Annotated in this window: 47 protein-coding genes, 2 tRNA genes and 3 rRNA genes (2 of these 52 cut by a window edge); 30 read left to right on the top strand and 22 right to left on the bottom strand. The window is 58.7% G+C overall.

Annotation, left to right across the window (positions count from 1 at the left end):
- Positions 1-156: the 3' end of a multidrug effflux MFS transporter gene (locus ACZ0A4_RS27620; RefSeq protein ID WP_463577113.1), read on the top strand. Its footprint begins 1,047 nt before the window's first position; 156 of the gene's 1,203 nt are visible here — the last part of the coding sequence; its start codon lies off the left edge, out of view; it ends in the stop codon at positions 154-156.
- A gap of 6 nt (positions 157-162) precedes the next feature.
- On the opposite strand, the gene ACZ0A4_RS27625 is transcribed toward ACZ0A4_RS27620, so the two are convergent.
- From ACZ0A4_RS27625 to ACZ0A4_RS27635, 3 genes are all read right to left on the bottom strand, one after another.
- Positions 163-336: a hypothetical protein gene (locus tag ACZ0A4_RS27625; RefSeq protein ID WP_007914687.1), complete on the bottom strand. Its 174-nt coding sequence runs from the start codon at positions 334-336 to the stop codon at positions 163-165.
- Positions 337-489: 153 nt separating this feature from the next.
- A complete protein-coding gene (locus ACZ0A4_RS27630) occupies positions 490-1,503 on the bottom strand; it encodes a zinc-binding alcohol dehydrogenase family protein (protein WP_463577115.1) in 1,014 nt (337 codons plus the stop codon).
- Positions 1,504-1,535: 32 nt separating this feature from the next.
- Entirely contained in the window at positions 1,536-1,829 is a 294-nt protein-coding gene (locus tag ACZ0A4_RS27635) for a putative quinol monooxygenase (protein ID WP_463577116.1), read from the bottom strand.
- A gap of 119 nt (positions 1,830-1,948) precedes the next feature.
- On the opposite strand from ACZ0A4_RS27635, the gene ACZ0A4_RS27640 reads away from it, so the two are divergent.
- The 3 genes from ACZ0A4_RS27640 (at position 1,949) to ACZ0A4_RS27650 (ending at position 5,438) form a co-directional block, all read left to right on the top strand.
- Complete coding sequence (locus ACZ0A4_RS27640; RefSeq protein ID WP_463577118.1) at positions 1,949-2,878, top strand: LysR family transcriptional regulator; 930 nt, start codon at positions 1,949-1,951, stop codon at positions 2,876-2,878.
- Positions 2,879-3,195: 317 nt separating this feature from the next.
- Positions 3,196-3,930 (top strand): ArsR/SmtB family transcription factor, encoded by a 735-nt coding sequence (locus ACZ0A4_RS27645; protein ID WP_463577120.1) that lies wholly within the window; start codon positions 3,196-3,198, stop codon positions 3,928-3,930.
- Positions 3,931-4,055: 125 nt separating this feature from the next.
- Positions 4,056-5,438, top strand: coding sequence for an MFS transporter (locus ACZ0A4_RS27650; protein ID WP_463577122.1), 1,383 nt, complete (start codon positions 4,056-4,058; stop codon positions 5,436-5,438).
- A gap of 122 nt (positions 5,439-5,560) precedes the next feature.
- Here the strand turns inward: ACZ0A4_RS27650 and ACZ0A4_RS27655 are convergent, their stop codons facing one another.
- The 3 genes from ACZ0A4_RS27655 to ACZ0A4_RS27665 all read right to left on the bottom strand — a co-directional run bounded on the left by ACZ0A4_RS27655 (position 5,561) and on the right by ACZ0A4_RS27665 (position 8,792).
- Complete coding sequence (locus ACZ0A4_RS27655; RefSeq protein WP_008082147.1) at positions 5,561-6,514, bottom strand: adenosine deaminase; 954 nt, start codon at positions 6,512-6,514, stop codon at positions 5,561-5,563.
- An 80-nt stretch (positions 6,515-6,594) separates the two neighbouring features.
- A complete protein-coding gene (locus ACZ0A4_RS27660) occupies positions 6,595-7,560 on the bottom strand; it encodes an isopenicillin N synthase family dioxygenase (RefSeq protein WP_463577123.1) in 966 nt (321 codons plus the stop codon).
- 158 nt (positions 7,561-7,718) lie between these two features.
- Positions 7,719-8,792 (bottom strand): BMP family ABC transporter substrate-binding protein, encoded by a 1,074-nt coding sequence (locus ACZ0A4_RS27665; RefSeq protein WP_463577125.1) that lies wholly within the window; start codon positions 8,790-8,792, stop codon positions 7,719-7,721.
- Positions 8,793-9,078: 286 nt separating this feature from the next.
- Between ACZ0A4_RS27665 and ACZ0A4_RS27670 the strand changes: the two genes are divergently transcribed.
- Complete coding sequence (locus ACZ0A4_RS27670) at positions 9,079-10,170, top strand: calcium:cation antiporter (protein WP_463577126.1); 1,092 nt, start codon at positions 9,079-9,081, stop codon at positions 10,168-10,170.
- Positions 10,171-10,293: 123 nt separating this feature from the next.
- Here the strand turns inward: ACZ0A4_RS27670 and ACZ0A4_RS27675 are convergent, their stop codons facing one another.
- From ACZ0A4_RS27675 to ACZ0A4_RS27685, 3 genes are all read right to left on the bottom strand, one after another.
- On the bottom strand, positions 10,294-11,652 hold the full coding sequence (locus ACZ0A4_RS27675) for an 8-oxoguanine deaminase (RefSeq protein WP_110721112.1): 1,359 nt from the start codon (positions 11,650-11,652) through the stop codon (positions 10,294-10,296).
- 271 nt (positions 11,653-11,923) lie between these two features.
- On the bottom strand, positions 11,924-12,607 hold the full coding sequence (locus tag ACZ0A4_RS27680; protein WP_228759303.1) for an SDR family oxidoreductase: 684 nt from the start codon (positions 12,605-12,607) through the stop codon (positions 11,924-11,926).
- A 25-nt stretch (positions 12,608-12,632) separates the two neighbouring features.
- Positions 12,633-12,983, bottom strand: a complete 351-nt coding sequence (locus ACZ0A4_RS27685) for a MerR family transcriptional regulator (RefSeq protein ID WP_463577129.1) — start codon at positions 12,981-12,983, stop codon at positions 12,633-12,635.
- Positions 12,984-13,066: 83 nt separating this feature from the next.
- On the opposite strand from ACZ0A4_RS27685, the gene ACZ0A4_RS27690 reads away from it, so the two are divergent.
- Entirely contained in the window at positions 13,067-13,501 is a 435-nt protein-coding gene (locus ACZ0A4_RS27690) for a hypothetical protein (RefSeq protein ID WP_463577646.1), read from the top strand.
- Between the two features lie 58 nt (positions 13,502-13,559).
- On the opposite strand, the gene ACZ0A4_RS27695 is transcribed toward ACZ0A4_RS27690, so the two are convergent.
- The 7 genes from ACZ0A4_RS27695 to ACZ0A4_RS27725 form a co-directional block, all read right to left on the bottom strand.
- Complete coding sequence (locus tag ACZ0A4_RS27695; protein WP_236430746.1) at positions 13,560-14,486, bottom strand: ABC transporter permease; 927 nt, start codon at positions 14,484-14,486, stop codon at positions 13,560-13,562.
- Positions 14,486-15,592, bottom strand: coding sequence for an ABC transporter permease (locus tag ACZ0A4_RS27700; RefSeq protein WP_463577131.1), 1,107 nt, complete (start codon positions 15,590-15,592; stop codon positions 14,486-14,488). The genes ACZ0A4_RS27695 and ACZ0A4_RS27700 overlap by 1 nt, the downstream gene beginning before the upstream one ends.
- Positions 15,593-15,605: 13 nt before the next feature.
- Positions 15,606-17,153 carry an ABC transporter ATP-binding protein gene (locus ACZ0A4_RS27705; RefSeq protein ID WP_463577133.1) on the bottom strand — a complete coding sequence of 516 codons (1,548 nt, stop codon included), beginning with the start codon at positions 17,151-17,153 and terminating at the stop codon, positions 15,606-15,608.
- Between the two features lie 608 nt (positions 17,154-17,761).
- Positions 17,762-18,343, bottom strand: coding sequence for an IMPACT family protein (locus ACZ0A4_RS27710; RefSeq protein ID WP_463577134.1), 582 nt, complete (start codon positions 18,341-18,343; stop codon positions 17,762-17,764).
- Between the two features lie 7 nt (positions 18,344-18,350).
- Complete coding sequence (locus tag ACZ0A4_RS27715; protein WP_038360732.1) at positions 18,351-19,001, bottom strand: TetR/AcrR family transcriptional regulator; 651 nt, start codon at positions 18,999-19,001, stop codon at positions 18,351-18,353.
- Positions 19,002-19,089: 88 nt separating this feature from the next.
- Positions 19,090-20,478, bottom strand: coding sequence for a uracil-xanthine permease family protein (locus tag ACZ0A4_RS27720; protein ID WP_463577136.1), 1,389 nt, complete (start codon positions 20,476-20,478; stop codon positions 19,090-19,092).
- 121 nt (positions 20,479-20,599) lie between these two features.
- Positions 20,600-21,520: a LysR family transcriptional regulator gene (locus ACZ0A4_RS27725; protein WP_064387741.1), complete on the bottom strand. Its 921-nt coding sequence runs from the start codon at positions 21,518-21,520 to the stop codon at positions 20,600-20,602.
- A gap of 138 nt (positions 21,521-21,658) precedes the next feature.
- Here ACZ0A4_RS27725 and aptA point away from each other — a divergent pair, with 138 nt between their 5' ends.
- The 13 genes from aptA to yfiB all read left to right on the top strand — a co-directional run bounded on the left by aptA (position 21,659) and on the right by yfiB (position 42,238).
- Positions 21,659-23,008 carry an omega-aminotransferase AptA gene (aptA, locus tag ACZ0A4_RS27730; RefSeq protein WP_463577138.1) on the top strand — a complete coding sequence of 450 codons (1,350 nt, stop codon included), beginning with the start codon at positions 21,659-21,661 and terminating at the stop codon, positions 23,006-23,008.
- A gap of 75 nt (positions 23,009-23,083) precedes the next feature.
- A complete protein-coding gene (locus ACZ0A4_RS27735) occupies positions 23,084-24,577 on the top strand; it encodes a CoA-acylating methylmalonate-semialdehyde dehydrogenase (protein ID WP_064118435.1) in 1,494 nt (497 codons plus the stop codon).
- Between the two features lie 576 nt (positions 24,578-25,153).
- A 16S ribosomal RNA gene (locus ACZ0A4_RS27740) occupies positions 25,154-26,690 on the top strand.
- Positions 26,691-26,771: 81 nt separating this feature from the next.
- Positions 26,772-26,848: transfer RNA gene (locus tag ACZ0A4_RS27745), tRNA-Ile, on the top strand.
- 30 nt (positions 26,849-26,878) lie between these two features.
- Positions 26,879-26,954, top strand: a tRNA-Ala gene (locus ACZ0A4_RS27750).
- A gap of 246 nt (positions 26,955-27,200) precedes the next feature.
- Positions 27,201-30,094, top strand: a 23S ribosomal RNA gene (locus ACZ0A4_RS27755).
- Positions 30,095-30,265: 171 nt separating this feature from the next.
- Positions 30,266-30,381, top strand: a 5S ribosomal RNA gene (gene rrf, locus ACZ0A4_RS27760).
- Together the 16S, 23S and 5S rRNA genes with 2 tRNA genes alongside form the textbook arrangement of a ribosomal RNA operon.
- Before the next feature lie 153 nt (positions 30,382-30,534).
- The gene (gene recC, locus ACZ0A4_RS27765; protein ID WP_463577141.1) at positions 30,535-33,987 is read left to right on the top strand and encodes an exodeoxyribonuclease V subunit gamma; all 3,453 of its coding nucleotides are present in this window, start codon (positions 30,535-30,537) and stop codon (positions 33,985-33,987) included.
- The gene (recB, locus tag ACZ0A4_RS27770) at positions 33,984-37,673 is read left to right on the top strand and encodes an exodeoxyribonuclease V subunit beta (RefSeq protein WP_463577142.1); all 3,690 of its coding nucleotides are present in this window, start codon (positions 33,984-33,986) and stop codon (positions 37,671-37,673) included. Before recC ends, recB begins: the two co-directional genes overlap by 4 nt.
- On the top strand, positions 37,670-39,778 hold the full coding sequence (gene recD / locus ACZ0A4_RS27775) for an exodeoxyribonuclease V subunit alpha (RefSeq protein ID WP_463577144.1): 2,109 nt from the start codon (positions 37,670-37,672) through the stop codon (positions 39,776-39,778). The genes recB and recD overlap by 4 nt, the downstream gene beginning before the upstream one ends.
- A gap of 119 nt (positions 39,779-39,897) precedes the next feature.
- Positions 39,898-40,473 carry a regulatory sequestration protein YfiR gene (yfiR, locus tag ACZ0A4_RS27780; protein WP_463577145.1) on the top strand — a complete coding sequence of 192 codons (576 nt, stop codon included), beginning with the start codon at positions 39,898-39,900 and terminating at the stop codon, positions 40,471-40,473.
- Positions 40,470-41,738 (top strand): diguanylate cyclase DgcN/YfiN, encoded by a 1,269-nt coding sequence (gene dgcN, locus ACZ0A4_RS27785; RefSeq protein ID WP_463577146.1) that lies wholly within the window; start codon positions 40,470-40,472, stop codon positions 41,736-41,738. The genes yfiR and dgcN overlap by 4 nt, the downstream gene beginning before the upstream one ends.
- Before the next feature lie 5 nt (positions 41,739-41,743).
- Entirely contained in the window at positions 41,744-42,238 is a 495-nt protein-coding gene (gene yfiB / locus ACZ0A4_RS27790; RefSeq protein ID WP_463577147.1) for an outer membrane lipoprotein YfiB, read from the top strand.
- Here yfiB and ACZ0A4_RS27795 read toward each other — a convergent pair.
- Positions 42,235-43,182: a LysR family transcriptional regulator gene (locus ACZ0A4_RS27795; protein WP_463556701.1), complete on the bottom strand. Its 948-nt coding sequence runs from the start codon at positions 43,180-43,182 to the stop codon at positions 42,235-42,237. The genes yfiB and ACZ0A4_RS27795 overlap by 4 nt on opposite strands.
- A gap of 149 nt (positions 43,183-43,331) precedes the next feature.
- Here ACZ0A4_RS27795 and ACZ0A4_RS27800 point away from each other — a divergent pair, with 149 nt between their 5' ends.
- Positions 43,332-44,858, top strand: a complete 1,527-nt coding sequence (locus ACZ0A4_RS27800) for a CoA-acylating methylmalonate-semialdehyde dehydrogenase (protein ID WP_463577149.1) — start codon at positions 43,332-43,334, stop codon at positions 44,856-44,858.
- Positions 44,859-44,867: 9 nt separating this feature from the next.
- Positions 44,868-45,770 carry a 3-hydroxyisobutyrate dehydrogenase gene (gene mmsB, locus ACZ0A4_RS27805; RefSeq protein ID WP_463577150.1) on the top strand — a complete coding sequence of 301 codons (903 nt, stop codon included), beginning with the start codon at positions 44,868-44,870 and terminating at the stop codon, positions 45,768-45,770.
- A gap of 163 nt (positions 45,771-45,933) precedes the next feature.
- Here the strand turns inward: mmsB and ACZ0A4_RS27810 are convergent, their stop codons facing one another.
- The 4 genes from ACZ0A4_RS27810 to ACZ0A4_RS27825 all read right to left on the bottom strand — a co-directional run bounded on the left by ACZ0A4_RS27810 (position 45,934) and on the right by ACZ0A4_RS27825 (position 48,311).
- Positions 45,934-46,284 carry a cupin domain-containing protein gene (locus ACZ0A4_RS27810; protein ID WP_016770579.1) on the bottom strand — a complete coding sequence of 117 codons (351 nt, stop codon included), beginning with the start codon at positions 46,282-46,284 and terminating at the stop codon, positions 45,934-45,936.
- Between the two features lie 107 nt (positions 46,285-46,391).
- On the bottom strand, positions 46,392-46,763 hold the full coding sequence (locus ACZ0A4_RS27815; RefSeq protein WP_463577151.1) for a MerR family transcriptional regulator: 372 nt from the start codon (positions 46,761-46,763) through the stop codon (positions 46,392-46,394).
- Positions 46,764-46,808: 45 nt separating this feature from the next.
- On the bottom strand, positions 46,809-47,384 hold the full coding sequence (locus tag ACZ0A4_RS27820; protein ID WP_463577153.1) for an NAD(P)H-dependent oxidoreductase: 576 nt from the start codon (positions 47,382-47,384) through the stop codon (positions 46,809-46,811).
- Between the two features lie 45 nt (positions 47,385-47,429).
- Complete coding sequence (locus tag ACZ0A4_RS27825) at positions 47,430-48,311, bottom strand: LysR substrate-binding domain-containing protein (RefSeq protein ID WP_463577154.1); 882 nt, start codon at positions 48,309-48,311, stop codon at positions 47,430-47,432.
- 217 nt (positions 48,312-48,528) lie between these two features.
- Between ACZ0A4_RS27825 and ACZ0A4_RS27830 the strand changes: the two genes are divergently transcribed.
- Positions 48,529-49,293 carry a sulfite exporter TauE/SafE family protein gene (locus tag ACZ0A4_RS27830; protein WP_463577155.1) on the top strand — a complete coding sequence of 255 codons (765 nt, stop codon included), beginning with the start codon at positions 48,529-48,531 and terminating at the stop codon, positions 49,291-49,293.
- On the opposite strand, the gene ACZ0A4_RS27835 is transcribed toward ACZ0A4_RS27830, so the two are convergent.
- The gene (locus tag ACZ0A4_RS27835) at positions 49,283-49,597 is read right to left on the bottom strand and encodes a putative quinol monooxygenase (RefSeq protein WP_463577156.1); all 315 of its coding nucleotides are present in this window, start codon (positions 49,595-49,597) and stop codon (positions 49,283-49,285) included. The genes ACZ0A4_RS27830 and ACZ0A4_RS27835 overlap by 11 nt on opposite strands.
- Positions 49,598-49,781: 184 nt before the next feature.
- Here ACZ0A4_RS27835 and mdaB point away from each other — a divergent pair, with 184 nt between their 5' ends.
- The 8 genes from mdaB to ACZ0A4_RS27875 all read left to right on the top strand — a co-directional run.
- Positions 49,782-50,372: an NADPH:quinone oxidoreductase MdaB gene (gene mdaB / locus ACZ0A4_RS27840; RefSeq protein WP_463577158.1), complete on the top strand. Its 591-nt coding sequence runs from the start codon at positions 49,782-49,784 to the stop codon at positions 50,370-50,372.
- A gap of 60 nt (positions 50,373-50,432) precedes the next feature.
- Positions 50,433-51,344: a LysR substrate-binding domain-containing protein gene (locus ACZ0A4_RS27845; RefSeq protein ID WP_463577159.1), complete on the top strand. Its 912-nt coding sequence runs from the start codon at positions 50,433-50,435 to the stop codon at positions 51,342-51,344.
- Positions 51,345-51,447: 103 nt separating this feature from the next.
- Complete coding sequence (locus tag ACZ0A4_RS27850) at positions 51,448-52,341, top strand: NAD-dependent epimerase/dehydratase family protein (protein WP_463577160.1); 894 nt, start codon at positions 51,448-51,450, stop codon at positions 52,339-52,341.
- Between the two features lie 316 nt (positions 52,342-52,657).
- Positions 52,658-53,818 (top strand): AAA family ATPase, encoded by a 1,161-nt coding sequence (locus ACZ0A4_RS27855; RefSeq protein ID WP_463577162.1) that lies wholly within the window; start codon positions 52,658-52,660, stop codon positions 53,816-53,818.
- The gene (locus ACZ0A4_RS27860) at positions 53,811-54,533 is read left to right on the top strand and encodes a hypothetical protein (RefSeq protein WP_463577163.1); all 723 of its coding nucleotides are present in this window, start codon (positions 53,811-53,813) and stop codon (positions 54,531-54,533) included. Before ACZ0A4_RS27855 ends, ACZ0A4_RS27860 begins: the two co-directional genes overlap by 8 nt.
- A gap of 203 nt (positions 54,534-54,736) precedes the next feature.
- Positions 54,737-56,086, top strand: a complete 1,350-nt coding sequence (locus ACZ0A4_RS27865; RefSeq protein WP_463577164.1) for a GntP family permease — start codon at positions 54,737-54,739, stop codon at positions 56,084-56,086.
- A 16-nt stretch (positions 56,087-56,102) separates the two neighbouring features.
- Complete coding sequence (locus tag ACZ0A4_RS27870; protein WP_463577165.1) at positions 56,103-56,963, top strand: MurR/RpiR family transcriptional regulator; 861 nt, start codon at positions 56,103-56,105, stop codon at positions 56,961-56,963.
- Between the two features lies 1 nt (position 56,964).
- A protein-coding gene (locus tag ACZ0A4_RS27875; RefSeq protein WP_463577166.1) for an N-acyl-D-amino-acid deacylase family protein crosses the window boundary here: on the top strand, positions 56,965-57,671 show its 5' portion. It continues 751 nt past the right edge of the window; only the first 707 of its 1,458 coding nucleotides appear in the window; the start codon lies at positions 56,965-56,967; the stop codon falls past the right edge of the window.

Genomic DNA, 57,671 nt, shown 5'->3' on the forward strand with positions numbered 1-57,671 from the left:
GGCGCTTCGGCGCTGGTGGGGGTGTTGCACGACGGCACCGCCGTGCCGATGGCCATGGTCATCAGTCTGTGCGGTTTGCTGGTGGTGTGCGTGGCGCTGCTCACCCGCCGTCTGCAGAATGCCCGGGCTTTGGCGCAAGCTCAGGCCGAGGTATAAAAAGCCTCAGCCGGCGGCGCGCTGCTGGCTGCGGTCGGGAATCTGATGGGGCGCGCAAAGTCGCGCTTCGAGGGTGCGGGTGAAGGCCAATGCTTCGGCTTCACTGCGGAATGTCACGGCGTGTTGGTCCAGACGAACCTGCCATTGAGACTTTGCCACTTCTTTTATCAGGATCTTCATTGCTGACCTCCCTTGCGTAAAAGATGTATCGCAGAGGCTTCGATTGTAGACCTGAATACGATCGCGATTGTGACAACGGTCAAGCATCGGACTGACGGCAAAAAACCCCCGGCAGCCACTGTAGGAGCTGCCGAAGGCTACGATCTTTTGATCTTAGAAACCTTCTAAAACAATTTTCCCCTTGGCTTTGCCACTTTCCAGCAGCTCATGGGCGCGACGCAGGTTCGCCGCATTGATCGTGCCGAAATGCTCGCCCACCGTGGTCTTCAACGTCCCGGCATCAATCAGCTCAGCCACGCGATTGAGCAGTTTGTGCTGCTCGATCATGTCCGGCGTTTCGAACAGCGAGCGGGTGTACATGAACTCCCAGTGCAGCGACAGGCTCTTGCGCTTGAGTTTGCTGATGTCCAGCGACTTCGGATCGTCGATCAGTGCCAGTTTGCCTTGCGGCGCCAGCGCCTCGACCAGTTGATCCAGGTGCTGGTCGGTCTGGGTCAGGCTGGCAACGTGGGTCACGCTGTCGATCCCGGCGCGCTTGAGCTCTTCGCTCAGCGGTTGGCTGTGATCGATGACCAGGTCGGCGCCCAGTTCTTTGACCCAATCGCGGGTCTGCTCGCGGGACGCAGTGCCGATGACTTCAAGAGCGGTCAATTGCCTGGCCAATTGCGTGAGGATCGAGCCAACCCCGCCGGCCGCACCGACGATCAGCAGGCGCTGGTCTTCATTGGTTTTGCTTTCGCGGATTTGCAGACGTTCGAAGAGCAATTCCCACGCGGTGATCGCGGTCAGCGGCAGCGCGGCGGCTTCGGCAAAACCGAGGGATTGCGGCATATGGCCGACGATGCGCTCATCCACCACGTGCAGTTCGCTGTTGCCGCCGGCACGGGCGATGGAGCCGGCGTAAAAGACCTTGTCGCCGGTCTTGAACAACGTCACTTCGCTGCCAACAGCCTTGACCACACCGGCAACGTCCCAGCCCAGCACTTTCGCCGCGCCGTTTTCCGGCGCCACGTTCTGCCTCACTTTGGTGTCGACCGGGTTGACCGAGATGGCTTTGACCTCCACCAGCAGGTCGCGCGGGCCGGCGACCGGCTCTGGCAGTTCGATGTCTTGCAGGGATTTGGCGTCGCTGATCGGCAGGGACGCGTAATAGGCGATGGCTTTCATGAGTGGCTCCGTAAAGGTAATAGCAGAAGGGATCAGGCAATCGCGCTGAGGCGCTTGAGCTGGAAGTGTTCGATGCTGTGGCCGGCGCTGGCCTGGAAGTGCTGGAAATGCGCGCTGGCGTTGTGCGCTTCAAGAATCGCTTCGCTGGCCCAGTGCTCGATCACATAGAACACCTGTGGGTCGGCGAGATCGCGGTGCAAGTCGTACTGGCTGCAACCTTCTTCGGCACGACTCGGTTCAACCAGTGCGCGCAGGCCCTGTTCAAGAAGATCCTGTTGGCCCGGTTTGGCAATCAGGGTGGCGATAGCGGTGAACGGATGGGACATGCTCGGCTCCAGAGAAGCGGGATGAATGCGATGGAGCGATGATTGGCTATTTCTCTACAAGATAAAACCGGCTAAAAGAGTAGTCTCTTTCAATATTTTTTTGATAATCGAGGCTGAGCATGCTGCGTTTTGACGACTTGCAGTTGTTTGTCCGGGCGGCGGATCTGGGCAGTCTTTCGGCGGCCGCGCGGGTCATGGACATGTCTGCAGCCGTCGCCAGTGCGGCGTTGAAGCGAATAGAACAGCAGCTCGGTGCGCGCTTGCTCGCTCGCTCGACCCGCAGTCTGCGCCTGACGGCCGAGGGCGAAGGCTTTCTTGAATATGCGCGTGCGGCACTGAGCAACCTCGATGAAGGCCGGCGTCTGTTGGCCAGCGGGCAGGATCAGGTCAGCGGGGTGTTGCAGTTGTCGGCGCCTTCGGACTTCGGCCGCAACCTGTTGCTGCCGTGGCTCGATGAGTTCCAGCGCGAGCACCCGAAGCTGACCGTGCGTTTGCTGCTTGGCGACCGCATCGCCGATCTGTTTCGGCAACCGGTGGACGTCGCCTTGCGCTATGGCGAGCCGGAAGACTCAAGTCTGGTCGCCTTACCCATCGCCCCGCATAACCGGCGTGTGCTGTGCGCCTCGCCGGCGTATCTGTCCCGGCACGGCGAACCACGTCAGCTTGAGCAATTGGCCCAGCACAACTGCCTGCTGTACATGCTCGGCAGCCGGGTTCATGACCACTGGAGTTTTCACGACGGTAAACGTGAAGTCGGTCTGACCGTCAGTGGTGACCGTTTCAGCGATGACGCCGACGTTGTGCGCCTGTGGGCGGTGGCCGGCGCCGGGATTGCCTACAAGTCGTGGCTGGACGTGGGTGCCGATGTGCTCGCCGGGCGGCTCAAAGTACTGCTGCCAGAGCTCCTTTGTGAGCGCGCACCGCTGAATTTGCTGTGCGCCCATCGCGCCCAATTGAGTAAGCCGGTGAACCTTCTGAGGGAAATGCTCGCCAGCCGATGCGCTGAATTGAGTAGTCAATTTCCCGTTTTTTCGGAAGTTGATCATTAGTCGCAGGTAAATAGAGAAATTTCTGTCAGGAACAATCACCACCTGTGCAGGCCCCGGCGCGGGACGCGGGAGCTAACCCGCTTATACTAGCGGCCGCCTCATGCCAGCACCGACACCCCGGCCCGGAGACCCACGCATCGCGTCGCCAGTCTTCGAGTGACGGTCGCGCAACTGCTGCGGGTTCTGTGCCGGAGCAGGCTGCGTCAGCGGCTTGCCTCGCCCCGGTTCATGGCGATTTTCGCGTCTTGGCCGATGACTCATTACCGGCCAAGATGTCTCCGAGCAGTAGACGATACGATTCAACAGGGAGTGAACACATGGAACATGCACCTTGCATCAGCCAGATTGCCACGCTGCTGGCCGACCCCAAGCGCAGCGCGATGATGTGGGCGTTGATGGATGGCTCGGCCCGGCAAACCGAGGAGCTTGCGCTACTGGCAGGGCTGTCGCCGTCGTCGGCCAGCGCACATCTGGCGCGGCTTTCCACGGGTGGTCTGTTGAAGGTCGAAGTCCGTGGTCGCAAACGCTTTTTCCGTCTCTCGGCACCGGAGGTCGGGGCCGCGATAGAAGCATTGGCCAGCGCGACCATCGCCAGTGCTCCAAGGGAAATTCCCGAAGTATTCAAACGCACCACCCCCATGGCCAAACCGCAGACTGCGCCGTCTTCGTTGTTGCGTGCGCGTTTTTGCGATGACCACCTCGGCGGCACGCTGGCGGCGGATCTGTATCAGCGGCTGCTCGATGCCGGCTGGATCGAGCAGCTTGAACAACGCGTCGTGGTGACCCACAAAGGAGCGAAATTGTTGGCCGGGCGCGGCGTGTTCATTCAGGCGCTGGCTCATCGCAACGTACAAGTGGCGTGCGCTTGCCCGGACTGGAGCGAGCGCCGTCCGCACATGGGTGGCTCACTCGGCGCGGCGTTGTTGCAACTGTTCATGCAGTCCGGTTGGCTGACACTGCCCAACGACTCAAGAGCCTTGCAATTGACGGCCACTGGCCAACGGGAACTGCACCGCTTCGCCAGGGAAACCGAGCTGGAAATGGCGTTGTAGGGCACTCGCATTCGACGTCAGCATTCTGGCGTCGTCCACGGCTGCGAACAGGTCGCATCCAGCACGAACGCCGTGTCGCTATCGCGCACACTCGATCCGGGGACATTTCGGATGGGGGAGGCGGCATGGACACACACGGCTATAGCGCAGCAGAACGTTTGGAACGACTGCCCATCAGCGGTTATCACCGGATCATTTTCATCATCATCGCCCTGGCGTTTTTCTTCGACTCCATGGACCTGGCGATGATGACGTTCCTGCTCGGCTCGATCAAAGCCGAGTTCGGTCTGAGCAGTGCACAAGCGGGCCTGCTCGCCAGTTCGAGCTTCTTCGGCATGGTGCTGGGGGCGTCGCTGTCCGGCATGCTCGCCGATCGCTTCGGGCGCAAACCGGTGTTTCAGTGGAGCATCGTGTTGTGGGGCGTGGCCAGTTATCTGTGCTCGACGGCGCAAACGGTCGAGACGCTGACGCTGTTCCGCATCTTGCTGGGAATTGGCATGGGCATGGAGTTTCCGATCGCCCAGTCGATGTTGTCCGAGCTGATTCCGGCGCAACGACGCGGGCGTTACATCGCGTTGATGGATGGTTTCTGGCCGCTCGGTTTCGTGGCGGCCGGCGTACTGTCCTACTTTCTGCTGCCGTTGATTGGCTGGCGCGACATCTTTCTGGTGTTGGCAGTGCCGGCAGTGTTTGTGTTGGCGATCCGCTTTTTCATTCCCGAGTCACCGCGCTGGCTGGAGCAGGCCGGACGCGATGACGCAGCGGACAAAGTGTTGAACGGGATCGAAGCGCGGGTGCGTGCCTCGCTGGGCGGCGCGGCATTGCCGCAACCGATTCGTCTGCCGCGCACGGTGACGCCGCCGGGCAACTTCTTCTCGGCGCTCAAGCAGATCTGGTCGCCACAGTATCGCCAGCGTACGACGATGATCTGGAGTCTGTGGTTCTTTGCGCTGCTGGGATTTTATGGTCTGACGTCCTGGCTCAGCGCGCTGCTGCAACAATCAGGTTTCGCCGTGACGCAGTCGGTGTATTACACGGTGCTGATATCCCTTGGCGGGATCCCCGGATTTCTCATGGCGGCGTGGCTGGTCGAGCGTTGGGGGCGTAAACCGGTGTGCATCGTCACGTTGCTCGGCGGCGGGGTGATGGCGTTTCTGTATGGGCAGAGCGCGGTGTTCGGCGGCAACGTGGCGCTGCTGATCAGTACCGGATTGTTGATGCAGTTTTTCCTGTTCGGCATGTGGGCGGTGCTTTACACCTACACGCCGGAGTTGTATCCGACTTCCGCGCGCGCAACCGGCTCGGGGTTTGCCTCGGCGATTGGCCGCGTCGGTTCATTGCTCGGGCCGTTGGTGACCGGGCTGGTGTTCCCGATAACCGGGCAGGGCGGGGTGTTTGCGCTGGGCGCGGCGTGTTTTGCGATTGCGGCGGGGGTGGTGTGGTTGTTCGGGATGGAGACGCGGGGGAAAACCCTGGAAGAGCTGACTGAAGCAGAAGTTATTGGCTGAACCCTAAACCAACTGTGGGAGCGAGCTTGCTCGCGAAAGCGGTGTATCAAACAACATCATTCGTTGAATGACAGACCGTATTCGCGAGCAAGCTCGCTCCCACATGGGTTATGCAGTGTTGCTTACGGTTTTACCAGTCGCGCATCCAGGCTGTTTTGCGCCAGACGCTTGGCCTGATCCTGGGTCATGCCCAAATGCTCATGCAGCGCGTAGAAGTTCTCGGTCACATAACCACCGAAGTACGCCGGGTCATCGGAGTTCACCGTGACCTTCACGCCACGCTCGAGCATGTCGAGAATGTTGTGCTGGGACATGTGATCGAACACGCAAAGCTTGGTGTTCGACAGCGGACACACGGTCAGCGGGATCTGCTCGTCGATGATCCGCTGCATCAGACGCTCGTCTTCGATAGCGCGTACGCCATGGTCAATGCGCTGGATTTTCAGCAGGTCGATGGCTTCCCAGATGTACTCCGGCGGGCCTTCTTCGCCAGCGTGAGCGACGGTCAGAAAGCCTTCGTGACGGGCACGATCAAACACGCGCTGGAACTTGCTCGGCGGATGGCCCATCTCGGAACTGTCCAGACCGACCGCGACAAACGCGTCACGGAACGGCAGCGCCTGATCGAGGGTTTTCTCGGCTTCTTCTTCGCTGAGGTGGCGCAGGAAGCTGAGGATCAAACCACTGGTGATGCCCAGTTGCTGCTCGCCATCCTTCAATGCCGCCGCGATGCCGTTGAGCACCACTTCAAACGGGATACCCCGGTCGGTGTGGGTCTGCGGGTCGAAGAACGGTTCGGTGTGAATCACGTTCTGCGCCTTGCAACGCAACAGGTAGGCCCAGGTCAGGTCGTAGAAGTCCTGCGAGGTGCGCAGCACGTCCGCGCCCTGGTAATACAGGTCGAGGAACTCCTGCAGGTTGTTGAAGGCGTAAGCCTTGCGCAGGGTTTCCACGTCATTCCACGGCAGGGCAATCTTGTTGCGCTCGGCCAAAGCGAACAGCAACTCGGGCTCCAGCGAGCCTTCCAGGTGCAGGTGCAGTTCAGCCTTGGGCAAGGCGTTGAGCCAGTCGTACATATTCTTTTCTCATCAGGTGCAATGACGGCATTCTACAGATGCTCGCCGAAACAATTGGCAAAACCTGACCAAGCGATCCATCACACAGCTTCTTGCTCACGGCGATAAGCGTAGGTATCGGAAAAGCGTGACAGCAGGAATTCGGCGCAGGTGGTGGCCGGATATTTCGCTGGATGCTGTGCGTCCTGACAACCGGGCAGGCATTCGATGCGTGTATCCGGGTGCGGTTCGGCGAAGAACGGCATCGAATAGCGATCCACCCCGAGCGGGCTGATCACCCGGTGCGGGGTCGAGCGATAACGATCGTTGCTCCAGCGCGCCATCATGTCGCCGAGGTTGACCACGAAGGTGTCGTCGATCGGTGGAGCATCGATCCATTCACCCTTGACGTTCTTCACTTGCAGGCCGCCGGCGCTGTCCTGATAGAGCAGGGTGATGCAGCCGTAATCGGTGTGCGCGCCGGCGCCTTGCTGCTCGGCGGAGCTGGCGGTGTGGCGCGGTGGGTAATGGATCATGCGCAGGACGCTGACCGGATCAACGAAGCGGCTGTCGAAGAAGTCGCGCTCGATGCCGAGGGCGATAGTCATAGCCCGTAACAGGGTTTGCGCGAGGGCCTGCATGTCGAGGTAATGCTGCTCCATCAGGGTTTCCCAACCCGCTTGTGACGGATGCCGGTTTGGCCCGCGCAATGGTTTTTCTGCGAGCACGTCAGGATGGTTGGCCGGCAGGTGCAGACCCATGTCGAAGGTTTCTTTGAGGTCGCTGGGTTTGCTCGGGTCGAGTTGCTCGGTGGCGATGGCGCCGTAGCCGCGATGGTGGCGGGTCTGGGTGATGTCGATCTTGAGTTTTTCTGCTGTTGGCAGGGCAAAAAAACGGTGAGTCTGATCGAGCACCGCGTCGATGCGTTGCGCCGAAATCGGGTGACCCTTGATGTAGAAGAAACCCCATTCGCGGCAGGCGAGGTCGATTTTTTCTGCCACGGCAGGCCAGGCATTGTGGTCGTCGCTGTACAGCGGGCTGATATCGATGATCGGAAGACTGTTCATGCACGGGTCCTGAAGAAACGCAGACTGGAGAACACTGAAGAACTCTGTGGGAGCTGGCTTGCCAGCGATGAGGCCATCACATTCAACATCAATGCTGCCTGTCAGACCGCTATCGCTGGCAAGCCAGCTCCCACAGGGTCGGTGTGTTTTGCGGTGGATTACTTCGGCATCTCAGCCTTCATGCCTTCAACGTAATAGTTCATCGACGCCAGTTCCGCATTGGTCGCACTCACGCCCGCCGGGATCTTTTCGACACCGGCCTGATCCTTGATCGGCCCGGTAAACGGCTGCAACGCGCCGCTCTTGATATCGGCAATGATCTGCTCAGCCTCGGCTTTCACCGGCGCCGGCACCAGGTCGCTGATCGGCAGTTCAACCGTGCCTTCCTTCAGCCCACCCCAGTAATCCTGAGGTTTCCAGCTGTGATCGATCACGCTCTGCGTCGCCTGAATGTAATGCGGCGCCCAGTCGTTGACGATCGACGTCAGCACCGCTTTCGGCCCGAAGTGCGCCATGTCCGAGGCGTAACCCACCGCGTACACGCCACGACGTTCAGCCGCTTGAATCGGCGCCGGGCTGTCGGTGTGCTGGAACACCACGTCGACGCCCTGATCGATCAGCGCGTTGGCCGCATCGGCTTCCTTGCCCGGGTCGAACCAGGAATTGACCCACACCACTTTGATCTCGGTGCCCGGGTTGTACTTGTTCAAGGCCAGTTGAATCGCGTTGATATCGCGGATCACCTCAGGGATCGGGAACGAAGCGACGTAACCGATTTTCTTGGTCTTGGTCATCTTCGCCGCGAGGAAACCGCCGACGTAGCGACCTTCATAGGTGCGCGCCAGATAGGTGCCGAGGTTCTTGTCCTGTTTGTAGCCGGTAGCGTGTTCGAAGGTCACTTTGGGAAATTGCTTGGCGACTTTCACCGTCGGGTTCATGTAGCCGAAAGAGGTGGTGAAGATCAGGTCGTACTTGTCCTTGGCCATGTTGCGGATCACTCGCTCGGCGTCCGCACCTTCGGCGACGTTCTCGACGTAGTTGGTGGTGATCTGATTGCCGAATTTCTCGGCGAGTGCCTTGCGCCCCTGCTCATGCTGATACGTCCAGCCGTGGTCACCGATCGGGCCGATGTAAACGAAACCGACCTTCAGCGGATCGGCAGCGCTGGCGCTCAGGCTGATCCCCAGACCGAGGGCGGCGCACAGCAGTTTGTGCAGCGGACGTATTTGCATGAATTGGAGCTCCATTTTGTTGTGTGTGGTCAGGGTCAATGCAAATTGCTGACCAACAGGACAACAAACAATCCGAAACCGCGGTGCGGCCTTCGCGAGCAAGCTCGCTCCCACATTGAAATGCGTTCACCTGTGGGAGCGAGCTTGCTCGCGAAGGGGCCGGCAGGGCCGATAAAAGTGCATGCCTGAAACCAGCTGCTATTGGTTGGTGCGCTAAGGTGTAACGAAACGTTAGCGCCGCCCCGCAGTCAGTACCTCATTCGCACTCTTCGGCAAAAGGCCCGCCATGCTCACCATCCTCAAACAAGAAAGCTTTCTGCTACTGGCCGTCATCGCCGCGTGCGTCGCCTATCCGTTTGAACACTGGATGTTGCACAGCGGCCAGATCGTCGCGCTGACTGCCGGTCTGGTGCTGATCGCTTTCATCGTCGCCGCCTCGATGCGCGTCGCCCATCACGCCGAATTGCTCGCCGAAAAGGTTGGCGACCCTTACGGCACGATGATCCTGACCCTCGCGGCTGTTCTGGTCGAAGTGGTGATCCTCGCGATCATGATGAGCAACGAAGCTTCGGCCACGTTGGTGCGCGACACGATCTATTCCGCCGTGATGCTCGACATTAACGGCATCCTCGGCCTCGCGGCGCTGATGGGCGGAATCAAACATGGCGAGCAGTCCTACAACGACGATTCCGCGCGCAGCTACAGCGTGATGATCCTCACCGCCATGGGCGTTTCGATGGTGGTGCCGGAGTTTATTCCCGAGGCCAACTGGAAGATTTATTCGGCGTTCACCATCGGCGCGATGGTAGTGCTTTACGCGCTGTTTCTGCGCATGCAGGTCGGCCCGCACAGTTACTTTTTCAGCTACAGCTACCCGGACAAACGCCGCAAGAAAGAACCGCAGGACGCGCAGGCGAAAGCACCGAGCATCGGCCTGTCGATCGGTATTCTGGTGTTTGGCATTGTGGTGATCGGCGCCTTGGCCGAAGTGATGTCGAAGACCCTCGATCTGGGCCTGGAAGGCACGGGCGCACCGCCGGTGATCACGGCGATTCTGGTAGCGGCGATTTCCGCTGCGCCGGAGATTCTGACTGCGTTGCGCGCAGCGTTGGCCAACCGTATGCAGTCGGTGGTGAACATTGCGATGGGCGCGTCATTGTCGACGGTGATTCTGACCGTGCCAGTGATGGAGGCGATGGCGCTGTACACCGGCCAGCCGTTTCAGATGGCGATGACGCCGGTGCAGACGGTGATGATTTTCCTGACGTTGATCGTCAGCGCGATCAACCTCAACGACGGCGAGACCAATGCCATTGAGGGCATGACGCACTTCGTATTGTTTGCGACCTTCATCATGCTGTCCCTGCTCGGCCTCTGAACCTGACGCAAAACAACTGTGGGAGCGAGCTTGCTCGCGAAAGCTGAGTATCAGTCAACTCAAGTACTGACTGACACGACGTCTTCGCGAGCAAGCTCGCTCCCACAGGGATTGGTGATCGGATCAGGTACCGGCGATCAGTTGGCGTGCCGCCTGGCTGTGATCGGCGATCAGGCCTTTGAGGTCAAGGCCTTCAACCTGGCCATCAACCACACGCCATTTGCCACCAATCATCACCCGATCCGCCCGATCCGCGCCGCACAACAGCAACGCCGAAACCGGATCATGGCTGCCGGAGAAGCGCAGCTCATCGAGCTTGAACAGCGCCAGATCCGCCTGCTTGCCCACAGCAATCTCACCAATGTCAGTACGACCCAACAAGCTCGCCGAACCCTTGGTCGCCCAGCCCAGCACACGTTCCGGTGTGATCTTCTCGGCGCCGTAACGCAGGCGCTGGATGTACAGCGCCTGACGCGCTTCGAGAATCATGTTCGACGCATCGTTGGACGCCGAACCGTCGACGCCCAGACCAAACAAAGCACCCGCGTCAGTCAGATCGATACTTGGGCAAATACCAGAGGCCAGGCGCATGTTCGAGCTCGGGCAATGGCAAATCCCGGTGCCAGCCTGACCCAGGCGAGCGATTTCGTCCGGGTTGAAATGAATGCCGTGCGCCAGCCAGGTGCGCGGGCCGAGCCAGCCGACGCTGTCGAGATAATCGACAGTGCGCAGACCGAAACGCTGCAGGCAGAAATCTTCTTCATCGAGGGTTTCGGCCAAGTGCGTGTGCAGACGCACGTCGAGTTTGTTCGCCAGTTCAGCGCTGGCCGACATGATTTCCGGGGTCACCGAGAACGGCGAGCACGGCGCCAGTGCGATCTGGATCTGCGCGCCGTCGCCACGTTCGTGGTACTCGTGAATCAGGCGTTGACTGTCGTCGAGAATCACTTGGCCTTCCTGCACGGTTTGCTGTGGGGGCAGGCCACCGTCCTTCTCGCCGAGGCTCATCGAGCCGCGAGTGAGCATGGCGCGCATGCCCAGTTCACGCACGGTTTCGACTTGCACGTCGATGGCGTTCTCCAAGCCATCCGGGAACAGGTAGTGGTGGTCGGCAGCGGTGGTGCAACCCGACAACAGCAATTCGGCCAAAGCGACTTTGGTCGCGAGGGCGAGTTTCTCAGGCGTCAGGCGCGCCCACACTGGGTAAAGGGTTTTCAGCCACGGGAACAACGGTTGATTGACCACCGGCGCCCAGGCGCGAGTCAGGGTTTGATAGAAGTGGTGATGGGTGTTGATCAGGCCAGGCAGGATCACATGCTCGCGGGCATCGAACACTGCATTGCACGGCGCCGACGGCTGTTGGCCGGCCGCAAGCACTTCGACGATGACACCGTCTTGCACGACAAGACCGCCACGGGCGTCGAGCTCGTTGGAAGTGAAAATGGCGAGGGGATTTTTTAACCAGGTACGGGTCGCGGGCATGTTGCCGGCTCCTCTGAAAATGGGGTTCAGGGTTGCCAGCTCAGTGATGCCCTGTCTGCTGATCCAGGGTCGCCGCGGGGGACGAGGTGCGCAGTTTCAAACAAAACGCCGCATCGGGCAAGCCCAACCCGACCATTCACCACACAACCCTTGTGGGAGCGAGCCTGCTCCGGGCGGCGTTCCGACGAAGGCGTCGTATCAGTCGAGACATCCATTGTCTGACACACCGCATTCGCGAGCAGGCTCGCTCCCACATTGGGATCTTCAGTGTTTACCAGGGAATCGTTTCGCCTTTGTAATTGATGAAGTGATGCCCACCCTTGCCGGTGTACGCATTCACCTGATCGACCAAGCCTCGGGTGCTGGTTTCCACGTCAAGGTCAGCTCCTTCGCCGCCCATATCGGTCTTCACCCAACCCGGATGCAGCGACAACACTGTCATCTTCTGCTCACCCAATTGCGTGACAAAACTGTTGGTCATCGAATTCAGCGCAGCTTTGCTCGCTTTGTACAACGCCAGCTCCGGCGCGTCCGGCACGGTGACGCTGCCCAGTCCGGAACTCATGAACGCCAGCACACCGCTGCCGTCACGAATCTGCCCAGCAAAACGCTGAGCCAGATTGATCGGCGCCACCGCGTTGGTGAAAAACAACTGACCGACTTCAGCCAGTGTCGCACCGCCCGGGGTCTGATCGGCCGGGCCTTTGACCCCGGCGTTGACGAACAGCAAGTCAAACGTTTCGCCCTTGAGTTGTTGGCTCAAGGCGATCACCGCTTGCTGATCATCCATGTCGAGCTTCTCGATCCGCACCTTGCCCAGCGCTTGCAGCGCCTCGGCGTTTTGCGGATTGCGCACGGTGGCGGTGACTTGCCAGCCGTCGGCCAGCAGGGTTTTCACCAGACCGAGGCCCAGGCCCCGGGAGGCGCCGATGATCAGTGCGTTTTTTGCAGACATGAAGGGCTTCCTTGATGAATGAGGATCATGGATTCAATGGACAGGCCTGACCGAGGCGAAGTTGCAATTCCTGCCGCAGCGCATCAAGTTCGCGCATGCGGGTTTCGATCAATTGCAGTTTGTCGCGCAGCAACTGCGCCACGGCGTTGTCCGGATTGGGCGCATTCCACAACGCGGCAACGCTGTCGCCGATCTCGCCGAGGGTAAATCCCAGACGCTGCGCCGTTTTGATATAGAGCACCAGTTGCACCATCTCCGGTGGATAGTCGCGATAACCGTTGGCGCTGCGCTGCGCCGCGATCAACCCGCGCTGCTCGTAGAAGCGCAGGGTGTCACGGCTGACGGCGCTGGCCTGGGCTAATTCACCGATGCGCATGGCGGGTCTCAAAAGGGCTATTGACCCTGGAGCATACTCCAGGCTTTACCGTGGTGGCTCCCTGAATTTCCGGAGCATGGATGATGTGGACTTCAACGCAGTATCGCAACGTGGTGCGCGGCAGTGCCTGGTATGACTTGATCGTCACGGCGGCGTTTGCAACGCCGTGGAGTTTTGCGCTGGTGCATGGGGTGTTGAGCGCGCTGGATTTGCCCGGCGAGCTGCCGGCGTTTCAGCCTGTGCATATGTTGATGGCGAATCTGCTGGGGTCGGTGGTGTGTGTTTGGGCGGTGCTGCGGATTCGTGATCCGCAGGCGCTTTATGGACGGTATGACGCGGTGGCGCGGTTTCTGTTTGCGGCTTGGCAGGCGTATGCCTTGTTGCACGGCGCCAGTTCGACTCTGATTGTTTTCCTGGTCTTCGAACTGGCGTGGGGCATTGCTCAGGTGTTGCCTGTGAGGGCCTCATCGCTGGCAAGCCAGCTCCCACAGTGTCCGAGTAGTGCGCAAAATTTGTGATCAGCACTAAACCTGTGGGAGCTGGCTTGCCAGCGATGGGGCCATTGACATCACTACATTAATGCCCCGCCTGCCAAGGCTGCCCCAGCGACACCGGCGCATACAGCCGCGTGCGCAGCGCATCCCGCGACAACAGCACCAACACCAAAATCGTCGCGACATACGGCAGCATCGCCAGCAAACTCGACGGAATCGCCAGCCCCAACCCCTGCGCCACCAAATGCAGGATGCTGGCGAGGCCAAACAGATACGCCCCAAGCAACAACCGCCACACCCGCCAACTGGCAAACACCACCAGCGCCAACGCGATCCAGCCGCGCCCGGCAGTCATGTTCTCCGCCCACATCGGCGTGTACGCCAGCGACAGATACGCCCCGGCCAACCCGGCCATCGCCCCGCCAAAAAGCACCGCCAGGGTACGTACGGTCAACACCGGCAAGCCCATCGCACTGGCGGCATCCGGGTTCTCGCCGACTGCTTGAATAATCAACCCGACACGACTTTTGATGATCACCCACGCCACCAGCGCAAACAGCGCGAACGACAGATACACCAGCAGATCCTGAGCAAACAGCATCCGCCCGATCAGCGGAATCTCACTCAGATAAGGAATCGCCAACGGCTCAAAACCGGCCAGCGGTTTGCCCACCCAAGCCGCGCCGACAAAGGTCGACAGCCCGACACCAAAAATCGTCAGCGCCAGCCCGGTCGCCACCTGATTGGCGTTGAAGACCAGTGCCACCAAGGCAAACAGCGACGACAGCAACATCCCCGCGAGCATCGCCAACAACACGCCAAGCCACAGGTTGCCGCTGTTCAGCGCGACGATAAAACCGATCACCGCGCCAAACAGCATCATCCCTTCCTGGCCGAGGTTGAGCACGCCGCTCTTCTCGCAGATCAGTTCACCCAACGCCACCAGCAACAGCGGCGTGCCGCAACGCACCATGGCGTAGAAAATATTGCTCAACAGATCGATATCCATCACAGCGCTCCGGCGGTTACAGCGGTGGTCGACGTGCGCTTTACCCAGCGCAGGTTCAGGCGTGGCCGATAGAGAATCAGCACGTCACAAGCGAGCAGGAAAAACAGCATCATTCCCTGGAATAACTGGGTGATCGCTTGCGGCAGGTTCATCGTCATTTGCGCGCTCTCGCCACCGATGTACAGCAGCGCCATCAACAGACTCGAAAACAGAATCCCGATCGGATTCAGACGCCCAAGAAACGCCACGGTAATTGCCGCATAGCCATAACCCGGCGACACCTGCGGCACCAATTGGCCAATCGGTCCGGTCACTTCGCAGACACCCGCCAGCCCGGCCAAACCGCCACTGATCAACAGCGCCAGCCAGATCAGCCGCTTCTCGCGAAAGCCGACAAACCCCGCCGCACGCTTGTCCAGCCCAAGCACTTTGATCTGGAAACCGACAAAGCTTTTCTGCAACAACACCCACACCACAACCAGCGCAAGCAGGGCGAAATACACCCCGGCATGCACGCGGCCATCCTCCATCAACAGTGGTAAGCGACTGGCGTCGCCGAACATCGCCGACTCGGGAAAATTGAAGCCGGCGGGATCCTTCAGTGGCCCGTGCACGCAGAACAGCAGCAGGTTCAGCGCGATGTAATTGAGCATGATGCTGGTGAGGATTTCGTTGGCGTTGAAGCGCGTGCGCAACCACGCGGTGAGCCCGGCCCACGCCGCGCCAGCGAAGGTGCCAGTGAACAGAATCAACACCAGCGCCCAACGACTTTGCATGCCGATGATGTTTACCGCCAAGGCACTGCCGGCGAGCGCGCCGAGGAGCAATTGACCTTCGGCGCCGATGTTCCAGATCCGCGCCTGATAGGCCACGGCCAGGCCCAGTGCGCAGAGCAGAATCGGCAGCGCCTTGACCAGCAATTCAGAGACGCCATACAAGTCGCTGACCGGAGCGATCAGCAGTGTGTGCAAGGTTTGCAGCGGGTCATGACCGAGGGCGATGAACAACAGTGAGCCGCAGCCAAGTGTCAGCGCCGCTGCCAGTAAAGGCGAGCACCACAGCATCAAGCGCGATTGCTGGCCACGGGGTTCGAGGGAAAGCAGCATGTGTATAACTCCGTTAAACCGTAGCGGCTGAAGGTGCGTGGTCGAACTGACCGGCCATCCAGCCGCCGACGTCGCTGAGTTGCGTATCGGTGGTGTTCTGTAATGCGGACAGGCGCCCATCACACAAGGCGCCGAGGCGGTCGCTGATCTGGAACAGTTCGTCGAGGTCTTCGGAAATCACCAGAATTGCCGCGCCGGCATCGCGCAATGCAATCAGTGCACGGTGGATGGTCGCGGCAGCACCGACGTCGACGCCCCAGGTTGGGTGCGCGGCGATCAGCAGTTTCGGTTGCTGGAGGATTTCCCTGCCGAGGATGAATTTCTGCAGGTTGCCGCCGGACAGGCTGCGCGCGGCGGTTTGCGTATCCGGGGTTTTTACGCCGAAGCGCTGGATGATCTGCTGAGCGAGGGCATCGACTTTGCCGCGTTCGATCAATCCATGGCTGACCAGGCCTTGCTGGAATGCGGTGAGCAGGGCGTTGTCCGCCAGGCTCAATTCCGGCACCGCACCATGGCCGAGACGCTCCGCCGGAACGAACGCCAGTCCCAGTTTGCGTCGCGCATCCGGGCGTAAATCGGCGACGTTTTGCTCGGCGAATTGAATGCTCGCAGCTTCGACGCGGGGCAGGCTTTGCTCGCCGCTGAGCAGGGCAAGCAACTCATCCTGACCATTACCGGCGACCCCGGCGATGCCGACGATTTCACCGCTGCGCACTTGCAGGTTGATGTCTTTCAGCGAGCAGCCAAACGGGTCCGGGTTGTGCCAACTCAATCCGCTCATTCGTAAAAAAGTCGGGCCGCCACTGACCTTCGGGTAATCGCCAATCAACGCCGCCGCTTCGCCGACCATCAGCTGCGCCAACTGCTGATCCGAACATTCGGCTGGCACGCAATGTCCGGCAACTCGCCCGCCGCGCAAAACCGTCGCACTGTGACACAGCGCCCGGACTTCGCCGAGTTTGTGGCTGATAAACAGAATGCTGCAGCCTTCGGCGGCGAGACGGCGCAGGGTGATGAACAATTCGTCTGCCTCCTGCGGCGTCAGTACCGAGGTCGGTTCGTCGAGAATCAGCAGGCGAATGTCCTGCATCAGGCAGCGAATGATTTCCACGCGCTGGCGCTCACCGATCGACAGGCTGTGGACAAGTCGCTCGGGTTCCAGCGCCATGCCATAACGGCGCGACACTTCGCGAATTTTCGGTTCCAGTTGTTTCGGTGTGCCGGCCGCAGCGCCCATCGCCAGCGCTATGTTCTGCGCCACGCTGAGGGTTTCGAACAGTGAGAAATGCTGGAACACCATGCCGATACCCAGATGCCGCGCCTGTGCCGGGTTGCGGATGTTGACCCGCTGACCCTGCCAGAGCATCTCGCCCGAATCGGCCTGGGTAACGCCGTAGATGATCTTCATCAACGTACTCTTGCCCGCACCGTTTTCACCGAGCAGGGCATGGATTTCCCCTGGCGCGATGCTCAGGTCGATGGCGTCGTTGGCCAGGCAACCGGGGTAGCGTTTACTGATGTGGCGCAGTTGCAGGCGCGGGAGGGGTGGCGCGATTGGCATGACAGGCTCGACTGGCTTGGAGTTGTGCCTGTGGATAAAGCAATTTCCTGGCCATTGAGTCAGGAACGCTAGCGGGCTGTGTGTGCCGGTACTTGGCGTAGAGCATTGCGCTGCAAATCGAGCGCCCGCACAGCACCAATTCAGCGCAAAGCCGTTGATCGGGCTCCAGTTTTGCCCGTCGGCAACTGATCAAAAAACGAGCAACCGCGTGGGAGCTAGGCAGAACCTGCGACTGCGACGGTCATGAACGGCTTATCCACAGGTTGCTCCACAGTTATTGTGTGCAAGCCGAAACGCCGGGTATAAGCAATGTGGTGCTTTCTTCTAATGGTGCTAAACGTCGCTAACTGATTGTTTATGTTTGAATTTTACGTTTCGTCGGGTGAATTGAACGAAAAGTGAACAAACCGCGCAAAGCCACGTGACAAAAGGGTTACAGCGGAATGTACTCAGGTTATCCACAGTCGGGTGCACAGCAGATGTGGGCAAGTCTGTTGAATAAGGAAAACGGGGGATGCCCTAAAAGATCGCAGCCTTCGGCAGCTCCTGCAGGGTGAGCGCATTTCAAGTGTAGGAGCTGCGGAACGCTGCGATCTTTTGATCTTGCTTCACCGCTGCAACAAAATCCGTCCACGGCTCAAATCAGCTAACTGCGTTTGCAAGACATCGATCTGCGCTTCGCCCACCGCCAACTTCAACTCAACGCCATTAGCGGTAAAGTTTTCTTCAACGACCAATCCACCCAGATCCGCCACCCGCAACTTCACCAACGCCAACTCGGCAAACCCGCAAGCACAACTCAACGGCACCCTACTGATCAACTCAACCTTGGCCGCCGTCTGCAAACACTTGTTCGCGCCACCGCCATACGCCCGGGCCAAACCGCCCGTGCCCAATTGAATGCCGCCGTACCAACGAATCACCAACACCGCGACCTGATCGCAATGCTGCGCTTCAATCGCCGCCAGAATCGGCCGACCCGCCGTGCCGCCCGGTTCGCCGTCATCATTGCTACGGTATTGATCGCCGAGTTTCCACGCCCAGCAATTGTGCGAGGCGTTGAGATCGCTGTGTTGTTCGAAAAAAGCCTGCGCCTCGGCAGGGCTGCCGATCGGCGTGGCGAAAGTGATAAAGCGGCTTTTGCGAATTTCTTCGCGGTACTCGCAAAAACCGCTGAGGGTGAAAGGCATAAACGTCTTATAGAGGAGGAGTGAGGCCGCAGCCTTTGAGAATGATACGGATCAGGTTGTTGCCAGCGTCTTCCATATCCTGCTTGGTCAACTTGCTGCGACCGCTGACGCGGCAGATCTGCGTGGCGAAGTCGGCATAGTGCTGAGTGCTGCCCCACAACAGAAAGATCAGATGCACCGGATCGACCGGGTCCATTTTGCCCGCGTCGATCCACGCCTGAAACACTGCCGCGCGGCCGGTGAACCAGGCGCGGTAATCCTGATTGAAATATTCGCTGAGGCATTCGCCGCCGCTGATCACTTCCATCGCAAAGATCCGCGAGGCCTGCGGCTGACGACGGGAGAATTCCATTTTTGCGCGGATGTAACGGGTCAGCGCTTCGGCAGGATCGTCCTCGGCCGTTAGCGTGTTGAAGGTGCTGTCCCACAGCTCGATGATGTTGCTCAGCACGGCCACGTACAAACCGAGTTTGTTGGTGAAGTAGTAATGCAGGTTGGCCTTGGGCAACCCGGCATTCTGCGCGATGGTGTTCATGCTGGTGCCTTTGTACCCGTGACGGGCGAACTCGTCTTCGGCGGCTTTGAGGATGGTCTCTTCGTTCTTCTGACGAATGCGGCTGGCGGGTTTGCCGCCGTGGGCTGGGACTTCAAAGGTCATAGGCACTTCCGGGTTTGTCTGTGGGTGCAACCAGTTGCGTTGATAGCGCACCCACAGGCATCCGACAAGTCCTTGCGCGATAAAACCGTTACGCCTGTTCGATCTTGTTCAGCGGCGCGGGTACTTCAGCTGCCTCGGTTTTCGACTCCGGCAGCAATAGGCACAGGATGATCGCGGTCAGACCGCCGCTGGTGATCGCCGAGTCGAACAGGTTCTGCACCAGTTTCGGCAGCAGGTGCAGCAGGTTCGGTTGCGCGGCGATACCCAGGCCCACGCCGAACGAGGTGGCGATGATCAACATGCTGCGCCGATCCAGCGGCGATTGCGCGAGGATGCGCACGCCGGCAGCGGCCACCGCGCCGAACATCACCAGGGTTGCGCCGCCGAGTACCGGTTTCGGAATCTGTTGCAGCACCGCGCCGATCATCGGGAACATGCCGAGACAAAACAGGATTGCACCGATGTATAAGCCAACGTAGCGGCTGGCGACGCCGGTCAACTGGATCACGCCGTTGTTCTGCGCAAACGTGGTGTTGGGGAAAGCGCTGAAGGTTGCGGCGATCATGCAGCTCACGCCATCACCGAGCACGCCACCGCGCAGGCGGCTGATATAAGAAGGGCCGCTGATGGGCTGGCGGGCGAGCATGCAGTTGGCGGTCAGGTCGCCGACGGTTTCGATGGTGCTGATCAGATAAATCAGCGCGACCGGCAGGAAAGCCGTCCAGTCAAAGCTGAATCCGAACTTGAACGGTGTAGGAAAACTCACCAGCGGCAAGTCAGGCAATGGTTGCGGCACCAGTTTCCCACTGAACCACGCGGCCAGACTGCCCAGCACCAAACCGATGATGATCGCCGACAGACGCACCCACGGCGTATTTGAGCGGTTGAGCAGAATGATCGTCAGCAGCACAAACACGCCCAGTGCCAGATTGCCCGGCGCACCGAAGTCCGGCGCATTGAAACCACCGCCCAGATCGGTGATGCCAACTTTGATCAGACTGATGCCGATCAGAGTGATAACGATCCCTGTCACCAGCGGCGTAACGACTCGACGCAATTGACCGATGAAACGACTGAGGACGATCTGCACGATCGCGCCGAAAAAGCACACACCGAAAATCATCGCCAGAATGTCTTCCGGGCTACCGCCACGTTGTTTGACCAGAAACCCCGCCGACAGCACCGCACCGAGAAAGGCGAAACTGGTGCCCTGCAAACAGATCATCCCCGCACCAATCCCGAACGGCCGCCGCGCCTGAATAAAGGTGCCGACGCCCGAAACCATCAAGGCCATGCTGATCAGGTAGGGCAAATGCGCGGTCAGCCCGAGGGCCGAGCCGATCACCAATGGCGGGGTGATGATGCCGACAAAACTGGCGAGCACGTGTTGCAGCGCCGCGAGGGTTGCGGCGAGTGGTTTGGGGCGGTCGTTGAGGCCGTAGATCAGGTCGCTGGACGGTGCGGAATCTGGCTGCATGGCTTAGGGCTTCTTGTTGAAGGATCGGGGTTGATCCTGCTTTGCAAAAAGCTGTCCACTTGCTCAAGTTATTTTTTGAATTTGTCGCCAAGGCCCAACGCTGGCGGGCTTCTGAAGATTTTCAACGCGTCGCCGCCAAACTCTCCAGAAAGCTCTCCAGCACCAAATGAGGGCGGCGCCCCTTGCGCGTGACCGATGCGAGGCTCAGGTCGTAGAAACGTGTTTGCGATTTCAGCGCACGCAAGCGACCTTGCTGCACCCAGAGGCTGGCGTAGTGATCCGGCAGATAACCGATGTAGCGCCCGGTCAAAATCAAAAACGCCATGCCTTCCCGGTCAGAAGCACTGGCCGTGCAATTGAGCGCCTGGTAATGCGCCTGAATATCCGCTGGCAAACGAAAGGTCGGCGCAATCGCGTCCTGACTGTTCAGACGTTCGTCATCGAGCTGTTTGTCATCGACATAAAACAACGGATGACCCACCGCGCAATAAAGCAGCGAACGCTCGCTGTACAGCGGCTGATATTCCAGTCCCGACAACGCACTGGCCTGCGGCACCACGCCGACATGCAGACGCCCATCGAGCACGCCTTGCTCGACTTCATTCGGCGCAATCATGCGGATCTGAATCTGCACATCCGGGCCGCGCTCCTTCAACTGGGCGAGGGCGTGGGTGATGCGCATGTGGGGGAGGGTGACGAGGTTGTCGGTCAGGCCAATGATCAGTTCGCCACGCAAATGCTGGTGCAGGCCGTTGACCTCGGTGCGGAAGCTTTCCAGCGCGCTCAGTAGTTGAAGCGCCGACTGATACACCTCGCGACCTTCCTCGGTCAGCGAGAACCCCGCGCGACCCCGCTGACACAAGCGCAAACCGAGTCGCTGCTCGAGATCGCTCATCTGCTGACTGATTGCCGAGCGCCCAATGCCGAGCACGGTTTCCGCTGCCGAAAAGCCGCCGCACTCCACCACGCTGCGAAAAATCCGCAGCAAGCGGATATCAAAGTCACTGACCTGGGCCAGCGGATCGGGGCGGCGGCTGCTCATCTTATTGTTCTCATTGTTTAGCAAAGTTCTAACTGAAGGTTAGAAGAGTTGAATTTCACCGACTTTATCCGCGTGGCAATTTAGCTGCAACAACGCTTTTTATCTCCCTGACGCTTATGCCCTGCGAGGTTTTGCCCGATGAACATGCCTGAAAACGCGCCGTCGCCACTGGCCAGCCAACTGAAGCTGGACGCGCACTGGATGCCGTACACCGCCAACCGCAACTTCCAGCGCGACCCGCGCTTGATCGTTGGCGCCGAAGGCAGCTGGCTGATAGACGACAAGGGCCGCCGGGTATATGACTCGTTGTCCGGTCTGTGGACGTGCGGCGCCGGCCACACTCGCAAGGAAATTCAGGAAGCCGTCTCCAAACAGTTGGGCACCCTCGATTACTCGCCGGGTTTCCAGTACGGTCATCCGCTGTCGTTCCAGCTGGCCGAGAAGATCACCGAGCTGACCCCGGGCAACCTCAACCACGTGTTCTTCACTGACTCGGGTTCCGAGTGCGCCGACACCGCGGTGAAAATGGTGCGTGCCTACTGGCGCTTGAAAGGTCAGGCGACCAAAACCAAAATGATCGGTCGTGCCCGTGGCTACCACGGTGTGAACATTGCCGGCACCAGTCTTGGCGGCGTCAACGGCAACCGCAAGCTGTTCGGTCAATCGATGATGGACGTCGATCACCTGCCGCACACGCTGCTGGCGAGCAACGCATTTTCCCGTGGCATGCCGGAGCAGGGTGGTATTGCACTGGCCGATGAGCTGCTGAAGCTTATCGAATTGCACGATGCCTCGAACATCGCCGCCGTATTCGTAGAGCCTATGGCCGGTTCCGCCGGCGTGCTGGTGCCACCGCAGGGTTACCTGAAACGCCTGCGCGAGATCTGCGACCAGCACAGCATTCTATTGGTCTTCGACGAAGTGATCACCGGTTTCGGCCGCACCGGCAATATGTTCGGCGCTGACACTTTTGGCGTGACCCCGGACCTGATGTGCATCGCCAAGCAAGTCACCAACGGCGCGATCCCGATGGGCGCGGTGATTGCCAGCTCCGAGATCTACCAGACGTTCATGAACCAGCCGACGCCGGAATACGCCGTGGAATTCCCGCACGGCTACACCTACTCGGCACACCCGGTGGCTTGCGCCGCAGGTCTTGCAGCACTCGACCTGCTGCAAAAGGAAAACCTGGTGCAGAGCGTTGCAGAAGTCGCTCCGCATTTTGAAAATGCACTGCACGGGCTGAAAGGTTCGAAGAACGTTATCGACATCCGTAACTTCGGCCTGGCCGGTGCCATCCAGATTGCCGGTCGTGACGGCGACGCCATTGTGCGTCCTTTCGAAGCGGGTATGGCCCTGTGGAAAGCCGGGTTCTACGTGCGCTTCGGCGGCGACACCCTGCAGTTCGGCCCAACCTTCAACAGCAAGCCGCAAGACCTCGATCGCCTGTTCGACGCGGTCGGCGAAGTGCTGAACAAGCTCGACTGATTTTTCTTCTATATAGCTATGCAAATAGCAGGCGCCTCTTGCGGGCGCCTGCGCACAAGAATTCAGGAGTTTTCGATGAGCGTTATCCCGCATTTGATCAATGGCGAACTGGTGACCGAGAACGGTCGCGCGGTAGATGTGTTCAACCCGTCCACCGGTCAGGCGATCCACAAGCTGCCACTGGCCAGCCAGGCAACCATCCAGAAAGCCATCGATGCCGCCAAGGCTGCGTTCCCGGCCTGGCGCAACACGCCGCCGGCCAAACGCGCCCAGGTGATGTTCCGCTTCAAGCAACTGCTGGAGCAGAACGAAGCACGCATCTCGCAATTGATCAGTGAAGAACACGGCAAGACTCTGGAAGACGCCGCCGGTGAATTGAAGCGCGGTATCGAGAACGTCGAGTTCGCCTGCGCCGCGCCAGAAATCCTCAAGGGCGAGTACAGCCGCAACGTCGGCCCGAACATCGACGCATGGTCGGACTTCCAGCCACTGGGCATTGTGGCCGGTATCACCCCGTTCAACTTCCCGGCCATGGTGCCGCTGTGGATGTACCCGCTGGCGATCGTCTGCGGCAACTGCTTTATCCTCAAGCCGTCCGAGCGCGATCCAAGCTCCACTCTGCTGATCGCCCAGCTGCTGCTGGAAGCCGGTCTGCCGAAAGGCGTGATGAGCGTGGTTCACGGTGACAAGACTGCAGTAGACGCGCTGATCGAAGCGCCGGAAGTCAAAGCGCTGAGCTTCGTTGGTTCGACGCCGATTGCTGAATACATCTACGCCGAAGGCACCAAGCGCGGCAAACGCGTTCAGGCACTGGGCGGCGCGAAGAACCACGCGGTGCTGATGCCGGATGCCGATCTGGATAACGCGGTCAGCGCACTGATGGGCGCGGCTTACGGTTCGTGCGGCGAGCGCTGCATGGCGATCTCGGTTGCTGTGTGTGTGGGTGACCAGGTCGCGGATGCGCTGGTGGCGAAACTGGTTCCACAGATCAAGGCGCTGAAAATCGGTGCCGGCACTTCGTGCGGTCTGGACATGGGCCCACTGGTAACCGGTCAGGCGCGCGACAAAGTCAGCGGTTACGTGGATGACGGCGTGGCGGCGGGCGCGACCCTGGTGGTCGACGGTCGCGGTTTCAGCGTGGCCGGTCATGAAGAAGGCTTCTTTCTCGGTGGCTGCCTGTTCGACAACGTCACCCCGGAGATGCGCATCTATAAAGAAGAGATATTCGGCCCGGTACTGTGCATCGTTCGCGTGAACAGTCTGGAAGAGGCAATGCAGTTGATCAACGATCACGAATACGGCAACGGCACCTGCATCTTCACCCGTGACGGTGAAGCGGCGCGTCTGTTCTGCGATGAGATCGAAGTCGGCATGGTTGGCGTCAACGTGCCGCTGCCGGTGCCGGTGGCTTATCACAGTTTCGGCGGCTGGAAGCGTTCGCTGTTTGGCGACCTGCACGCTTATGGTCCGGATGGTGTGCGCTTCTATACACGTCGCAAGGCAATCACCCAGCGCTGGCCGCAACGTGCGAGCCATGAGGCTTCGCAGTTCGCCTTCCCTAGCTTGTAAGTAGAAGGGCAATGCAATGAAGGCCGACCCCTCGGGGTCGGCCTTCGTGTTTTCGGGGTTTTTTGACCGATGTGACAGATTTATGAAAATAGGTGTTGACGGCAGATCTCAGGTGTCTATAATTCGCCCCACTTCCGGCGCAGTCTAAACGGAAAACTCCTTGAGATTCAAAGAGTTATGTGGGTTTCGGCAGCAGGTTGCTTCAGTTCATCGAAGCCAAAAGGAAGTTGAAAAAGAGGTGTTGACAGCAGCGTGTAACGCTGTAGAATTCGCCTCCCGCTGACGAGAGATCGGAAGCGCAAGTGGTTGAAGTTGTTGAAGAATTCTTCGAAAACTTCTGAAAATAATCACTTGACAGCAAATGAGGCTGCTGTAGAATGCGCGCCTCGGTTGAGACGAAAGATCTTAACCAACCGCTCTTTAACAACTGAATCAAGCAATTCGTGTGGGTGCTTGTGGAGTTAGACTGATAGTCAACAAGATTATCAGCATCACAAGTTACTCCGCGAGAAATCAAAGATGTAACCAACGATTGCTGAGCCAAGTTTAGGGTTTCTTAAAAACCCAAAGATGTTTGAACTGAAGAGTTTGATCATGGCTCAGATTGAACGCTGGCGGCAGGCCTAACACATGCAAGTCGAGCGGATGAGAGGAGCTTGCTCCTGGATTCAGCGGCGGACGGGTGAGTAATGCCTAGGAATCTGCCTGGTAGTGGGGGACAACGTTTCGAAAGGAACGCTAATACCGCATACGTCCTACGGGAGAAAGCAGGGGACCTTCGGGCCTTGCGCTATCAGATGAGCCTAGGTCGGATTAGCTAGTTGGTGAGGTAATGGCTCACCAAGGCGACGATCCGTAACTGGTCTGAGAGGATGATCAGTCACACTGGAACTGAGACACGGTCCAGACTCCTACGGGAGGCAGCAGTGGGGAATATTGGACAATGGGCGAAAGCCTGATCCAGCCATGCCGCGTGTGTGAAGAAGGTCTTCGGATTGTAAAGCACTTTAAGTTGGGAGGAAGGGCAGTAACTTAATACGTTGCTGTTTTGACGTTACCGACAGAATAAGCACCGGCTAACTCTGTGCCAGCAGCCGCGGTAATACAGAGGGTGCAAGCGTTAATCGGAATTACTGGGCGTAAAGCGCGCGTAGGTGGTTCGTTAAGTTGGATGTGAAATCCCCGGGCTCAACCTGGGAACTGCATTCAAAACTGTCGAGCTAGAGTATGGTAGAGGGTGGTGGAATTTCCTGTGTAGCGGTGAAATGCGTAGATATAGGAAGGAACACCAGTGGCGAAGGCGACCACCTGGACTGATACTGACACTGAGGTGCGAAAGCGTGGGGAGCAAACAGGATTAGATACCCTGGTAGTCCACGCCGTAAACGATGTCAACTAGCCGTTGGGAGCCTTGAGCTCTTAGTGGCGCAGCTAACGCATTAAGTTGACCGCCTGGGGAGTACGGCCGCAAGGTTAAAACTCAAATGAATTGACGGGGGCCCGCACAAGCGGTGGAGCATGTGGTTTAATTCGAAGCAACGCGAAGAACCTTACCAGGCCTTGACATCCAATGAACTTTCCAGAGATGGATTGGTGCCTTCGGGAGCATTGAGACAGGTGCTGCATGGCTGTCGTCAGCTCGTGTCGTGAGATGTTGGGTTAAGTCCCGTAACGAGCGCAACCCTTGTCCTTAGTTACCAGCACGTTATGGTGGGCACTCTAAGGAGACTGCCGGTGACAAACCGGAGGAAGGTGGGGATGACGTCAAGTCATCATGGCCCTTACGGCCTGGGCTACACACGTGCTACAATGGTCGGTACAAAGGGTTGCCAAGCCGCGAGGTGGAGCTAATCCCATAAAACCGATCGTAGTCCGGATCGCAGTCTGCAACTCGACTGCGTGAAGTCGGAATCGCTAGTAATCGTGAATCAGAATGTCACGGTGAATACGTTCCCGGGCCTTGTACACACCGCCCGTCACACCATGGGAGTGGGTTGCACCAGAAGTAGCTAGTCTAACCTTCGGGAGGACGGTTACCACGGTGTGATTCATGACTGGGGTGAAGTCGTAACAAGGTAGCCGTAGGGGAACCTGCGGCTGGATCACCTCCTTAATCGACGACATCAGCTGCTCCATAAGTTCCCACACGAATTGCTTGATTCATTGAAGAAGACGAAAGAAGCAGCCCGAAATTGGGTCTGTAGCTCAGTTGGTTAGAGCGCACCCCTGATAAGGGTGAGGTCGGCAGTTCGAATCTGCCCAGACCCACCAATTTTGTGTGGGAAACGCCTGTAGAAATACGGGGCCATAGCTCAGCTGGGAGAGCGCCTGCCTTGCACGCAGGAGGTCAACGGTTCGATCCCGTTTGGCTCCACCACTACTGCTTCTCTTGTATAAAGCTTAGAAATGAGCATTCCATCGTGGTGATGGTGAATGTTGATTTCTAGTCTTTGACTAGTTCGTTCTTTAAAAATTTGGGTATGTGATAGAAAGATAGACTGAACGTTACTTTCACTGGTAACGGATCAGGCTAAGGTAAAATTTGTGAGTTCTCTTAGTTGAGAAATTCGAATTTTCGGCGAATGTCGTCTTCACAGTATAACCAGATTGCTTGGGGTTATATGGTCAAGTGAAGAAGCGCATACGGTGGATGCCTTGGCAGTCAGAGGCGATGAAAGACGTGGTAGCCTGCGAAAAGCTTCGGGGAGTCGGCAAACAGACTTTGATCCGGAGATGTCTGAATGGGGGAACCCAGCCATCATAAGATGGTTATCTTGTACTGAATACATAGGTGCAAGAGGCGAACCAGGGGAACTGAAACATCTAAGTACCCTGAGGAAAAGAAATCAACCGAGATTCCCTTAGTAGTGGCGAGCGAACGGGGACTAGCCCTTAAGTGGCTTTGAGATTAGCGGAACGCTCTGGAAAGTGCGGCCATAGTGGGTGATAGCCCTGTACGCGAAAATCTCTTAGTCATGAAATCGAGTAGGACGGAGCACGAGAAACTTTGTCTGAATATGGGGGGACCATCCTCCAAGGCTAAATACTACTGACTGACCGATAGTGAACTAGTACCGTGAGGGAAAGGCGAAAAGAACCCCGGAGAGGGGAGTGAAATAGATCCTGAAACCGTATGCGTACAAGCAGTGGGAGCAGACTTTGTTCTGTGACTGCGTACCTTTTGTATAATGGGTCAGCGACTTATTTTCAGTGGCGAGCTTAACCGAATAGGGGAGGCGTAGCGAAAGCGAGTCTTAATAGGGCGTCTAGTCGCTGGGAATAGACCCGAAACCGGGCGATCTATCCATGGGCAGGTTGAAGGTTGGGTAACACTAACTGGAGGACCGAACCGACTACCGTTGAAAAGTTAGCGGATGACCTGTGGATCGGAGTGAAAGGCTAATCAAGCTCGGAGATAGCTGGTTCTCCTCGAAAGCTATTTAGGTAGCGCCTCATGTATCACTGTAGGGGGTAGAGCACTGTTTCGGCTAGGGGGTCATCCCGACTTACCAAACCGATGCAAACTCCGAATACCTACAAGTGCCGAGCATGGGAGACACACGGCGGGTGCTAACGTCCGTCGTGAAAAGGGAAACAACCCAGACCGTCAGCTAAGGTCCCAAAGTTATGGTTAAGTGGGAAACGATGTGGGAAGGCTTAGACAGCTAGGAGGTTGGCTTAGAAGCAGCCACCCTTTAAAGAAAGCGTAATAGCTCACTAGTCGAGTCGGCCTGCGCGGAAGATGTAACGGGGCTCAAACCATACACCGAAGCTACGGGTATCATCTTCGGATGATGCGGTAGAGGAGCGTTCTGTAAGCCTGTGAAGGTGAGTTGAGAAGCTTGCTGGAGGTATCAGAAGTGCGAATGCTGACATGAGTAACGACAATGGGTGTGAAAAACACCCACGCCGAAAGACCAAGGTTTCCTGCGCAACGTTAATCGACGCAGGGTTAGTCGGTCCCTAAGGCGAGGCTGAAAAGCGTAGTCGATGGAAAACAGGTTAATATTCCTGTACTTCTGGTTATTGCGATGGAGGGACGGAGAAGGCTAGGCCAGCTTGGCGTTGGTTGTCCAAGTTTAAGGTGGTAGGCTGAGATCTTAGGTAAATCCGGGATCTTAAGGCCGAGAGCTGATGACGAGTGTTCTTTTAGAACACGAAGTGGTTGATGCCATGCTTCCAAGAAAAGCTTCTAAGCTTCAGGTAACCAGGAACCGTACCCCAAACCGACACAGGTGGTTGGGTAGAGAATACCAAGGCGCTTGAGAGAACTCGGGTGAAGGAACTAGGCAAAATGGCACCGTAACTTCGGGAGAAGGTGCGCCGGTGAGGGTGAAGGACTTGCTCCGTAAGCTCATGCCGGTCGAAGATACCAGGCCGCTGCGACTGTTTATTAAAAACACAGCACTCTGCAAACACGAAAGTGGACGTATAGGGTGTGACGCCTGCCCGGTGCCGGAAGGTTAATTGATGGGGTTAGCTAACGCGAAGCTCTTGATCGAAGCCCCGGTAAACGGCGGCCGTAACTATAACGGTCCTAAGGTAGCGAAATTCCTTGTCGGGTAAGTTCCGACCTGCACGAATGGCGTAACGATGGCGGCGCTGTCTCCACCCGAGACTCAGTGAAATTGAAATCGCTGTGAAGATGCAGTGTATCCGCGGCTAGACGGAAAGACCCCGTGAACCTTTACTATAGCTTTGCACTGGACTTTGAATTTGCTTGTGTAGGATAGGTGGGAGGCTTTGAAGCGTGGACGCCAGTTCGCGTGGAGCCATCCTTGAAATACCACCCTGGCAACTTTGAGGTTCTAACTCAGGTCCGTTATCCGGATCGAGGACAGTGTATGGTGGGTAGTTTGACTGGGGCGGTCTCCTCCTAAAGAGTAACGGAGGAGTACGAAGGTGCGCTCAGACCGGTCGGAAATCGGTCGTAGAGTATAAAGGCAAAAGCGCGCTTGACTGCGAGACAGACACGTCGAGCAGGTACGAAAGTAGGTCTTAGTGATCCGGTGGTTCTGTATGGAAGGGCCATCGCTCAACGGATAAAAGGTACTCCGGGGATAACAGGCTGATACCGCCCAAGAGTTCATATCGACGGCGGTGTTTGGCACCTCGATGTCGGCTCATCACATCCTGGGGCTGAAGCCGGTCCCAAGGGTATGGCTGTTCGCCATTTAAAGTGGTACGCGAGCTGGGTTTAGAACGTCGTGAGACAGTTCGGTCCCTATCTGCCGTGGACGTTTGAGATTTGAGAGGGGCTGCTCCTAGTACGAGAGGACCGGAGTGGACGAACCTCTGGTGTTCCGGTTGTCACGCCAGTGGCATTGCCGGGTAGCTATGTTCGGGAAAGATAACCGCTGAAAGCATCTAAGCGGGAAACTTGCCTCAAGATGAGATCTCACTGGAACCTTGAGTTCCCTGAAGGGCCGTCGAAGACTACGACGTTGATAGGTTGGGTGTGTAAGCGCTGTGAGGCGTTGAGCTAACCAATACTAATTGCCCGTGAGGCTTGACCATATAACACCCAAGCAATTTGCATGCTCCGAGCTGAAAAGCGAGCGAGACCAGATTGCGGTGTGTGAAGACGAAACGAACCGAAAGTTCGAAAGACTCGCAAAACACCGAAAACTATCACATACCCAATTTGCTGAAGCGAGGCCATCTGGTCACGACTCAGTACCCGAATTTCTTGACGACCATAGAGCGTTGGAACCACCTGATCCCATCCCGAACTCAGCAGTGAAACGATGCATCGCCGATGGTAGTGTGGGGTTTCCCCATGTGAGAGTAGGTCATCGTCAAGATTAAATTCCGAAACCCCAATTGCGAAAGCAGTTGGGGTTTTGTTTTGCCCGCAGGAAAGTTCGTACAGCATTCACGGACGCCGTCCGGCTGTCACAACCTGCCGACAATGCTAAGGTTCTGCCCTGGCTTTCGTACTTTCCAAGGAATCCTTTATGCCGGACGCTCAGTCCCTCAACGCTGCATTCATGGTCGTCCAGAGCAACAGCCTGGACGAACTGCGCAGCCTTGTGATCAGCATCATGCGGCGCTATCCGCTGGCTCCTCTGGAAAACGAAATTGCGCTTGTGCAGAGCAACGGCATTGCCCAGTGGCTCAAATTGGCCCTGGCCGAAGACCCTGAGGAAGACGACCTTGGCGGTTGCGGTATTGCCGCAGCGATTGATGTGCAACTGCCGGGCAGTTTCATGTGGCAGCTGTACCGCATGGTACTGGGCCGAGATGAAATTCCTCCCAAGTCCCTGCTCGATAAAGCCCCGCTGACCTGGCGCCTCATGCGCCTGCTGCCCCAGGTCATTGCTCGCCCGCATTTCGAGCCCTTGCAACGCTTCCTTACCCATGACACCGACCTGCGCAAGCGCTATCAATTGTCCGAACGTTTGGCGGATCTGTTCGACCAGTATCAGGTTTACCGGGCCGACTGGCTGGAGGACTGGGCCGAAGGTCGGCATCAGTTGCGTAGCGTCAGGGGAGAAGTAAAACCACTGCCCCCGACCAGTTGCTGGCAGGCAGAGTTGTGGCGTGAGCTGCTGGATGACGTGGGGGAACAGGGTATGGCGCAGAGTCGTGCCGGCGTTCACCAACGGTTCATCGAGCGCATCAACAATCTTGCCGAAGCTCCTGCGGGACTGCCTTCGCGGGTAATCGTTTTCGGTATTTCTTCGTTGCCAGCCCAAGTGCTTGAAGCACTGGCCGGGCTTGCACGTTTCAGTCAGGTCCTGCTGTGTGTACACAACCCGTGCCGACACCACTGGGCCGATATTGTCGCCGACAAGGATCTGCTGCGGCATCAATACAAACGGCAATCGCGCAAGACCGGAATGCCCACAGTGCTGGACCCTGATGCACTGCATCAACACGCCCATCCGCTATTGGCTGCATGGGGTAAACAGGGGCGGGACTACATCAACCTGCTCGACAGTTATGACGACCCCAACAGCTATCGGGCGGCTTTTCGCGATGGCCGCATAGACCTGTTCAGCGACACTCAGCCACACAACCTGCTCACTCAATTACAGGACGACATCCTGGAGTTGCGCCCACTCAATGAAACCCGTGAACACTGGTCCGCTGTTGATCTGGTACAGGACGAGTCAATCCGTTTTCACATTGCCCACAGCGCTCAGCGTGAAGTCGAAATACTGCACGATCAGCTCCTTTCTCGCTTCAGCGCCAACCCGGACCTGCGTCCTCGCGATGTGATCGTGATGGTGCCTGACATCGATAGCTACGCGCCGCATATCCGCGCGGTGTTTGGTCAGCTTGATCGGCAGGATGCGCGGTTCATCCCTTTTACATTGGCCGATCAAGGGCAACGTGGTCGTGATCCACTGTTGATCGCAGTCGAACATCTGCTCAAGCTTCCCGACAGTCGCTTTCCGGTCAGTGAAATCCTCGACCTGCTCGACGTGCCCGCACTTCGTGCTCGCTTTGGTGTGGAGGAGCGCGACCTGCCGACACTGCACCGCTGGATCGAAGGCGCCGGCGTGCGCTGGGGCATGAATGCCGAGCAACGCGCGGGCCTGGGTCTGCCCGACGAGCTCGAGCAAAACAGCTGGCATTTCGGTCTGCGCCGCATGCTTCTGGGCTACGCCGTAGGCAGCGCCAACGCATGTGAAGGGATCGAACCTTATGATGAAATTGGTGGACTCGACGCCGCACTGATCGGGCCGTTGGTGGCCCTGCTCGATGCCTTGGAACTTGCCCATCAGCAGCTCACTCAACCCGCTCAGCCCAAGGAGTGGGGATATCGATTGCAAGCGCTGATGCAACTGTTCTTCAAAGCCAGCAACGAGCATGACGACTACTTGTTGACCCAACTGGAAGAGCTTCGCGAAACCTGGCTGGAAACGTGTGGGGCTGTAGGTTTGACGGATGAGCTACCACTGACAGTCGTTCGCGAAGCCTGGCTAGCCGGCCTTGATCAGGGTCGTCTGTCTCAGCGCTTCCTGGCCGGTGCCGTGAACTTTTGTACGCTGATGCCCATGCGCGCCATTCCATTCAAACTGGTCTGCCTGCTGGGGATGAACGACGGCGACTATCCCCGCGCACAGCCGCCACTGGACTTCGACCTCATGGGCAGCGATTACCGTCCGGGAGATCGCTCGCGGCGTGAAGACGACCGTTATCTTTTGCTTGAGGCGCTGTTGTCTGCACGTCATCAGCTTTATATCAGTTGGGTCGGCCGCAGCATCCGCGACAACAGTGAGCGACCGGCCTCAGTACTGATCGGCCAGTTGCGCGATCACCTGGCCAGCGGCTGGCGATTGCTCGACGAAAACCGCGATCTGTTGAGTGCCATGACACAAGAGCATCCGCTGCAACCGTTCAGTGCGCGCTATTTTCATGAAGGCGATCAACTCTTCAGCTATGCCAGCGAATGGCAGGTTCTGCATCAACAGCACGAATCTCAAAACGAAGCACAGTTACTCAGCCCTTATGTGCAAGAGGAACCGCTGAGCCTCGCATTGTTGCAGGACTTTTTGCGTAACCCGGTCCGGCACTTTTTCACCCAACGTCTGAAGGTGTATTTCGAGGCTGCCGAAGCACCGCTGGCCGACGAGGAGCCCTTCGTACTGGACGCATTGCAGCGCTATACACTCAGCGACAGTCTGCTCGAAGCCGCACTCAGGCAGCCGGACAATGTCGATCAGGCGCTCACTGCCCAAGCCCGACGCCTGCAGAACAGCGGTCTGCTACCAATGGCCGGGTTCGGCGAGTGCCTGCAACGTGAGCTGATCGAACCTTTGCCGGATTTGCTGCAGCGTTATCAACAACTGCTGACGCTCTGGCCTGTCCCTTTGAGCAGCGCGATGCCGGTCAACCTTGAACTGCAGGGTTTGCGTCTGGAAGGATGGCTTGCGGGTTTGCATCAGCGTGCCGATGGGGGACTGTTGTCGGTCACCACTATTCCCAACAGCATTGGCTCGATCAAAAACCGCAAATGGCATCGCCTTGCCAAACCGTGGGTCAATCATCTGGTGGCCTGCGCCAGCGGGCTTTCCTTGAGCACTGCATTGGTAGCCAGTGACGACACGTTGTTGCTTGAACCCATGACGCCAGAACGAGCGATACGTTTCCTTGGCGATTTGCTCCTCGCCTGGCAGGCAGGAATGCGACAGCCACTGCCGATCGCAGTAAAAACGGCTTTTGCCTGGCTTTCCCAGACTGACCCGCTGAAGGCCGAAGCGGCAGCGCGTAAAGCCTATGAAGGTGACGGGCAGACCAGCGAGGGTGAGCGCCGCGAGAGCCCCGCGTTGTCCCGGCAATATGCCGACTTCGATGCATTGCTTGAGGACGAAACCTTCTCCGGTTGGTGCGACGCGTTGTATCGCCCACTGCTTGAAGCACCGTGGCGTTCACTGTCCACTGAAGGGGTTCGCGCATGAGTACCAAGACACCCCTCGCACTGGCCTTTCCGTTACAGGGTAGCCAGTTGATCGAAGCCAGTGCCGGTACCGGTAAAACCTTCACGATTTCTGCGCTCTACCTGCGGCTTATTCTGGGGCACGGTGACGAGTCGAGCGGGTTCGGACGCGAATTGTTGCCGCCGCAGATTCTCGTGGTGACCTTCACCGATGCAGCGACCAAGGAACTGCGTGAGCGCATACGCACGCGCCTGGCTGAAGCCGCTCGATTCTTTCGCGACGAAACGCCTGCACCCGATGGACTGATCGCCGAATTACGTGATCAGTTCGGCGCTCAACAATGGCCCGGTTGTGCCAACCGTCTCGATGTCGCTGCACAATGGATGGACGAGGCCGCCGTTTCGACCATCCACAGTTGGTGTCAGCGCATGCTGCGTGAGCACGCGTTCGACAGCGGCAGCTTGTTCACTCAATCCCTGGAAACCGATCACAGCGACTTGCTCGGCGAAGTGTTGCGTGATTACTGGCGGCTGTTCTGTTACCCGATGCAGGGCGACGCCTTGAATTGGGTGCGCAGCAACTGGGGCGGGCCGGCGACCTTGTTGCCTCGTGTGCGCGGCCTGTTCGCCAATGAGCGTGACAGCGACGAAGGAAAGGCTCCCGCAGAGCTGATCGATGAATGCCTGCAAGAACGCCGTGCAGCGCTGATCGAACTGAAAATGCCATGGCGTCAGTGGGCAGACGAGTTGCTCGCCATTTGCCATCAAGGTGTTGCGAGCAAGTCCGTAGACGGGCGCAAGATGCAGGCGCGTTACTTCGAACCCTGGTTTGAAAAGCTCAAGGCATGGGCCGAAGACGAGTCCCTGGAGCAACTGGATATCGGCACCGGTTTCACCCGACTGACCCCCGACGGCATGGCCGAAGCGTGGAAAGGTCAGGCCCCGAGCCACCCGGGCCTGGACGCCATGCCGACACTCAAATCGAGCCTCGATGCATTGCCGACCCCCGATGCCGCTGTGCTGCAACATGCCGCTAAGTGGGTAGGTGCACGCTTTGAAGAAGAGAAGCGGCGGCGCGCTGAGATGGGCTTCGACGACATGCTGTTGCGCCTTGATGCCGCTTTGCAATCCGACGGTGGCGAACGTCTTGCGACGTTGATTCGCGAACAGTTCCCGGTCGCGCTGATCGACGAGTTCCAGGACACTGACCCGGTGCAGTACCGAATCTTTGAAAGTATCTATCGCATTGAGGAAAACAGTCCTGACACCGGGCTGTTTCTGATCGGTGATCCCAAGCAGGCGATCTATGCTTTTCGGGGTGCAGACATCTACACCTACTTGCGCGCACGTCAGGCCACCACTGGCCGACTGCATACGCTGGGCACCAACTTCCGTTCCAGCCACGGCATGGTCAACGCGGTCAATCATGTGTTCGCACGTGCCGAGTCCCGAGAGCTGGGCCGTGGCGCGTTTTTGTTCCGGGAGAAAAACGGCGACAATCCGGTGCCGTTCCTGCCCGTGGAATCCCAGGGGCGCAAGGAACAACTGCAGGTTGGCGGGCAAGATGTCGCGGCGTTGAATGTCTGGCACCTGTCCAGCGACCAGCCACTGTCCAGCGTGGTCTATCGCGAGCAATTGGCCGCCGCGTGCGCCAGCGAAATCACCGCGCTGCTCAATGGCGGGCAAAGCGCTAACGCGGGGTTCGTGCAGGATGGCAAAGACTTCAGAGGTCTGAGGCCGTCCGACATTGCGATTCTCGTGCGCGACGGCAAAGAAGCCCAGGCCGTACGCAGTGAACTTGCCGCCCGCGGCGTGCGCAGTGTTTATCTGTCGGACAAGGATTCGGTGTTCGCGGCGCAAGAGGCTCACGACCTGTTGTCCTGGCTCAAGGCCTGTGCCGAACCGGATGTCGAACGTTCACTGAAAGCCGCACTGGCCTGTATCACCCTGAACCTGCCATTGGCAGAGCTGGAACGTCTGAACCAGGACGAGCTGGTATGGGAAACCCGGGTCATGCAGTTCCGTGGCTATCGCGAGCTATGGCGCAAACAAGGTGTACTGCCGATGTTGCGGCGCCTGCTGCATGACTTCCATCTGCCGCAAACCTTGATGACACGCACGGATGGCGAGCGGGTACTGACCAACCTTTTGCATCTATCGGAATTGATGCAGCAAGCGGCTGCGGAGCTGGACGGTGAGCAAGCGCTGATTCGTCATCTGGCCGAGCTGCTGGCTGTGTCCGGTCAGGCTGGCGAAGAGCAGATTCTGCGTCTGGAAAGTGACGAACAACTGGTCAAAGTGGTGACCATCCACAAGTCCAAAGGCCTGGAATATCCCTTGGTGTTCCTGCCGTTCATTTGTTCGACGAAACCCGTGGATGGCAGTCGCTTGCCGTTGCATTACCACGACGGCGCGGGGAAGGCTCAGATAAGTCTCAAGCCAACCGCCGAACTGATTGCGCAAGCGGACGACGAGCGTCTGGCCGAAGACCTGCGCCTGCTCTACGTTGCCCTGACGCGCGCGCAGCATGCCTGCTGGTTGGGTGTGACGGATCTCAAGCGGGGCAATAACAACAGCTCGGTGCTGCACCTTTCTGCGCTGGGTTATTTGCTCGGTGGTGGCGCATCTCCAAGCGAGTCCAGCGAGCTGAAACGCTGGCTGCAAGACCTGCAACGAGACTGCCCGGCCATCGACGTCGCTGAAATGCCGCAACCCACCGACGAGCTTTATCAGCCGCCACGCAATGACGCCGTGCTGAGCGCCATGCTGTTGCCCAAGCGCAAGGCCAGTGAAAACTGGTGGATCGCGTCTTACAGTGCGCTGCGCATCAGCGATGTGCTGAGTGTCGGCAGCGATGAAGCGCCGGACAGTCCGCAAGCGCAAAAGCTGTTTGATGACGAACGCCTAGACCCCGATGCTCCGCGAGAAATCATTGCCGGTGGCGCCGATATCCACCGCTTCCCGCGCGGCCCGAATCCGGGAACGTTTCTTCACGGTTTGCTGGAATGGGCCGGAAACGACGGCTTTGCCGTTACCCGCGAGGCGCTGGAAGATGCGATCGCCCGTCGCTGCAACTTGCGTGGCTGGGAAGGCTGGATCACGACTCTGAGCGATTGGCTGCAGCACCTGCTCAAGTCGCCACTGCCAGTTGCAGGCGGGCAGCCGCCTGTTGTTCTGGAACAGCTGAAGCAATACCGGGTCGAGATGGAATTCTGGTTCGCCAGCCATAAAGTCGATGTACTCAAACTCGACGAACTGGTGCGTCAGCACACTCACAGGGGCGTGGCTCGTGTAGCGGCAGAGTCGGTGCAACTCAACGGCATGTTCAAAGGCTTTATCGACCTGACCTTTGAACACAATGGCCGTTACTACGTGGCCGACTACAAATCCAACTGGCTCGGCGTGGATGACCTGGCCTACACCGAGCAGGCCATGGAACAGTCGATCCTCGACAACCGTTATGACCTGCAATACGTGTTGTACCTGCTGGCGTTGCACCGCCAACTCAAAGCCCGGCTGCCAGATTACGACTACGACCGGCATGTCGGCGGGGCGTTGTATCTGTTTCTGCGTGGCACCCGCGCGGATAGTCGCGGTGTGTATTTTGTTCGTCCGCCCCGTGAACTGATCGAACGTCTCGACCGAATGTTTCAAGGCAAACCCGAACCCAAGACCGAACCCGCCTGGGAACAGGGAGTCCTGCTATGAGCCGCACCTTTGCCGATCTGCTCCCTACGCCGCTGGCTGCTGACAGTCTGTCGAGGTTATCGCCCCTTACCAGCGCCGATGACCTTTTGGTCTTGTTGACCCGGTGGGTCGAGCGCGGCTGGTTGCGAGCGCTGGACAAAGCATTCGTCGCGTTCCTTCACGAACTTGAGCGCGATACGGATCCGCTGGTATTGCTCGCGGCCGCCCTGACCAGCCATCAACTTGGCCACGGTCATGTCTGTCTGGATTTGTACGAAACCCTGAAAGCTCCTGACTTCGCTCTGTCGCTGCCCCCCGAAGGAGACGTGCAAGGTGGGGTGTTGCTGCTACCTTCGCAATTGCTCGAGGCGCTTGATGGCGCTCACTGGTGCCAGGTTCTGGCGGGCAGCTCTCTGGTTGCACTGTCGGCGGATAGCAGCGATTCAGCACAACAACGTCCGTTGGTAATCGCGGGGAAACGCCTGTATCTACGACGCTACTGGACGTACGAGCGGCGCATCGATACGGCGTTGCGTCAGCGTCTGCAGCAAGTCGAGCCGACGCCGGGCGATCTGCCGCAGCGCTTGAACGAGCTGTTCGGATCAGCGAAAACGGGTGAAGTGACCGACTGGCAGAAACTCGCCTGCGCCCTCGCCACTCGTGGCGCTTTCAGCATTGTCACCGGCGGTCCGGGCACCGGCAAAACCACCACCGTGGTGCGTTTGCTGGCCCTGCTTCAAGCGCCTGCGGTTGCCACTGGTCATCCGCTGCGAATTCGTTTGGCGGCACCGACGGGCAAGGCTGCGGCGCGGCTGACCGAGTCCATCAGCCAGCAAGTGCAGTCACTGAAAGTCAGCGAAGCGGTGCGGGCGAAAATCCCTTGCGACGTCACCACCGTGCATCGCTTGCTGGGCAGCCGTCCCGGCACCCGACACTTCCGTCACCACGCCGGCAACCGCTTGCCACTGGATGTACTGGTGGTCGATGAAGCTTCAATGATCGACCTGGAAATGATGGCCAACCTGCTGGATGCATTGCCCACGCATGCTCGACTGGTTTTACTCGGCGACAAGGATCAATTGGCCTCCGTGGAGGCTGGTGCGGTGCTGGGGGATTTGTGCCGTGACGCCGAGGGTGGCTGGTACAACCCGCAGACCCGACAGTGGCTGGAGTCGGTCAGCGGTGAGTCGCTGCAGGACAGCGGTTTGCATGAAGACGTCGATGGCACCCACCCGCTGGCCCAGCAAGTGGTGATGTTGCGCCACTCGCGGCGCTTCGGCGAGGGCAGCGGGATCGGCCAGCTCGCGCGTCGGGTCAACCAACAGCTGCCGGATGAAGCGCGCCTGTTGCTTACGGCCGGCCACTACGATGATGTGTATTCGTTGCCGCTCAAGGGCGAGCACGATCACAAGCTGGAGCGACTGTTGCTGGAGGGACATGGCGACGGCCCACAAGGCTACCGCCATTACCTGACTGTGCTGCGTGATCATCGTCCACCCGCGGGCCGGCCACTCGAACATCCGGACTGGGTCATTTGGGCCCGTGACGTTCTGCAGGCGTTCGACACCTTCCAGTTGCTATGCGCCGTGCGCAAAGGGCCGTGGGGCGTCGAAGGTCTGAATCAACGCATCACCGCCGCGCTGCTCAAAGTACGTCTGATCGAAAACGATCAGCAATGGTACGAAGGCCGGCCCGTGCTGATGACCCGCAATGACTACGGTCTGGGCTTGATGAACGGCGACATCGGCATCGCTCTCAAGCTGCCCGAGCGTGAAGGACCCGACGCGGGCAAACCCGTGTTGCGCGTGGCGTTCCCGCGCAACGATGGTCAGGGCGGTGTGCGCTTCGTATTGCCGAGCCGCCTCAATGACGTCGAAACCGTCTATGCGATGACGGTGCACAAGTCCCAAGGCTCGGAATTTGCCCACACAGCGCTGATTCTTCCCGACGCCTTGAATCCGGTGCTGACCAAAGAACTGATCTACACCGGCATCACCCGGGCCAAGCATTGGTTCACCCTGATCGAATCCCGCCCGGGGGTGTTCGAGGAGGCGGTGCAGCGCAGGGTCAAACGCCTGAGCGGGCTGATGCTGGAACTGGAGGAGGGCGCCGTGCCTCGGGGGTGAAAATCCCTGCGATTGGCGGCGTTTACTGACCAACCGGTCAGAGGTCACTGTCTCGCTGGTGTTTCACTGCTGTGCTATCGTTGCGGCATCATTTCGCTACGATCCAAGAGAATCCCTGCATGAAGGTGTCTGTCTGGGCGACAGAGCGCGTAGTGGTCTGCAAGCACGCGTTGCTTGTCGGTCTGCTCTGGTTGTTGACGGGTGCAGCTTTCGCGCAACCACAAGCGCCGACGGGCATGGCCGAACAACGGGCCAAATCTGTCACGCAGGTAGTTCTTGGCATTCTCAGTTACGCGCGCTGGCCAGTGGAGCCGGCGCAATTGCGCCTGTGCATCGTCGGCCCGACCGAATACACCGACGATCTGGTCAAAGGCACCACTCAAGCCACCGGCCGGCCGGTCACCGTACGTCGTCTGCTGGCGGATAACCCGGCCATCGTCAGCGAATGCGATGCGGTGTATATCGGCAAACTCACCGCGGATGAACGCACCCGCTTGTTCGCTTCGCTGATCGGTCATCCGGTGTTGAGCATCAGCGAAGGTGGCGATCAATGCACGGTCGGCAGCCTGTTCTGTCTGCGCGTTGGCGATGAGCAAGTGTCCTTCGAGGTCAATCTCGACTCCGTTGCCCGCAGCGGCGTGCGCATTCACCCCAGTGTGCTGCAATTGTCGCGTCGCAAACCGGCGGCGCCATGAACCTGTTCAGATCGAATAGCCGCCCAACGCTGGGCTCGGTCATTGGCCGAGGGCATTTGACGGTCGCGCTGGTGGGCGTGACGATGGCCAGCGTTTCACTGACGTTGCTCGGCGTACTGGCTTTACGGGTGTACGCCGATCACAACCTGCACTTGATCGCCCGTTCGATCAGCTACACCGTGGAAGCCGCGGTGGTGTTCAACGACAAGACGGCCGCCAACGAATCGCTGGCGCTGATTGCTTCCACCGAAGAGGTCGCTGACGCCCAGGTGCTGGACAGTCAGGGACAACTGCTCGCGCATTGGCAACGCCCGGAAAACGGGTTGTTCTCTGAGCTGGAAATGCAGATCACTCGCGCCATCCTGGAAAAGCCTGTCAGCCTGCCGATCGAGCATCAGGACCGTGAAATCGGTCGTGTGCTGCTCACCGGTCATGGCGGCAGCCTGATGCGTTTTTTGCTCAGCGGTCTGGCGGGGATCATCCTCTGTACCGCAATCAGCGCATGGGTTGCGCTCTACCTGGCACGGCGCCAGTTACGCGCGATCACCGGTCCCTTGCGCAGTCTGGCCAATGTGGCCCACGCCGCGCGCAGCGAACGAGCGCTGGACCGCCGCGTGCCACAAGCGCAGATCGCCGAACTCGACAACCTGGGCAATGACTTCAACGCCTTGCTCGACGAACTGGAGTCGTGGCAAACCCATCTGCAAAACGAAAACGAAACCCTCGCTCACCAGGCCAGTCACGACAGCCTGACCGGTCTGCCAAACCGAGCGTTTTTCGAAGGGCGCTTGATCCGTGCGTTGCGCAATGCCAGCAAACACGACGAGCGCGTTGCCGTGTTGTTTCTCGACAGCGACCGCTTCAAAGGCATCAACGACAACTTCGGCCATGCCGCCGGTGATGCGGTGCTGGTGGCGGTGGCCAACCGCGTTCGTGCGCAGTTGCGCGAAGAGGATCTGGTGGCGCGCTTGGGCGGTGACGAGTTCGCCGTGCTGCTCACGCCGCTGCACAAGGTCGAAGATGCCGAGCGCATTGCCGACAAGATACTCGCCAGCATGGACATGCCCATCGCGCTGCCGGGCGACACCAGTGTCGTGACCTCGCTCAGTATCGGCATTGCGGTTTTTCCCGATCATGGTGTCACGCCGGGGGCCTTGCTCGATGCCGCCGATGCGGCCATGTATCAAGCCAAGCGTCTGTCGCGCGGCGCCCAATTCACGGCTGGGGCGGAGCACCCGGTCGATTCCGTTCAAACCAGGAGCTGACTCTCGTGTTCACACTGTCCATTCGATCTTTTTACGCTGTGCTGTTGATCGCCGTACTGGCCCTGACCGGTTGCCAGACTGCGCCGCAAAATGGCCTGACCCCGGCGCAAGTCGCGGTCCTAAAACAACAGGGCTTTGAGCTGACCGACGAGGGCTGGGAGTTTGGCTTGTCCGGTAAGGTGCTGTTTGGCAGCGACGTCGAAAGCCTGAACCCGCAAAGCACCGAGATCGTCGAGCGCATTGGTAAAGCATTGCTGGGTGTCGGCATTGAGCGTGTGCGGGTTGATGGCCATACCGACGCATCGGGTAAAGAAACCTACAACCAGCAACTGTCGCTGCGCCGCGCAAAGAGTGTCGCGAAAGTGCTGGGCACGGTCGGCATGAAACAAGAGAACATCCAGCTGCAGGGCCTGGGCAGCAAAGAGCCGGTAGCGTCCAACGATACGGCGGCCGGTCGCACGGAAAACCGCCGCGTGTCGATTGTGGTCAGCGCCGACTAGTCGGCGAACTGCATTTCGCCGGTCTGCCCCATCAGCAGACCCTGATTGCGCTCGGTCACTTCGCGGATGTAATCCCACAGCAAGGTGATCCGCTTCAACTTCCTCAAATCCTCCCGGCAGTACATCCAGAACTGTCGGGTGATGTCGATTTCCTCCGGCAACACCGGCAGCAGGCGTGGATCCTGCGCGGCGAGGAAGCAAGGCAGAATCGCCAGTGAGCGCCCTTGCTGCGCGGCGACGAACTGCGCGATCACGCTGGTGCTGCGCAAGTTGGCGCTGGCGCCGGGCAGCACGTTCGCCAGGTAGAGCAGCTCCGAGCTGAACGCCAGATCATCCACATAACTGATGAATTGATGCTTGCCCAAGTCTGCCGGGCGGCGGATCGGTGGGTGTTTGTCCAGATAGTCCTGAGTCGCGTAGAGCTGCAAACGGTAGTCGCAGAGTTTGCAGCAGACATACGGCCCATGCTCCGGCCGTTCCAGTGCAATGACGATGTCGGCTTCGCGCTTGGACAGGCTGATGAAGTGCGGCAGCGGCAGAATGTCCACCGAGATCGCCGGGTAGGCGTCGACGAAATGGCTCAACTGCGGCGTGATGAAAAAACTGCCGAAACCTTCGGTGCAGCCCATGCGCACATGCCCTGACAACGCGACGCCGGAGCCTGACACCTGCTCGCAGGCCATGTGCAAGGTGCTTTCGATGGACTCGGCATAACCGAGCAAACGCTGGCCTTCGGTGGTCAGCACGAAGCCGCTGGTCCGCGACTTTTCGAACAGCAAGGTGCCGAGTGCCGCTTCCAGCGAACTGATCCGCCTCGACACTGTGGTGTAGTCGACGGCCAGCCGTTTGGCAGCAGTACTGGCCTTGCGGGTGCGGGCGACTTCGAGGAAAAACTTGAGGTCGTCCCAGTTCAGCGAGCCTAGCGATGTGATGTTTTTTTGCATGATGGACGGGCTTATATGTGCGTTCTTATTAGAAGTTTGCACATCTATACTCCAAAAACAGTCCGACAACCAATTCGTGACACACGCCTCATCTCAAGGCGAACCTTTCGCCTTGGCTCCTACGATAAAAACAAGTTTCGGAGACCAGCATGAACGCATCGCTTACGCCCAACGAAACCACGGTCCAGAAGGTCAAGCTGCTGATCAATGGCGAATGGGTCGAGTCGCAGACCACCGAGTGGCACGACATCGTCAACCCGGCCACCCAGCAAGTGCTGGCGAAAGTCCCGTTCGCCACCGCCGCTGAGGTCCATGCTGCCGTCAGCGCTGCCCAGCACGCCTTCCAGACCTGGAAACTGACCCCGATCGGCGCGCGCATGCGCATCATGCTCAAGCTGCAAGCGCTGATCCGCGAACACTCCAAACGCATCGCCGTGGTGCTGAGCGCCGAGCAGGGCAAAACCATTGCCGACGCCGAGGGCGATATTTTCCGTGGTCTGGAAGTGGTCGAGCACGCGTGCTCCATCGGCACCCTGCAAATGGGCGAGTTCGCCGAGAACGTCGCCGGCGGCGTTGATACTTACACCCTGCGCCAGCCGATCGGAGTGTGCGCCGGCATCACCCCATTCAACTTCCCGGCGATGATTCCGCTGTGGATGTTCCCGATGGCCATCGCCTGCGGCAACACTTTCGTCTTGAAACCGTCCGAACAGGATCCGCTGTCGACCATGCTGTTGGTGGAACTGGCGATCGAGGCCGGCGTTCCGGCGGGCGTGTTGAACGTGGTTCACGGCGGTAAGGACGTGGTCGATGGCCTGTGCACGCACAAGGACATCAAAGCCGTGTCCTTCGTCGGTTCGACCGCGGTCGGCACCCATGTTTACGACTTGGCCGGTAAACACGGCAAACGCGTGCAATCGATGATGGGCGCGAAGAACCACGCTGTGGTGCTGGCCGATGCCAATCGCGAACAAGCGCTGAATGCGCTGGTCGGCGCCGGTTTCGGTGCGGCCGGGCAACGTTGCATGGCCACCTCGGTGGTGGTGCTGGTCGGCGCGGCGAAACAATGGCTACCGGACCTGAAAGCGCTGGCGCAGAAACTCACCGTCAACGCCGGCAACGAGCCGGGTACTGATGTCGGCCCGGTGATCTCGAAGAAAGCCAAGGCGCGCATTCTCGATCTGATCGAAAGCGGCATCAAGGAAGGCGCCAAACTTGAGCTAGACGGTCGCGACATCAAGGTGCCGGGCTACGAGCAAGGCAACTTTGTCGGCCCGACCCTGTTCTCGGGCGTGACCACCGACATGCAGATTTACACCCAGGAAATCTTCGGCCCGGTGCTGGTGGTGCTGGAAGTCGATACCCTTGATCAGGCAATTGCGCTGGTCAACGCCAACCCGTTCGGCAACGGCACCGGCCTGTTCACCCAGAGCGGCGCAGCGGCGCGTAAATTCCAGACGGAAATCGACGTCGGCCAGGTCGGCATCAACATCCCGATTCCAGTACCGGTGCCGTTCTTCAGCTTCACCGGTTCGCGCGGTTCGAAACTCGGCGACCTCGGCCCGTACGGCAAGCAAGTGGTGCAGTTCTACACGCAGACCAAAACGGTCACGGCGCGCTGGTTCGATGACGACAGCGTCAACGACGGCGTGAACACCACCATCAACCTGCGCTGAGGAACTGCCATGAAAATCGCATTTATCGGTCTGGGTAACATGGGCGCGCCGATGGCGCGCAACCTGATCAAGGCTGGCCATTCGCTGAACCTGGTCGACCTGAACAAAACCGTGCTGGCGGAACTGGAGCAACTGGGCGGCAGCATTCGTGCCTCGGCCCGTGAAGCCGCCGAAGACGCCGAACTGGTGATCACCATGCTGCCGGCGGCGGTGCATGTGCGCAGCGTCTGGCTCGGTGAAGACGGCGTGCTCGCAGGTATCGGCAAAGGCGTGCCAGCGGTGGATTGCAGCACCATTGATCCGCAGACGGCCCGCGATGTGGCAACGGCTGCTGAGAAACAAGGCGTGGCCATGGCCGACGCACCAGTGTCCGGTGGCACCGGTGGTGCAACCGCCGGCACGCTGACCTTCATGGTCGGCGCCACCCCGGAACTGTTCGCCACGCTGCAACCGGTGCTGGCGCAGATGGGCCGCAACATCGTGCATTGCGGTGAAGTCGGCACCGGGCAGATCGCAAAGATCTGCAACAACCTGCTGCTGGCGATTTCGATGGTGGGGGTCAGTGAGGCGATGGCGCTGGGCGATGCGTTGGGCATCGATACCTCGGTGCTGGCCGGGATCATCAATAGCTCGACTGGGCGCTGCTGGAGTTCGGAGATGTACAACCCCTGGCCAGGCATCGTTGAAACAGCGCCGGCTTCGCGCGGTTATACCGGTGGTTTCGGTGCCGAGTTGATGCTCAAGGATCTGGGCCTGGCCACGGAAGCGGCACGTCAGGCGCACCAACCGGTGGTGCTCGGCGCGGTGGCGCAGCAGTTGTATCAGGCGATGAGTCAGCGTGGAGATGGCGGGAAAGATTTCTCGGCGATCATCAACAGCTATCGCAAGCCTGCAATAGAAGGACAGCGTTGAACAAAGTGTGGGAGCTAGCCTGCTCGCGATGACGGCGGTCGCTTCAACGAGGAAGTGACTGACCATCCGCTTTCGCGAGCAGGCTCGCTCCCACAGGGAACTTGTGTGTATCAGACATTGTTTGCCGGGAAATCACGTCGGGTGATCTCCCGGCTTTTTTGCATCAGGCGAACACGAAATATTTGCGCACGGTCTCAACCACTTCCCACGTACCTTTCATGCCCGGTTCAACCACGAAGATATCGCCGGCACGCAGGTGAATCGGCGCCATGCCGTCCGGGGTGATCACGCAGTAGCCTTCCTGGAAATGGCAATACTCCCACTTCACATAATCGACGCGCCATTTGCCGGGGGTGCAGATCCACGTGCCCATGATCTTGCTGCCGTCTTCGCTGGTGTAGGCGTTGAGGTTGACGGTGTGCGGGTCGCCTTCGAGTTTTTCCCATTTGCAGGCATCGAGAACCGGCAGCGGATGTGTGTCGCGCAGAACAGTGATAGGGGCGGTCGCGGTCATGAGGACTCCGGGCAGTGGGCTTGAGGAATGAACTCGCACCCTATAGCGCCCGGTCGGCGCTCAGATGTCTGGGGTCGACATCAAGCTGCTCAGAAACGCGCGCAGGCTTAAAGTTTTTCCAGCGGGCATTCGGCTCGGGCCTGCTCCAGGCTGGATTCGAATACCTCCAATTGCGCGAATTGTCGGGTGAGTTCGGCCATGGTGCTGCTGATTTCGTTTTTCTTCGCCTCGATGGCCTGCTGCGCACGTGCCCAAGGCATCGCTTGACCCTGATGGTCGGCCAAAATCACCTGCAATTCCTTGAGACGGAAACCCATGTCTTTGGCGCATTTTATGAACACCAGCAACTCGACGGTCTGCTGGTCGTAGAGACGATAATTGCCCTGACGCCGGGGCTTGGGCAGCAGGCCGATCGACTCGTAATGACGGATGCTTTTAATGGTGGTGCCGGAGCGTTGCGCGGCTTGGCCGATGTACATAAAAGTCCTTTTTGATCTGAACAGCGCGCCGTATTATCAGCAGAGTCAGTGCGCGGCGATAGCCTGCGCCTGCCCCAGCCAGGTTTTTCGCTGGGGTTCACTTGAGTCGAGTACCGGACCAAACGTCAGTGTGCGCAGCGGTTTGATCCCGCAGAATTCGAGCGTGGTTTTGCGTACCTGATGCAGTCCGGGCATGCGATAAAACCAGCGGTAGTACCAGGGTGGCGTGTCCATGGTCACCAATAAATGTGCGGTGCGACCCTTCAGCAGCTTGTCGGGGAAGGCTTTGCCTTTACGGTATTTGAAGGCGAAACCGGGCAGGAATACCCGGTCAAAAAAGCCTTTGAGCAGCGCAGGAATACCACCCCACCAGATCGGGTAAACCAGCGTCAGGTGTTCGGCCCAGAGGATGTCGGTCTGCGCCGCGCTCAAGTCATCTTCCAGCGCCTGAATCTGTTGATAGCCCTCGCGCAGCACCGGATCAAAATTCATTTCGCCGAGGCGCAACTGGCGGACTTCGTGGCCGGCGTCCATCGCTGACTGCGCGTAGCACTCGGCCAGTGCGGCACAAAAACTCGCGGAGGAGGGATGGCCGAGAATCAGCAGAATGCGTTTGCCCATCGTCTTTGTCCGTGCTGAAGAAAAGCCAAGGATGAAGTCTGCCCCTTAGGGGAGAGTCAAGGCGTGCAGCAGGGCTTTGGCGTAACCGGGCAGGGCGGTGAAATCCTTGGCGCAGAGCATCAAGGTCCGACGCGCCCAAGGCTCATTCAATGTCACGCTGTTGAATGAGCGTTGCCCCGCGCGTTCGACGGCGGCCAGCGGCACGATGGCCAGTCCGGCGCCACGGCCGACCATGCGCATTACCCCGTCGAAACCGTCAGCGCGGATACGCACCTGCATGCGCGCGCCGCTGTGCAGGGCCTGTTCTTCCAGATAGATCGCCAAAGCGCTGTTGGCGCTGAGTCCGACGAAGTCATGGTGCAAAGCGTCGCTGAAACTGACCTCAGCGGCGTCAGACATTGGGTGGTCGAAGGGCAGAATCAGCACCAGCGGATCGTCGCGAAATGGCCGGATCTCTAGGTCGCTGGTGTCAACCGCGTCGGACACAATGCCGAGATCCGCTGCGCTCTGGCGCAAGGCGTGGGTGATGCGGGCGCTGGGCAGTTCCTGCAAATCGATGTCGAGATTGGGATGATCGCGCAGGAAGTCCGCGAGTACTTCCGGCAGGTATTCAGTGATCGCCGTGGTGTTGCACAGCAACCGTACCTGACCTTTGACGCCTTGGGCATAGTCGGCCAGATCCTGCTGCATGCGTTCGGTCTGTTGCAGAAGGATGCGCGCATGCTGGGCGAGGGCCTTGCCGGCCGGCGTCGGCGTGACACCACGGCGGCCGCGCTCGAGGAAATCGGCGCCGAGCGAGGCTTCCATGGCGCGAATTCTGGCGCTCGCGGCGGCCAGGGATAAATGGCTACGGGCGGCGCCGGCGGTGATGTTGCCGGTGTCGAGGATGTGCAGGTAGAGGCGCAGGTCGGTGAGGTCGAAGTGCATGGTGGCAGCCTCTGGTTTTAGTGTGTTCGGGCTGGCCCCTTCGCGAGCAAGCTCGCTCCCACAGGGGGAGTGTGTACGACACACATCCTATGTGGGAGCGAGCCTGCTCGCGAAGAGGCCAGAAACCTCAAAGAAAATATCAGCCTCTTGTATGGAGAGAGGCAGCCTCAGTATATGGCAGATTTCCAGCCAACCCCGAATGGCGCACAGTAGCGCCATGCACACACTCACAGATTTCTACCAACACCTTGGTCTGGCCCTGTCTATGCTGGTCATCGCGACCTTCATTCTTGCCGGCCTGATCAAAGGCGTGATCGGCCTCGGCCTGCCCACCGTTGCCATGGGCTTGCTCGGTCTGGCTATGGCGCCGTCGCAGGCAGCCGCGTTGCTGATCATCCCGGCAACCCTGACCAATGTCTGGCAACTGGCATTCGGCGGACATTTGAAAGGACTGATCAAACGCCTCTGGCCAATGCTGCTGATGATCTTCCTCGGCACTGGAATCGGCACCTTGTGGATTGGCATGGCGGGCGGGCATTGGGTGGTGCGTGGGCTGGGCGCGGCTTTGTTGCTCTACGCGTTGATCGGACTGTTTTTACCAACGCTGCACATCAAGCCGCGCCATGAAAACTGGCTCGGCCCCTTGTGCGGATTGATCACCGGCATCATCACTTCGGCCACCGGCGTCTTCGTGATTCCGGCGGTGCCGTACCTGCAAGCACTGGGCTTGAATCGCGATCAACTGGTGCAGGCGCTGGGCCTTTCCTTCACCGTGTCGACGTTGGCGCTGGCCGCTGGATTGCTCTGGCGTGGCGCTCTCGGAGGCGGCGAACTCAGTGCTTCGCTGCTGGCGCTGATCCCGGCCATTCTCGGCATGCTGCTCGGCCAATGGCTGCGCGAGCGCATCAGCGCCACGCTGTTCAAGCGGGTTTTCTTTGTCGGTCTGGGCGCGCTCGGCGCCCATCTGCTGATCAGCGGTTAGCCGAGGCTTCGCTGAGCATGTCGATCTGGCGGATATCAAAATCGCGCTCCAGATAATCCATGCGTCGCTCAAAGAATGCCTTCATGTGCGGCAGATTCGAGTGCACATCCAGGTGCGCCTGCGACGCCCAGATCTCGTAAAAGATGAACAGCGTCGGATCTTCCTTATCGCGCAGCATGTGGTACTCGATGCAGCCCGGTTCCGCGCGGCTTGGCTCAACGTAGGCGCGAAACAGCGCTTCGAAAGTCTCGGCCTGTTCCGGGCGGGTCTGGGCGTGCAGGATAAAGCCCAAGCGTTCGCTCATTGCAACAACTCCTCAAATGCAGATGGCTGCGAATCCTATTGCAACAATCGGCATTTGATTCGTGCCTTTCAGTCAAATGTATTTTGCGCAATCACGGCTTATTCCGCGCGAGGCGGATCGTTAATCTGCCGCCATTCCATTTTCCCTTCTCCCTCCAGCCCTGTGGCTGCGCCGAGGCTTTCTCATGAAAAAAGTGCTGTTGCTCAATGGCGGTAAAAAATTCGCTCACTCCGACGGTCGCTACAACACCACCCTGCACGAAGCCGCACTGAGCGTGCTCGATCGCGGCGGTGCCGACGTCAAAACCACCTTTATCGACGAGGGCTACGACGTTGCTGAAGAAGTGGCGAAATTTCTCTGGGCCGACGTGATCATTTATCAGATGCCGGGCTGGTGGATGGGTGCGCCATGGACGGTGAAAAAGTACCTCGACGAAGTGTTCACCGAAGGTCACGGTAGCCTCTACGCCAGCGATGGCCGCACCCGTTCCGATGCATCGCAGAAGTACGGCAGCGGTGGCCTGATTCAGGGCAAGCAATACATGCTGTCGCTGACCTGGAACGCACCGCAGCAGGCCTTCGATGACCCGACTGATTTCTTTGAAGCCAAAGGCGTCGACGCGGTGTACTTCCCGTTTCACAAGGCCAACGAGTTTCTCGGTATGACCGGTTTGCCGACGTTCCTCTGTGTGGACGTGATGAAGCGGCCGAACATCGAGGCTGATGTGGTGCGTTATGAGCAGCATTTGACCGAGGTGTTTGGCCTCAAGGGCTGATGCTCGGCTACTATCGAAGGCCTGAGCCTGCGGTGCAGGCCAATCGATTTGAGGACACCCGTGAAAGCCAGATCCGATGAGTTGCAGATTTTCGTCTGCGTGATCGAATGCGGTTCGATTTCCGCCGCCGCCGAGCAGGTCGGGCAAACGCCGTCGGCGGTCAGCCGCACGTTGTCGAAGCTGGAAGCCAAGCTCGACACCACGCTGATCAACCGCACCACGCGGCGCATGGACCTGACCGAAGAGGGCAAGTATTTCTTCGAGCAGGCCAAGCTGATTCTCGATCAAATGGATCAACTCGAAGAGCGCCTGTCCTCGCGCCAGCAAACCCCGTCCGGGCGCCTGCGGATCAACGCCGCATCGCCGTTCATGCTCCACGCAGTCGTCCCGTACATCGACGAATTCCGCCGGCTCTATCCGGACATCCAGCTCGAACTCAACAGCAATGACCTGATCATTGACCTGCTGGAACAAAGCACCGACATCGCCATCCGTATCGGCACCCTCGCCGACTCGACGTTGCACGCACGCTCGCTCGGTTGCAGTCCGCTGCTGATCGTCGCCAGTCCCGCCTATCTGGAAAAACACGGCGCGCCGCAGCAAGTCGCCGATTTGAGTGAACACACCTTGCTCGGCTTCACCCAGAACGAAGGCCTCAACCAATGGCCGCTGCGCTATGTGCATGGAGACCGCTGGCCGACTACCCCGGTGATCAGCGCTTCCAGTGGCGAGACCGTGCGCCATTTGGCGCTCGAAGGGCAGGGCATTGCCTGCCTGTCGCACTTCATGACCATCGATGACATTCGTGCCGGGCGCTTGAAAGTCCTGCTTGGCGAATTCAACAGCGGCTATCGCCAGCCGATCAATGCCGTGTACTACCGTAACTCGCAACTGGCGCTGCGCATTCAGTGCTTCCTCGACTTCATCCAGAGCAAACTCGCCGCTTACGCCAGCGCCGATTTCAAGGGCTGATTCGTGACCTCTGCGCAAGAGTGAATTGGGCGAGGGCGGGTTTTTCCCTCCGGCTCATGGGCTGATACTCGTCCCATCACTTACTCACGCAGGGAGTTTCTCCATGAATGTATTCGTCACCGGCGCTGCCGGTTTTATTGGCGGCTCGATCGCTACGGGTCTGGTTCAGGCTGGTCACACTGTCACCGGTCTGGTGCGCAGCGCCGAACAGGCTGAAGAGCTGAAAGCCATCGGGATCATCCCCGTCATCGGCACTCTCGACGACAAAACTCTGCTCGCCGAACAGGCCCACGCTGCCGACGCGGTGATCAACGCCGCCAGCAGCGACCATCGCGGTGCAGTTGAAGCGTTGCTCGATGCCTTGCGCGGGTCGAACAAAGTGTTCCTGCACACCAGCGGTTCGAGCATCGTCGGTGATGCCTCGGGCGGTAAATCCAGCGACGTCATCTACTACGAGGACAACCTGCCGGAGCCGACCGTCGACAAGGCCGCCCGCGTGGCCATCGACAACTTGATCCTCGCCGCGGCAAAGGATGGCGTGAACTCCGCCGTCATCTGCAACACGCTGATCTACGGCCACAGCCTGGGCGTCAATCGCGACAGCGTGCAACTGCCGCGTCTGCTTAAACAGGCGCGCAAAAGCGGCGTAGTGCGCCACGTCGGCCCAGGCCAGAACATCTGGTCCAACGTGCACATCGAAGACGTCGTCGCCCTGTATCTGCTGGCACTGACCAAAAACGTCCCGGGCACGTTCTACTTTGTCGAAAGCGGCGAAGCGTCGTTCATCGACATGACCACCGCCATGGCCGAAGCCCTGAACCTGGGCCAACCGCAAGACTGGCCACTGCAAGACGCCGAAGCCGAATGGGGCTACGAAATGGCCAACTACGGCCTCGGCTCCAACAGCCGAGTGCGCGGCAAACACGCTCGTGAACTGCTGGGCTGGGCACCGAAGCGTACATCGGTGGTTGAATGGATTCGTAACGAAATGGTGTGATTCGCGCTGCGTAAGCCATCAGTAACGGTGGCTTGAAGATGGCCGCCTTCTGGGTGGCCTTTTTTTGTTTGATTTTCTAGCGGCGCTGAAGGAGAAAAATTATCGATCTTTGTGCAAACGGCACTTGCCAGAGTTGATCGGTAGAAATGAGCGTTATCTGTTGTCCTGCTTGCTTTAACGAAATGGCTTGAGCGCGGTGATTGCGCGATGGCTTCCCAGCAAAGAGAATGTACGCTTACTGCTGGTGCATCGACTGTCCACAATTCATATGGCAACAACCAGCTCAGGGTTTGGTGATTACGGCTTGGAGTGTTGAATGATAAAAAATATTGTGATCAAAGGATTCAAGTCGATACCCGAACTTAACCTCGATTTAGGACGTGTCAATTGCTTTATCGGCGCTAATGGCGTGGGCAAAAGCAATATTCTTGAGGCAATCGGCGTACTCGGTGCCGCCGCTAACGGTGTAGTAGATAGTGAGTCTTTGCAGCGGCGAGGCGTCCGACCGGGATTGCCGAGATTGTATAAAAGCTCGTTTGAGGGTGAAAGGATTCAACCGGACATCCGCCTGACCGCTCAAGGTCATGAGAATGAAGAGTACCGGATTTCAATTCTCAACCCCATTGAGAATCCTGAACCAGCCTGGACATTTAAAACTGAATGCCTTTTGGATGGTACTCAAGAGATTTTGAAGAGAGGCGTTCGTAGTGCAAAAAACCTAAAGCCAACAGCGGGGCTGGCTGCGCTCAAACTGGTAGAGCTGGAACCGGAAAATCTTGCAGCCCTGCTCATGCAGGATTTACAGGAATTCGCTATTTACAGCCCGAATACACCAACGCTGCGGGCTATATCGCCTGACCTGCAGAACAGGGAACCTTTGGGGTTATCAGGTGGACGTCTGGCCGAAGCATTTGCCGAATTAAAGAAAAATGTTTTGAGCCAGGATGATGAGCTTCTGGATTCGGTTCTAGAACTTATCGATTGGGTTGCTGATATCGACTCCAATCATGTTGTAACGGGTCTTGCTCGTAGCCAAGAGCTGAAAATAACTGATCGCTTCATGAAGAAGGGGCGAAACACACTCAGTGCTTATGATGCAAGTGAAGGCGCCCTGTATGTATTGTTCAGCGCAATTCTCTGTCTTTCCCCCGCGTCGCCAAAGATATTTGCCATTGATAATCTTGATCAGGCGCTGAACCCTCACCTGGCTCGCCTTCTTACCCAAAAGCTGGCGGGATGGTTGAAATCAGCTGGTAAGCCTCGGCAGTTACTCTTCACGACCCATAATCCAGCAGTTCTCGATGGCCTCAATTTGCTGGATGACGACATCCGTTTGTTCGCTGTCGACCGAAATAGCAAAGGGCATACCAGTGTTCGTCGAATTGAACTAAGTGGTGAACTCCGGGAAATGAACAAGGATTACCCATTGTCCAGACTCTGGATGATGAAGCATCTTGGGGCTGTGCCAAATGTCTGATCTGCGAATCGCGTTGATTGCAGAAGGGCCAACTGATCGAATCCTCATTGAGGCTGCTCTCAGTGCGATTATCCCGACTCCTTTTGTTCTTACATTGATTCAACCAGAGCAAACACTGGATCAGGTTGGAGGAATCGGTGGCGGTTGGGGAGGTGTGTGCGAGTGGTGCCACCGAAGCGTTTTGAGAGGAAAAGGAGTACTTGAAGACGATCCGACGCTCTTATACGACCTGTTCATCGTTCACCTGGATGCTGATGTTGCAGGAATGCGGTATAGCGACTGCCGACCTCCTAAAGATGGAGTGGCACAGGACAACCAGTGGGCCCAGTTGCCCTGTGCACTGCCGTGTCCTTCGCCACAAGACTCAGTGACTCCTCTGAGAACGGTGCTTCTTTCCTGGCTTGGCAATGTTACCCCAGGCCAAAGAACCATCATCTGTATCCCATCCAAAGCTGTTGAGTCCTGGCTGGCGGCAGCGGTTTTACCTGTGGGTGCGCCTCTACTCGACAATCTTGAGTGCAACTTGAATATGGAGAACGGGTTGAAAATTTTGCCTAAAGCCCTTCGAATCAAGAAAAGTCGGCCGGAGTATTTAAAACATGCTCGCACCGTCCAGCAGCAGTGGGAGCGCGTCAGAGAGCTGTGCTCTCAGGCCGAGATTTTCCATCATGACGTGGCATCGGCATTTCAAAATTTCGCTGGAAACCAGCCTTGATTTTTTAAATTGTGCTCAGGGCAATGAAATAAAGTGATGAAAGTCACACTCATCAATTTTCATTAATCACGACAAGACATACCCATCAGCGACATGCCTTACCTCTCCACGAAAATTACTTTCATGTGGTTTGAAATCTCGATCTCGAAATGATTTATGAGTTTCACAACCCATTCGAACGTGACCCTTTCGAGGAGTACCGCATGACGCCTGACTTCGGCTATTGGCTGCTGGTTTATGCAGCCGTTGCCATCATCGCTTTGATCGTCCTGATCGCTCGTTACCGGCTCAATCCGTTCATTGTCATTACCTTGATTTCCATTGGCCTGGCGCTGGTGGCCGGGATGCCGGCCTCGGGTGTGGTGGGGGCGTATGAGGCTGGGGTTGGCAAAACGCTGGGGCATATTGCGCTGGTGGTGGCGCTGGGTACGATGCTCGGCAAGATGATGGCCGAGTCCGGTGGCGCCGAGCAGATGGCGCGCACGCTGATCGATAAATTCGGCGAGAAGAACGCGCATTGGGCGATGGTTTGCATCGCGTTTCTGGTCGGGCTGCCGCTGTTCTTCGAAGTCGGTTTCGTCTTGCTGGTGCCCATTGCGTTTACCGTGGCGCGGCGGGTTGGCGTGTCGATTCTGATGGTCGGTTTGCCGATGGTCGCCGGCCTGTCGGTGGTGCATGCGCTGGTGCCGCCGCACCCGGCGGCGATGCTGGCGGTGCAGGCCTATCAGGCTTCGGTCGGGCAGACCTTGCTGTACGCGATTGCCATCGGCATTCCGACGGCGATCATCGCCGGCCCGTTGTACGCCAAATTCATCGTGCCGCGCATTCAACTGCCGACGGATAACCCGCTGGAAAAGCAATTTCTCGACCGCGAACCGCGCGACAAATTGCCGGGTTTCGGCATCACCATGGCGACCATTCTGTTGCCGGTGGTGTTGATGCTGATCGGCGGCTGGGCCAACCTGATTTCTACGCCGGGCAGCGGCTTCAACCAGTTCCTGTTATTCATTGGCAACTCGGTGATTGCGCTGCTGCTGGCGACCTTGTTGAGTTTCTGGACGCTGGGTATCGCCCAGGGTTTCAACCGCGAATCGATCCTCAAATTCACCAACGAATGCCTGGCGCCCACCGCCAGTATCACCCTGCTGGTGGGCGCTGGCGGTGGCTTGAACCGCATTCTTGTGGACGCAGGCGTGACCGATCAGATCGTCGGCCTCGCGCACGAATTTCACCTGTCGCCGCTGATCATGGGCTGGCTGTTCGCCGCGTTGATGCGCATCGCCACCGGCTCCGCGACTGTGGCCATGACCACCGCGTCCGGCGTGGTCGCGCCGGTGGCCATTGGTCTGGGTTATCCACACCCTGAGCTGTTGGTGCTGGCGACCGGCGCCGGCTCGGTTATCTTTTCCCATGTCAACGACGGCGGCTTCTGGTTGATCAAGGAATACTTCAACATGACGGTCGCGCAGACGTTCAAGACCTGGACCGTGCTCGAGACGCTGATCTCGGTAGTCGCGTTCGGCCTGACCGTCGGCCTTTCTTACCTGCTGTAACCGGAGCCCGCCGCCCATGGACATCCTCTACCAGATCCGCGCACGTCAGGATTCCTTTAGCGCCGGAGAAGGTCGCATCGCTCGTCTGATGCTCGAAGACGTTGGTTTTGCCGCGAGCGCCAGCCTCGAAGACCTCGCCCAACGCGCCGAAGTCAGCACCGCCACGCTGTCGCGTTTTGCCCGCACGGTTGGCTGTCGCGACCTGCGTGATCTGCGTCTGCAACTGGCTCAGGCCAGCGGCGTTGGCAGCCGTTTTCTCGACCCGGCGGGCACGCCTGAGCAGTCGGCGTTCTACGGGCAGATCGTCGGCGATATCGAAACCACGTTGCGTCAGCATCTGGCCGGATTCGATGAATCACGCTTCGCCGATGCGGTGAAACTGCTTGGCCAGGCACGGATGATTCACGCCTTCGGCATGGGCGGTTGCTCGACCCTGTGCAGCGATGAATTGCAGGTACGCCTGGTGCGCCTCGGCTACCCGATTGCGGTGTGTCATGACGCGGTGATGATGCGTGTCACCGCCGCCAGCCTGAACGCTGAGCAAGTGCTTATCGTCTGTTCGCTGACCGGCATCACCCCGGAGCTGCTCGAGACCGTGGAACTGGCGCGCAACTACGGCGCGCGCATTCTCGCCATCACCCGCGCCGACTCGCCGCTGGCCGAACTGGCCGACATCGTCCTGCCGTTGCAAGGCGCAGAAACCTCGTTCATCTACAAACCGACGGCGGCGCGCTACGGCATGCTGCTCGCCATCGACGTACTCGCGACCGAACTGGCGCTGGCCAATCCTGAAGACAATCAAGAGCGTCTGCGGCGGATCAAACTCGCCCTCGACGAATACCGTGGCGGCGACGATCACCTGCCGCTGGGAGACTGACATGCTGTACGACACCCTGATTCGCAATGCCCTGATCATCGATGGCAGCAACACCCCCGGTTACCGCGCTGACGTGGCGATTCGCGATGGCCGCATCGAGCATATCGGCGACTTGCACGAGGCCACGGCGACCGAAGAAATCGACGCGGCCGGTCGTGTGCTGGCGCCCGGTTTTATCGATGTGCACACCCACGATGACACCGTGGTGATTCGTCAGCCAGAGATGCTGCCCAAGCTCAGTCAGGGCGTGACCACGGTGATTGTCGGTAACTGCGGGATCAGCGCGTCGCCGGTCAGTCTGAAGGGCAATCCACCGGATCCGATGAACCTGCTCGGCACGGCGGCGGCATTTGTTTATCCACGCTTCAGCGATTACCGCGCGGCGGTCGAAGCGGCGAATACCACGCTGAACGTGGCGGCACTGGTCGGCCATACGGCGCTGCGCAGTAATCATCTGGATGACCTGTTCCGCACCGCGACCCCGGATGAAATTGCCGCGATGCGTGAGCAGTTGCGCGAAAGCCTTGAGGACGGCGCGTTGGGTTTATCCACAGGCCTGGCCTACGCCAGCGCCTTCAGCGCCTCCACCGATGAAGTGATGCAACTGACCGAAGAACTCACGGCATTCGGCGCGGTGTACACCACCCATCTGCGCAGCGAATTCGCCCCGGTGCTGGAGGCGATGGAGGAGGCCTTTCAAATCGGTCG

The sequence above is a fragment of the Pseudomonas sp. AC172 genome (assembly GCF_979258595.1).

Coding starts and splice junctions, on each gene's coding strand:
- ACZ0A4_RS27625 (WP_007914687.1), bottom strand. CDS start 336: ATGAAGATCCTGATAAAAGAAGTGGCAAAGTCTCAATGGCAGGTTCGT.
- ACZ0A4_RS27630 (WP_463577115.1), bottom strand. CDS start 1,503: ATGAAAGCCATCGCCTATTACGCGTCCCTGCCGATCAGCGACGCCAAA.
- ACZ0A4_RS27635 (WP_463577116.1), bottom strand. CDS start 1,829: ATGTCCCATCCGTTCACCGCTATCGCCACCCTGATTGCCAAACCGGGC.
- ACZ0A4_RS27640 (WP_463577118.1), top strand. CDS start 1,949: ATGCTGCGTTTTGACGACTTGCAGTTGTTTGTCCGGGCGGCGGATCTG.
- ACZ0A4_RS27645 (WP_463577120.1), top strand. CDS start 3,196: ATGGAACATGCACCTTGCATCAGCCAGATTGCCACGCTGCTGGCCGAC.
- ACZ0A4_RS27650 (WP_463577122.1), top strand. CDS start 4,056: ATGGACACACACGGCTATAGCGCAGCAGAACGTTTGGAACGACTGCCC.
- ACZ0A4_RS27655 (WP_008082147.1), bottom strand. CDS start 6,514: ATGTACGACTGGCTCAACGCCTTGCCCAAGGCTGAACTGCACCTGCAC.
- ACZ0A4_RS27660 (WP_463577123.1), bottom strand. CDS start 7,560: ATGAACAGTCTTCCGATCATCGATATCAGCCCGCTGTACAGCGACGAC.
- ACZ0A4_RS27665 (WP_463577125.1), bottom strand. CDS start 8,792: ATGCAAATACGTCCGCTGCACAAACTGCTGTGCGCCGCCCTCGGTCTG.
- ACZ0A4_RS27670 (WP_463577126.1), top strand. CDS start 9,079: ATGCTCACCATCCTCAAACAAGAAAGCTTTCTGCTACTGGCCGTCATC.
- ACZ0A4_RS27675 (WP_110721112.1), bottom strand. CDS start 11,652: ATGCCCGCGACCCGTACCTGGTTAAAAAATCCCCTCGCCATTTTCACT.
- ACZ0A4_RS27680 (WP_228759303.1), bottom strand. CDS start 12,607: ATGTCTGCAAAAAACGCACTGATCATCGGCGCCTCCCGGGGCCTGGGC.
- ACZ0A4_RS27685 (WP_463577129.1), bottom strand. CDS start 12,983: ATGCGCATCGGTGAATTAGCCCAGGCCAGCGCCGTCAGCCGTGACACC.
- ACZ0A4_RS27690 (WP_463577646.1), top strand. CDS start 13,067: ATGTGGACTTCAACGCAGTATCGCAACGTGGTGCGCGGCAGTGCCTGG.
- ACZ0A4_RS27695 (WP_236430746.1), bottom strand. CDS start 14,486: ATGGATATCGATCTGTTGAGCAATATTTTCTACGCCATGGTGCGTTGC.
- ACZ0A4_RS27700 (WP_463577131.1), bottom strand. CDS start 15,592: ATGCTGCTTTCCCTCGAACCCCGTGGCCAGCAATCGCGCTTGATGCTG.
- ACZ0A4_RS27705 (WP_463577133.1), bottom strand. CDS start 17,153: ATGCCAATCGCGCCACCCCTCCCGCGCCTGCAACTGCGCCACATCAGT.
- ACZ0A4_RS27710 (WP_463577134.1), bottom strand. CDS start 18,343: ATGCCTTTCACCCTCAGCGGTTTTTGCGAGTACCGCGAAGAAATTCGC.
- ACZ0A4_RS27715 (WP_038360732.1), bottom strand. CDS start 19,001: ATGACCTTTGAAGTCCCAGCCCACGGCGGCAAACCCGCCAGCCGCATT.
- ACZ0A4_RS27720 (WP_463577136.1), bottom strand. CDS start 20,478: ATGCAGCCAGATTCCGCACCGTCCAGCGACCTGATCTACGGCCTCAAC.
- ACZ0A4_RS27725 (WP_064387741.1), bottom strand. CDS start 21,520: ATGAGCAGCCGCCGCCCCGATCCGCTGGCCCAGGTCAGTGACTTTGAT.
- aptA (WP_463577138.1), top strand. CDS start 21,659: ATGAACATGCCTGAAAACGCGCCGTCGCCACTGGCCAGCCAACTGAAG.
- ACZ0A4_RS27735 (WP_064118435.1), top strand. CDS start 23,084: ATGAGCGTTATCCCGCATTTGATCAATGGCGAACTGGTGACCGAGAAC.
- recC (WP_463577141.1), top strand. CDS start 30,535: ATGCCGGACGCTCAGTCCCTCAACGCTGCATTCATGGTCGTCCAGAGC.
- recB (WP_463577142.1), top strand. CDS start 33,984: ATGAGTACCAAGACACCCCTCGCACTGGCCTTTCCGTTACAGGGTAGC.
- recD (WP_463577144.1), top strand. CDS start 37,670: ATGAGCCGCACCTTTGCCGATCTGCTCCCTACGCCGCTGGCTGCTGAC.
- yfiR (WP_463577145.1), top strand. CDS start 39,898: ATGAAGGTGTCTGTCTGGGCGACAGAGCGCGTAGTGGTCTGCAAGCAC.
- dgcN (WP_463577146.1), top strand. CDS start 40,470: ATGAACCTGTTCAGATCGAATAGCCGCCCAACGCTGGGCTCGGTCATT.
- ACZ0A4_RS27795 (WP_463556701.1), bottom strand. CDS start 43,182: ATGCAAAAAAACATCACATCGCTAGGCTCGCTGAACTGGGACGACCTC.
- ACZ0A4_RS27800 (WP_463577149.1), top strand. CDS start 43,332: ATGAACGCATCGCTTACGCCCAACGAAACCACGGTCCAGAAGGTCAAG.
- mmsB (WP_463577150.1), top strand. CDS start 44,868: ATGAAAATCGCATTTATCGGTCTGGGTAACATGGGCGCGCCGATGGCG.
- ACZ0A4_RS27810 (WP_016770579.1), bottom strand. CDS start 46,284: ATGACCGCGACCGCCCCTATCACTGTTCTGCGCGACACACATCCGCTG.
- ACZ0A4_RS27815 (WP_463577151.1), bottom strand. CDS start 46,763: ATGTACATCGGCCAAGCCGCGCAACGCTCCGGCACCACCATTAAAAGC.
- ACZ0A4_RS27820 (WP_463577153.1), bottom strand. CDS start 47,384: ATGGGCAAACGCATTCTGCTGATTCTCGGCCATCCCTCCTCCGCGAGT.
- ACZ0A4_RS27825 (WP_463577154.1), bottom strand. CDS start 48,311: ATGCACTTCGACCTCACCGACCTGCGCCTCTACCTGCACATCCTCGAC.
- ACZ0A4_RS27830 (WP_463577155.1), top strand. CDS start 48,529: ATGCACACACTCACAGATTTCTACCAACACCTTGGTCTGGCCCTGTCT.
- ACZ0A4_RS27835 (WP_463577156.1), bottom strand. CDS start 49,597: ATGAGCGAACGCTTGGGCTTTATCCTGCACGCCCAGACCCGCCCGGAA.
- mdaB (WP_463577158.1), top strand. CDS start 49,782: ATGAAAAAAGTGCTGTTGCTCAATGGCGGTAAAAAATTCGCTCACTCC.
- ACZ0A4_RS27850 (WP_463577160.1), top strand. CDS start 51,448: ATGAATGTATTCGTCACCGGCGCTGCCGGTTTTATTGGCGGCTCGATC.
- ACZ0A4_RS27855 (WP_463577162.1), top strand. CDS start 52,658: ATGATAAAAAATATTGTGATCAAAGGATTCAAGTCGATACCCGAACTT.
- ACZ0A4_RS27860 (WP_463577163.1), top strand. CDS start 53,811: ATGTCTGATCTGCGAATCGCGTTGATTGCAGAAGGGCCAACTGATCGA.
- ACZ0A4_RS27865 (WP_463577164.1), top strand. CDS start 54,737: ATGACGCCTGACTTCGGCTATTGGCTGCTGGTTTATGCAGCCGTTGCC.
- ACZ0A4_RS27870 (WP_463577165.1), top strand. CDS start 56,103: ATGGACATCCTCTACCAGATCCGCGCACGTCAGGATTCCTTTAGCGCC.